Annotated in this window: 43 protein-coding genes (1 of these 43 running past the window's edge); 15 read left to right on the plus strand and 28 right to left on the minus strand. The window is 60.1% G+C overall.

Features of this window, described 5'->3' with window-relative positions; all coding sequences use genetic code 11:
• Both ACM6IK_RS09110 and ACM6IK_RS09115 read left to right on the plus strand, forming a co-directional pair.
• Positions 1 to 315, plus strand: the final stretch of a protein-coding gene (locus ACM6IK_RS09110) for a transglycosylase domain-containing protein (RefSeq protein WP_414874037.1). 2,796 nt of this gene lie to the left of the window's left edge; only the last 315 of its 3,111 coding nucleotides appear in the window; its start codon lies beyond the left edge, outside the window; its stop codon occupies positions 313 to 315.
• Between the two features lie 164 nt (positions 316 to 479).
• A complete protein-coding gene (locus ACM6IK_RS09115) occupies positions 480 to 5,399 on the plus strand; it encodes an NEL-type E3 ubiquitin ligase domain-containing protein (protein ID WP_414874038.1) in 4,920 nt (1,639 codons plus the stop codon).
• A 69-nt stretch (positions 5,400 to 5,468) separates the two neighbouring features.
• Here ACM6IK_RS09115 and ACM6IK_RS09120 read toward each other — a convergent pair whose 3' ends face one another.
• The 6 genes from ACM6IK_RS09120 to ACM6IK_RS09145 all read right to left on the minus strand — a co-directional run bounded on the left by ACM6IK_RS09120 (position 5,469) and on the right by ACM6IK_RS09145 (position 12,428).
• Positions 5,469 to 6,698 carry a hypothetical protein gene (locus ACM6IK_RS09120; RefSeq protein WP_414874039.1) on the minus strand — a complete coding sequence of 410 codons (1,230 nt, stop codon included), beginning with the start codon at positions 6,696 to 6,698 and terminating at the stop codon, positions 5,469 to 5,471.
• 35 nt (positions 6,699 to 6,733) lie between these two features.
• Positions 6,734 to 7,228 carry a CS1 type fimbrial major subunit gene (locus tag ACM6IK_RS09125; protein ID WP_414874040.1) on the minus strand — a complete coding sequence of 165 codons (495 nt, stop codon included), beginning with the start codon at positions 7,226 to 7,228 and terminating at the stop codon, positions 6,734 to 6,736.
• 33 nt (positions 7,229 to 7,261) lie between these two features.
• The gene (locus ACM6IK_RS09130) at positions 7,262 to 8,005 is read right to left on the minus strand and encodes a molecular chaperone (protein WP_414874041.1); all 744 of its coding nucleotides are present in this window, start codon (positions 8,003 to 8,005) and stop codon (positions 7,262 to 7,264) included.
• Between the two features lie 42 nt (positions 8,006 to 8,047).
• Positions 8,048 to 9,298: a hypothetical protein gene (locus tag ACM6IK_RS09135; RefSeq protein ID WP_414874042.1), complete on the minus strand. Its 1,251-nt coding sequence runs from the start codon at positions 9,296 to 9,298 to the stop codon at positions 8,048 to 8,050.
• Between the two features lie 3 nt (positions 9,299 to 9,301).
• The gene (locus ACM6IK_RS09140; protein WP_414874043.1) at positions 9,302 to 11,827 is read right to left on the minus strand and encodes a CS1-pili formation C-terminal domain-containing protein; all 2,526 of its coding nucleotides are present in this window, start codon (positions 11,825 to 11,827) and stop codon (positions 9,302 to 9,304) included.
• Between the two features lie 109 nt (positions 11,828 to 11,936).
• The gene (locus ACM6IK_RS09145; protein WP_414874044.1) at positions 11,937 to 12,428 is read right to left on the minus strand and encodes a CS1 type fimbrial major subunit; all 492 of its coding nucleotides are present in this window, start codon (positions 12,426 to 12,428) and stop codon (positions 11,937 to 11,939) included.
• 516 nt (positions 12,429 to 12,944) lie between these two features.
• Between ACM6IK_RS09145 and ACM6IK_RS09150 the strand changes: the two genes are divergently transcribed.
• Positions 12,945 to 13,520 (plus strand): PadR family transcriptional regulator, encoded by a 576-nt coding sequence (locus ACM6IK_RS09150; RefSeq protein WP_414874045.1) that lies wholly within the window; start codon positions 12,945 to 12,947, stop codon positions 13,518 to 13,520.
• Positions 13,517 to 14,299, plus strand: a complete 783-nt coding sequence (locus tag ACM6IK_RS09155) for a siderophore-interacting protein (RefSeq protein ID WP_414874046.1) — start codon at positions 13,517 to 13,519, stop codon at positions 14,297 to 14,299. The genes ACM6IK_RS09150 and ACM6IK_RS09155 overlap by 4 nt, the downstream gene beginning before the upstream one ends.
• 375 nt (positions 14,300 to 14,674) lie before the next feature.
• Here the strand turns inward: ACM6IK_RS09155 and ACM6IK_RS09160 are convergent, their stop codons facing one another.
• A complete protein-coding gene (locus tag ACM6IK_RS09160; protein WP_414874047.1) occupies positions 14,675 to 15,256 on the minus strand; it encodes a Pr6Pr family membrane protein in 582 nt (193 codons plus the stop codon).
• Positions 15,257 to 15,336: 80 nt separating this feature from the next.
• Positions 15,337 to 15,567 (minus strand): VF530 family DNA-binding protein, encoded by a 231-nt coding sequence (locus ACM6IK_RS09165; protein ID WP_414874048.1) that lies wholly within the window; start codon positions 15,565 to 15,567, stop codon positions 15,337 to 15,339.
• Between the two features lie 304 nt (positions 15,568 to 15,871).
• Here ACM6IK_RS09165 and ACM6IK_RS09170 point away from each other — a divergent pair, with 304 nt between their 5' ends.
• The 7 genes from ACM6IK_RS09170 (at position 15,872) to cmoB (ending at position 25,815) form a co-directional block, all read left to right on the plus strand.
• Positions 15,872 to 17,254: a carbohydrate porin gene (locus tag ACM6IK_RS09170; RefSeq protein ID WP_414874049.1), complete on the plus strand. Its 1,383-nt coding sequence runs from the start codon at positions 15,872 to 15,874 to the stop codon at positions 17,252 to 17,254.
• Positions 17,255 to 17,469: 215 nt separating this feature from the next.
• A complete protein-coding gene (locus ACM6IK_RS09175) occupies positions 17,470 to 19,881 on the plus strand; it encodes a glucose/quinate/shikimate family membrane-bound PQQ-dependent dehydrogenase (protein ID WP_414874050.1) in 2,412 nt (803 codons plus the stop codon).
• A gap of 316 nt (positions 19,882 to 20,197) precedes the next feature.
• Complete coding sequence (gene lon / locus ACM6IK_RS09180) at positions 20,198 to 22,615, plus strand: endopeptidase La (protein ID WP_414874051.1); 2,418 nt, start codon at positions 20,198 to 20,200, stop codon at positions 22,613 to 22,615.
• Between the two features lie 283 nt (positions 22,616 to 22,898).
• A complete protein-coding gene (locus ACM6IK_RS09185) occupies positions 22,899 to 23,291 on the plus strand; it encodes a protease inhibitor I42 family protein (protein ID WP_414874052.1) in 393 nt (130 codons plus the stop codon).
• Positions 23,292 to 23,293: 2 nt separating this feature from the next.
• Positions 23,294 to 23,929 (plus strand): lysoplasmalogenase, encoded by a 636-nt coding sequence (locus ACM6IK_RS09190; RefSeq protein ID WP_414874309.1) that lies wholly within the window; start codon positions 23,294 to 23,296, stop codon positions 23,927 to 23,929.
• Positions 23,930 to 24,082: 153 nt separating this feature from the next.
• The gene (gene cmoA / locus ACM6IK_RS09195; protein ID WP_414874053.1) at positions 24,083 to 24,862 is read left to right on the plus strand and encodes a carboxy-S-adenosyl-L-methionine synthase CmoA; all 780 of its coding nucleotides are present in this window, start codon (positions 24,083 to 24,085) and stop codon (positions 24,860 to 24,862) included.
• Positions 24,859 to 25,815 carry a tRNA 5-methoxyuridine(34)/uridine 5-oxyacetic acid(34) synthase CmoB gene (gene cmoB, locus ACM6IK_RS09200; protein ID WP_414874054.1) on the plus strand — a complete coding sequence of 319 codons (957 nt, stop codon included), beginning with the start codon at positions 24,859 to 24,861 and terminating at the stop codon, positions 25,813 to 25,815. Before cmoA ends, cmoB begins: the two co-directional genes overlap by 4 nt.
• A gap of 114 nt (positions 25,816 to 25,929) precedes the next feature.
• On the opposite strand, the gene tadA is transcribed toward cmoB, so the two are convergent.
• From tadA to ACM6IK_RS09250, 10 genes are all read right to left on the minus strand, one after another.
• Positions 25,930 to 26,427: a tRNA adenosine(34) deaminase TadA gene (gene tadA / locus ACM6IK_RS09205; RefSeq protein WP_414874055.1), complete on the minus strand. Its 498-nt coding sequence runs from the start codon at positions 26,425 to 26,427 to the stop codon at positions 25,930 to 25,932.
• On the minus strand, positions 26,427 to 27,803 hold the full coding sequence (locus ACM6IK_RS09210; RefSeq protein ID WP_414874056.1) for a multicopper oxidase family protein: 1,377 nt from the start codon (positions 27,801 to 27,803) through the stop codon (positions 26,427 to 26,429). The genes tadA and ACM6IK_RS09210 overlap by 1 nt, the downstream gene beginning before the upstream one ends.
• A 201-nt stretch (positions 27,804 to 28,004) precedes the next feature.
• The gene (gene guaA, locus ACM6IK_RS09215; protein ID WP_414874057.1) at positions 28,005 to 29,582 is read right to left on the minus strand and encodes a glutamine-hydrolyzing GMP synthase; all 1,578 of its coding nucleotides are present in this window, start codon (positions 29,580 to 29,582) and stop codon (positions 28,005 to 28,007) included.
• A 99-nt stretch (positions 29,583 to 29,681) separates the two neighbouring features.
• Positions 29,682 to 31,151: an IMP dehydrogenase gene (gene guaB / locus ACM6IK_RS09220; RefSeq protein WP_414874058.1), complete on the minus strand. Its 1,470-nt coding sequence runs from the start codon at positions 31,149 to 31,151 to the stop codon at positions 29,682 to 29,684.
• A 209-nt stretch (positions 31,152 to 31,360) separates the two neighbouring features.
• On the minus strand, positions 31,361 to 31,909 hold the full coding sequence (locus ACM6IK_RS09225) for a sugar ABC transporter ATPase (protein WP_414874059.1): 549 nt from the start codon (positions 31,907 to 31,909) through the stop codon (positions 31,361 to 31,363).
• 185 nt (positions 31,910 to 32,094) lie between these two features.
• Complete coding sequence (gene purT / locus ACM6IK_RS09230) at positions 32,095 to 33,276, minus strand: formate-dependent phosphoribosylglycinamide formyltransferase (protein WP_218429477.1); 1,182 nt, start codon at positions 33,274 to 33,276, stop codon at positions 32,095 to 32,097.
• Positions 33,277 to 33,353: 77 nt separating this feature from the next.
• Positions 33,354 to 33,821, minus strand: coding sequence for a VUT family protein (locus ACM6IK_RS09235; protein WP_056721198.1), 468 nt, complete (start codon positions 33,819 to 33,821; stop codon positions 33,354 to 33,356).
• 242 nt (positions 33,822 to 34,063) lie between these two features.
• The gene (locus ACM6IK_RS09240; protein ID WP_414874060.1) at positions 34,064 to 34,279 is read right to left on the minus strand and encodes a DUF1289 domain-containing protein; all 216 of its coding nucleotides are present in this window, start codon (positions 34,277 to 34,279) and stop codon (positions 34,064 to 34,066) included.
• Positions 34,276 to 34,800 carry a gamma carbonic anhydrase family protein gene (locus tag ACM6IK_RS09245; RefSeq protein ID WP_414874061.1) on the minus strand — a complete coding sequence of 175 codons (525 nt, stop codon included), beginning with the start codon at positions 34,798 to 34,800 and terminating at the stop codon, positions 34,276 to 34,278. Before ACM6IK_RS09245 ends, ACM6IK_RS09240 begins: the two co-directional genes overlap by 4 nt.
• Before the next feature lie 53 nt (positions 34,801 to 34,853).
• Positions 34,854 to 35,453, minus strand: a complete 600-nt coding sequence (locus ACM6IK_RS09250; protein ID WP_414874062.1) for a CoA pyrophosphatase — start codon at positions 35,451 to 35,453, stop codon at positions 34,854 to 34,856.
• Positions 35,454 to 35,600: 147 nt separating this feature from the next.
• On the opposite strand from ACM6IK_RS09250, the gene ACM6IK_RS09255 reads away from it, so the two are divergent.
• From ACM6IK_RS09255 to ACM6IK_RS09265, 3 genes are all read left to right on the plus strand, one after another.
• Positions 35,601 to 36,152 carry an NUDIX hydrolase gene (locus tag ACM6IK_RS09255; protein WP_008016748.1) on the plus strand — a complete coding sequence of 184 codons (552 nt, stop codon included), beginning with the start codon at positions 35,601 to 35,603 and terminating at the stop codon, positions 36,150 to 36,152.
• 109 nt (positions 36,153 to 36,261) lie between these two features.
• Complete coding sequence (locus ACM6IK_RS09260) at positions 36,262 to 36,765, plus strand: L,D-transpeptidase family protein (RefSeq protein ID WP_414874063.1); 504 nt, start codon at positions 36,262 to 36,264, stop codon at positions 36,763 to 36,765.
• Between the two features lie 291 nt (positions 36,766 to 37,056).
• Entirely contained in the window at positions 37,057 to 42,810 is a 5,754-nt protein-coding gene (locus tag ACM6IK_RS09265; protein WP_414874064.1) for a toxin, read from the plus strand.
• 85 nt (positions 42,811 to 42,895) lie between these two features.
• Here the strand turns inward: ACM6IK_RS09265 and ACM6IK_RS09270 are convergent, their stop codons facing one another.
• Positions 42,896 to 43,207, minus strand: coding sequence for a YqfO family protein (locus tag ACM6IK_RS09270; RefSeq protein WP_108216541.1), 312 nt, complete (start codon positions 43,205 to 43,207; stop codon positions 42,896 to 42,898).
• A 5-nt stretch (positions 43,208 to 43,212) separates the two neighbouring features.
• Complete coding sequence (purL, locus tag ACM6IK_RS09275; protein WP_414874065.1) at positions 43,213 to 47,109, minus strand: phosphoribosylformylglycinamidine synthase; 3,897 nt, start codon at positions 47,107 to 47,109, stop codon at positions 43,213 to 43,215.
• A gap of 285 nt (positions 47,110 to 47,394) precedes the next feature.
• Here purL and mltF point away from each other — a divergent pair, with 285 nt between their 5' ends.
• Entirely contained in the window at positions 47,395 to 48,855 is a 1,461-nt protein-coding gene (mltF, locus tag ACM6IK_RS09280; RefSeq protein ID WP_414874066.1) for a membrane-bound lytic murein transglycosylase MltF, read from the plus strand.
• A gap of 138 nt (positions 48,856 to 48,993) precedes the next feature.
• Here the strand turns inward: mltF and pdxJ are convergent, their stop codons facing one another.
• The 8 genes from pdxJ to lptF form a co-directional block, all read right to left on the minus strand.
• Positions 48,994 to 49,740, minus strand: coding sequence for a pyridoxine 5'-phosphate synthase (gene pdxJ, locus ACM6IK_RS09285; RefSeq protein WP_414874067.1), 747 nt, complete (start codon positions 49,738 to 49,740; stop codon positions 48,994 to 48,996).
• A 51-nt stretch (positions 49,741 to 49,791) separates the two neighbouring features.
• The gene (recO, locus tag ACM6IK_RS09290) at positions 49,792 to 50,475 is read right to left on the minus strand and encodes a DNA repair protein RecO (protein ID WP_414874068.1); all 684 of its coding nucleotides are present in this window, start codon (positions 50,473 to 50,475) and stop codon (positions 49,792 to 49,794) included.
• A gap of 172 nt (positions 50,476 to 50,647) precedes the next feature.
• Positions 50,648 to 51,550, minus strand: coding sequence for a GTPase Era (gene era, locus ACM6IK_RS09295; protein WP_007973959.1), 903 nt, complete (start codon positions 51,548 to 51,550; stop codon positions 50,648 to 50,650).
• Positions 51,543 to 52,232 carry a ribonuclease III gene (rnc, locus tag ACM6IK_RS09300; RefSeq protein ID WP_008053221.1) on the minus strand — a complete coding sequence of 230 codons (690 nt, stop codon included), beginning with the start codon at positions 52,230 to 52,232 and terminating at the stop codon, positions 51,543 to 51,545. The genes era and rnc overlap by 8 nt, the downstream gene beginning before the upstream one ends.
• A gap of 184 nt (positions 52,233 to 52,416) precedes the next feature.
• Complete coding sequence (lepB, locus tag ACM6IK_RS09305) at positions 52,417 to 53,271, minus strand: signal peptidase I (protein WP_414874069.1); 855 nt, start codon at positions 53,269 to 53,271, stop codon at positions 52,417 to 52,419.
• A 5-nt stretch (positions 53,272 to 53,276) separates the two neighbouring features.
• Positions 53,277 to 55,076, minus strand: coding sequence for a translation elongation factor 4 (lepA, locus tag ACM6IK_RS09310; RefSeq protein WP_414874070.1), 1,800 nt, complete (start codon positions 55,074 to 55,076; stop codon positions 53,277 to 53,279).
• Positions 55,077 to 55,247: 171 nt separating this feature from the next.
• Positions 55,248 to 56,309 (minus strand): LPS export ABC transporter permease LptG, encoded by a 1,062-nt coding sequence (gene lptG / locus ACM6IK_RS09315; RefSeq protein WP_414874071.1) that lies wholly within the window; start codon positions 56,307 to 56,309, stop codon positions 55,248 to 55,250.
• Entirely contained in the window at positions 56,302 to 57,420 is a 1,119-nt protein-coding gene (gene lptF / locus ACM6IK_RS09320; RefSeq protein WP_414874072.1) for an LPS export ABC transporter permease LptF, read from the minus strand. The genes lptG and lptF overlap by 8 nt, the downstream gene beginning before the upstream one ends.
• Positions 57,421 to 57,671 lie beyond the last annotated feature (251 nt).

Here is a 57,671-nt window from a genome sequence, read left to right on the forward strand (position 1 = left end):
GTAACGCCGGATGGCAAACCGTTGGCGATGGGTGGCAAAACGGGCACGGGGGACAACCGCATTGAAGCCATTGGTTCAGGCGGGCGGATTCTGAGCTCCAAATCCATCAACCGGACGGCGACGTTTGTCTTCTACATTGGCGATTCACACTTCGGCACCTTGACCGCATTCGTGCCCGGGCAAACAGCCGAAGCCTACAAGTTCACCTCGGCGTTGCCGGTGCAGGTGCTCAAAGGCATGGCACCGATTCTCATGCCGTACCTGCAACCCGGCAGCAAAACAGGTTGCTTGCCGACTGATGTCGCGCGGCGTTAACAGAACCATTACGTCGTGCGGCGGTAATTAACTATTTTCGGCATGGATAATTCCAATGCATTGAGAGCAAAGACACTGTTCAAGCAACAATAATTCAGACTTTTACTTTGAGCCTTGGGCGTTAGGCTGATGACTCCCATCAACACTCAAGGTTTATTAACAACATGCCTGACTTACAAGGAAGTACGTCGACAACCGACCATAAAGGTCGCCACTACGAATTGATCAAAAGCCGGATCCATCCGGTTTTCCAGCGCGCTTCATTGCGAAATGTCCGGGAACTGGGCCGCGTTGAAAAAGCACCCGCGCCCTGGATCAAGACAGCCTCCGCGCTCGATCAATCCCGATTACAAAAAGCCAACCGCGAACTCTGGTCTTCGCGCAACGAGATGGATCGGTTTCTCGACGCGTTGAAAAACGTTTATGAATTTGCCGAGCCCCTACTCACCGATGCACTGAAGAAACTGGATATCGATGTCGACGTTAAAAAAACGTATCTGCATCTTTACCTGCCCAAAGAACGGCCCTGGTATGTCATCGATACGTCCGGGGGTGTCGTCACCCGTACTGTTTCGCTGATCGACGCCGCACTGCACAACTTCGCGCTTGGCGAAACCTGCGAACCGGACTCGGATTACATCAGCCAGCCCGATCAGCGTGGTCAGTTCGATGTCTTGCCCATCAAACACAAACTCTCCATCGCCAGGTTTCAGGCGTTGTGCCGTGAACTGGATATCGGCGCCCGCTATACCCGATACCTGGAAGAACAGTTGCTGCCTAGTGATCGCCTTGCAAAGTACTGGCTCCAAAGCCGTGTCGTTGAAAGCGAGAAAGCCGCTTTCAGAGCCGCCGTGGAACAGGCGACGATGGCCGGCGATATCGACGCCGATGCCCGCGACATGGTCATTGAAATGCTGGAGGGTCAGCGCAACACCACCTGGAAAGGCAGGCCTGTGCAATTTGCCGACCTGTCCATTCTCGACACCCCTTTGACCGGCATCGTGCTGATCACTGCGCCGCTGGAACAATCACACGAGGTGATACCAGTGATCGCTTATGTGCCGCAGGATCCACAGCACCCGCTCAAGCAATACCCCTCGACCGTCGCGTTCATGAATGAACTGACGCGCCAGCTGCGTGACGACGCGCTTATCGCTTCCACCGGGATGACGTACCGCCAGTTCTTCAGCCGGTTCATCGACCATTCGCAACGCGGGCATTTCTTCGGCGGCTTGCAACAACGACTGTTCCAGGTCACATGGCATCGTAAGGAAGCCTTCGATCCACGCCCGAGCTGGCGGGATGTGCCGATCGATAACCCGCGATTGGATGTCGACATTGCGCCGATCACGGGCGATCTCTGGGTACATCTTTATCAAAACAAGCTGAACAAGATTCTCAATGACGCTCGGGACATCGCCGTGTCGACCGCCGATACCGATCGCAAGGCGCGGTGGGCCTGGTGGGACAACTTCAAGAAAATAGTCTCCGATATTTTCAATGTCGCGCTGTTGATCGCCACGCCGTTCGTACCGGGGCTCGGCGAACTCATGCTGACCTACACGGCGTATCAACTGACCAATGATGTCATTGAAGGCGCTGTGGACCTGGCTGAGGGACTATGGGCACAAGCAGCGGATCACGTTGTGGGGGTCGTGACCGACGTGGTTCAACTGGCTGCGTTTGCCGCCGGGGCGAGCATCGCCGATGCGTTCCGGCTCAAGGCTTCTGCATGGGTCGAGAGCCTGCAACCGGTGAGCATGCCCACCGGAGAAACCCGTTTGTGGCACCCGGATATCGAGCCCTACGCCCATCCAGACCTGTCACTGCCAACAGACTCCAGGCCCGACCGCCTGGGTCTGCATCGCCATCAAGGCCGGGACATCCTTCCTTTGGAGGGTCGCCACTATGTGACTCGGAAGGATCCGCAAACCGCGCAGTATCGACTTGAACACCCCACCCGTCCCGAAGCCTATGCACCGAAACTGGCCCATAACGGTCGCGGCGCCTGGCGCCATGAAGGCGAAAAGCCCTTGACCTGGGAAGGCCCGAAGCTGATGCAACGGCTGGGGCACCTGACCGACGGCTTGAGCTCACGGCAACTGGAAAACATCCGCTTGATCAGCGGCACCGAAGAAGACGCACTGCGGCGCATGCACGTCGAAAACGCCGAGCCGCCACTATTGCTGGAAGACACCGTGAACCGCTTCAGAGCGATGCAAGATGTTGCCGCCACGACTGCGCAGATTCGTTCGGGAAGCCCGATAGACCCGTCATCGCACTGGTTCGAGCAACTGATCACCGAACTGCCGGGCTGGCCAGCCCACCATGCCTTGAGGGTGTATGAACGCTCCGACCTGCTCGGCGCCTCCCGCCTGTACGGCAACGCCAATGCCCGGCCGGAACGGACGCTGGAGATCGGGCTGGCGGACGTGATGGCCGGCAGTTTGCCGGAGCGGGTCGTCAGGTTTCTCGATGAGCGACAACTGCAAGCGCTGGTCGGACCGGGACTCTCCAGGCAAGCGAAGGTACAGCGCCTGCGTGATCGCCTGGCCGAGCAGGTCGAAGGGCGCAAGACCCATATCGCGGATTACGTCTATCGCTTTCGCGAACGCAGTACCGATCGACGCGTTCAAGTCTTGCAGCGCCAATACCCTGAACTGCCGACGATCGTCGCCGAACGCCTGGTGGCCCATGCCCGGCAAGACGATCTGCGCATCGTCGACGCACAGCAACGCCTCCCACTGGATTTCAAGAGCCACGCCCGTGAGTGTGCCTTTGAAACCCGCGCGACACGGGCCTGCGAAGGCTTCTACCAGAACGAACGAATGACAATCGACACCGAGCGCTTGGCGCTCAACGCGCTGCGATTCAACAGCGAGGCCTTGGGCGATCTACGCGTGGAAATACATGACGGCACCGCCGATGGTCCTTTGCGTTGCAGCGTCGGTCCCGACGATGCCACTCAAGTACGCCTGCTGTTACGGGCAGGAGACGGTCGTTATGAAGTTGTCGACGGTCAACATCGCCAGATTTCCGAGGCTGTCGATTTTTATGAAGCGCTCCTGCGCGCCTTGCCCGAGCAGGCGCGCCAGTCCTTGGGCTACAGACTCGGCCAGGCAAACGCGTTCAAGCAGTGGATAATGGTCAAGTCCCGATCCCCGGCCGAACGCCGCACGCTCTTGCTGGAACCTTCCATCCGGCCGGTGGCGGAGCTGGAAACGGGCCTGCTGTTGCGCGGCCCTGCTTTCTCCAGACAGCCAGTCTCCCTTGAGCAACGGGTGCAAAATCTGTATCCGCACTTGAGTGGACATGAAGTCGACAACTTCATTCGTTCCATGCCTCCCGGCGCTGACCCTGTTCAGTTGCTGAACAACCTGAAGCAAGAACTCACAGGGCTGGAAAACATCCTTGACGCCTGGAAGACAAAGAACACGCCTTTCGAGCCTGAAAATACGCTCCTTGCTCCCAGGGAAATCACGTTTATCGCTGGTCGCCTGATGGAATGCTTTCAGCGAAAACCTTTGGTATTCGGTGAGCGCAGCACCCACTTCGACAAGGGTTATGCACTGGACTTATCCACTGAACTCCTGAGTTTCAACCTGGAGACCTGGTGGAAAAAGCTGCCGGACATTCGCCCTTATCTTGAACAGATCAGCACCTTGAATCTGGATGGGACGCAATTCTCGCCGGGCTCCACGGGGTTATTGAAAGATTTTTCCCGGCTACGCCATCTCAGCGCACGTCGCTGTCAGCTGACCCGCTTGCCAGACAATGTGGCCAGCATGCACCGGCTCGAAAGCCTGCGTCTGAGCCACAATCACATTGCGCTGAACGCCAAGGCGGTCGAGCAATTGAAGCCTCTGATACGCTTGCAAACCTTGCGGCTCGACAACAACCCGCTGGGCCAGGCACCCGACATCAAGCGCATGCCACACCTGAAAGTGGTCAACCTTTCAAACACCGGGATCGATAACTGGCCAGACGGGTTGCTGAACAAACAGCGTCCAAAGGGTTTTTTTCTGGATCTGCGGGATAACCCGATCAAGACCGTACCCACTGTTGCCATCGGGTCAAGGGAAGCACTTCTGGTGGCGCGTGTGCGGCTGGACATCAACTCCTTGCCCGATATTCAGCGCCAGACCCTGTTCCAGTACCGTGATTCAGCGGGCTTGCCGCGCCAGAACACGTATGCCCCTCTGGCCGCCAATGTGCGCGCCAAATGGCCGGTCGATGATGACTCCTCGCTTTGGGGCGCGAATTCGCCTGGCCTGGGGACTTACAGAGCGGAAGCCTGGGACAACCTGATGAACGAGCCGAACAGCGAAGGCTTCTTCAGAATCATCGATAGCCTGACGCAATCGGCCGACTTCAGAGCCGGTGGCGCTACCCGCAAAGCTCTGTCCCGTCGCGTCTGGGAACTGATCGACGCGGTGGACCTGGATACATCGCTGCGCGAAAAACTGTTTCAGACCGCCGAGCAACCCACCACGTGTGCCGATGCCAGCTCCGAAGTTTTCAACAACATGGGCGTGCAGGCGCTTGCGTCCCAGGCGTATGCCTATTCGATCGATACCGTAGAACTGGAAAACCGGCTGGTGAGCTTGAGCAAGGGCGCGGCGCGCCTGCAACGGGTCAATGACATCGCTCGGGCCGATGCGCTGTCACGCCCGAGCAGGGTCGAAGAAGTGGAAATTTATCTGGCGTATCAAACCCGTCTGGCCCCACGCCTTGGCTTGCCGTGGCAACCGGAGGACATGCTTTACCGCGATATCGCCGCCGTGAGTGACGACGCCATCGAGCAGGCCTATGCCACCGTGCTGGCGTTGGAGGAAGGGAATGGCTTGCTGGATGCCATGCTCGAACAGCCGTTCTGGGACAGGTACCTGCGGGAGTCTCATGACCGGAGATTCGAATTGAATGATCGGCATTTCGATATGCGCTTGCGACTTCTCGAACAACGTAGGCAAGACGGTGAGATCGAAGAGCAGGCCTACTCGGACAGCATCAACACGCTTGCCGATGAAAAACTGCAATTGGGACGAAGCCTGACCCGGATGCTGCTGGACAAACACGCGTTGTAAACGAGTAACCGGCTCCTGAAGTTCCGGCAGTTTCCCTGCCTTCAGGAGCCTTGCGGTAATTGCCAAGCGTTACGCATCCGAGTCCCAGATGACGGTGATATCACCACTCAACGTCTCGTTCATCCCGGGCCGCAGCAATTGTTCGATATATTCGCGAGGCATCCAGAAACGCAGCGTGCCCTCTTTGTTATCCACGTAATGCCCAGGCTCAAACGGGCCTGACCAGGAATTGTTGAAGAGTTCTTTATTGCTAACGGGATTGCCGTAATGGGTGATCCCAGCAGGAAATGTGATCATGGGTTGTATCTGTGTAGCGTATCCACTCTTGCTGCGCAGATAGCATCGCCGTGGTCCTGGCGCATCGCACAGCATCATGACTTTGAAACGTGAAGACGCGGAGATATAAAACTTCTGATCACGGACAATACTGCCTGGTATTTGTCCGCTCTCGATCCAGCGACTCCAGCCTTCCCTTGGTTCCAGTACCACCTTGTTTCCGCCGGCAGGCAAACGGACCTTGAGGGTGTGCTGAACATCCAGCACGAAATCGAGGCTCAGCACACTGTCCTCCGGCGCCATCATCGGCCCCATGTCGAAATCTGCGCCGGGCCCGACGGAATAGACCATCGATCCGGTGTAAAGCCCGGATGACATACCCAGGGGATTGGGCGTGCGCAACTCGTAGGCAAAATCGAAGTTCTCGAACGCCATGCTCGGGATAGTGTAGGCGGCCATCTTGGTACAAGCCGCCTCTACTGGCGTCTTCCAGAAAAAACGATAAGACGAAGGGGTGTAGCTTCCCATACCGCTGTACAGACAAGGCGGGGCTGCGTAAACCCAACTGGCGTCGGTCCAGAGCTTTTGGTGGCCTTCGAGACTATCTGTCACCCCCACCAGATTGGCGGCTGTATCGCTTAGTGAATACCTTGAGCCCATGCCAGTGATGCGTATTTCGACGGTTTCCGTTTCCTGGGTATCGCGATTGGTGACGGTCAGTTGCCGCCAATTGGCGGGCGCTTTCACCCCTACGCCGCCGCTGCCGCTGCCTGGCCCGAGAGGGCGAGTGGAATTGAAACGAATCGGCACCTGGATGCTGAACATCTTGGTGGCGGCGCATTCGCCAGGATAGATCGCGCAATAACCGCTGCTGGGCGTCTTGTTGATAAATACATTATTGTTCGGTTGCGCCGGATCGGGCGTAAACAAAGCGCGGATCTCCTGATTCGCCGCCTCTGCCGAGGGCACACCCAGCGTCATCAGCAACGCCAGTTGGCCGGCCAATTTTTTCACACTATCCATTCGTATCATTCCCGATAGATTCGTTGCACGGTGCTTCATTCTCCCGGCGCTCTGGCGTTGAACAGCAGCAGGACATTGCCGGCGTAATCACCCGCGCGGTATCCGCCGACCGGTTTTACCGGGTCGATCTCCAGCGCCACCCGCTTGCCCGTCGCGGCCTCTTCCCGGGACATGACCTGGCGCATGACAGAGTTCAGTTCAACGCCGTTGAACCTGACCCGCAGTGCAATGTCGTCGTCCGGCCTGCCATTGGACAGGTAGGGCACGCTTTCCAGACGCGCTTCAATCGCGCTGGTGTCGTGGCGCACGTCGAAGTTCTTGCGCAGGCTGCCCAAGGTTGAAGTGGGGTAGCTCCAGAGCAGCGGCTGCGGCCGATGAATCCAGTCCGGTTCGGACGGAATGATGTAAAAGGCCCGACTCGGAACCGTCAGCGACACCTCGAATGTATGCTCTTCGCGAGCCGCCCAACTCATGGCGCTCATCAGTCCAGTGATTGCCATCAGTACGACGACGGCGCATTGCTTGCTCATATTCATTACCTACCCCGCCCATGGAAGCAGCCGTTAGCGGCTCACTACCTTCAAGTCCTGTTTACGTTCGCCTTCGAGCAACTTGAAACGGTATTCACGGCCCTTTTCCTTGTCGAAGCCAAATGATTTGCCCGCCAGCACATGGTGCTTGGTGGTGGCGCCACAATCGCTCTCCTTGCTCACTGAACAATTTTTGAATTCATCGATGACGAGCACCGAGTTGCCGTTGTTGCGCAGTTCGTAACGGCTGTCGGTTTCAGTGATGGCCGTCTCGAATCGGACGTCTTTGGGTCGCACGAAGAAGATCGTGCCGAAGCCGGTCATGACGTTGACGCCGGCGCTCAGGGTCTTTTTGTAGTCCTCGCGCTCTTCACCGCTGACCACGAAGTCATCCTCCTTCTCCGGCACCACCGGCACGAAACGCACCCGGAAATAACGCTCGCGGTCACGCTCGCCCATATACAGCAGGCGAGTGCCCTGCATCCCCTGCGCCGGCACGATCAACCGTGCGGGGCTGGCCATCAGGCCATTGCGCGATGCCTTGTCAGCGGAGGTCTCGATCGGGATTTCCCGGGATGTGCCGTCAGCGTCATAGACGATCTCCAGTACGTTGACCTTGACGAATGCGGTGCTGTCGCCGCTGTTGAAGACCCGCTTCAGGTAAGTACTTTTGTCGCCATCCAGATAGTCATAAACAGTGCCGACATTAATTTGCGGCCCGGCGTTCGCCGCCACGCAAAACACACTGAGCATCGACAGCAAAAACAGACGTGTCATGTTTTCAATCCCAAAAAATTAAAAAATGGAGGGGCCGGACACTCAAATTTCCGAATCCCAGATGACCGTGATATTGCCCTTGAGCGTGCCGCTGAAGCCGGGCCGTATCAGAAAGTCGACCGCGTCCCGCGGCATCTCGAAACGCAGCGAACCGGGCTTGCGATCCAGATAATGACCAGGCTGAAACGGGCCTATCCAAACGTTGTTCATCAGCGGGACTTCATTGACCGGGCCATTGCCGGGGCCGGTGATGCCCGCGGGCAGACTCAGCCGTGTCTCCACCTGTGTGCTGTTGCCGTTTTCACCGCGCAAATAGCATCGAGTACCACCCAGCGAATCGCACTGCATCATCACGTTGAAGCGCGAGGACGCCGAAATGTAGAAGCGTTGATCGCGATAAATCCGCGTTGGCTTGCGACCGCTTTCGATCCAGCGGTTCCAGCCGCCTTCGGGCTCCAGCACCACCTTGTTTCCACCCGGTGGCAGGTCGACTTTCAAGGTGTGCTCTACATCCAGGTTGAAATTGAGCGTCAAGACCGAGTCATCCGGCTGCATGATGTCCCCCATGTCGAAATCCATTCCGGGCCCGACGGTGTAGGTCAGGTCGCCGTAGTATTGGCCCGAAGACATTTTCAGCGGGTTGGGCGTACGAAGTTCGTAGCCAATCTGCACTTGCTCGTAGGTAAAGCCGGGGATGCGGTAATTGGCCCGAGCGGCGCACACGCTCGTTCCGGACGTCAGCCAGAAGAACGTTCTGGCGTTTGGCCACGCATACATGCCCCCGGTACTTCTGCACGGCGTCGGAGGTCCCCAGGTCCAGTCGCCCAACAGGCGTGTATGCCAGCCGGGCCATGTCGTGGGCTCACCTTCGCCCACCAGGTTTTCCGCCGTATCGGAAAGAATGTAGCGGCCTCCGATCGAGACGATCCGCACTTCCACCTCGGCCTCTTCCTGCGTGTCGGCATGCCGCACGCTCAGCCTTCGCCAGTCCCCCGGGACCCGAAACATCGGGGCCCTGCGCGGGTCGTTGTGCCCGGCTTCGATCGCACCGACAGACCGAAAGCCGATCGGCGTCAGCAGAGAAAACAGCCCTTTCTCCTTGCAGAATGCAGGTTGACTCGCGCAATGCCCGGTAACCGGGGTCATGTTGATAAATTCATTGTGCATCGGGGTTGCCGGGTCCGGACGGAACACCGCGCGGATATCCATGGTTGCGCCCGATGCCGATTCACCTGCCAGGCTCAATAGCAGCAACGCCGCCAGGCCCCCCAATGAACGTATAGACCTTTTCATCGCTCAACCCGCCTTCTGCTCGGTGAAGGTGATATCGGCCAGGGTGTCCGGCGTACATCGCAGGTCACCGATCATCAGCACGTTGTTTTCGCTGCGATGGCGGTCGGCCTCGAGGCGGAACTGGCACAGCAACTGGTTGCCCTGACGCACTTCCAGCGTTGGCGAACCGGCGTTCATTTCCATCGAGAAGAAACCATCGACCTCTGTCACGCCACGACTGGCGTGGTTGATCACGTGGTGCCCCTTGAGCGGCTGCCCTTGCGAATCGACCAGCCGGCCCAGCACGGTCAGGGTTTTCATCACTCGCACCTTGCGGTACTCGACCCCTCCCTTGTTCAGGTGATAACGGGTGCGGGCCGGTTCGATGGTGGCCGCCGGCACATGGTTGCCTTCGAAATCGAAACTCACCGAGCTGTTCTGGTACGCGGTAATCGGGATGAAGTTGCGCCCCGGCTTCAGCGCCGCGCTGCCACCGCTGTAATCGTCGGCGCGCAGGGCAATGTCGTCGATGTCCGACTCCACATCGACAATCATCCCGGCACCGCGCATCTCATGCTGGCTGGTCAACACCATCTGCTGTCCGCCGAGGACCAGGGTACTGTCCAGGTTGAGGCCGCCGGTAAAGTTGCCGTTGAAGGACGAACGCTGAACGAAACCATCACCATTGATCGCGTCGGTACGAAAGTTGGCGAGGCTGGAAACGCCGACGCCGTAGGTATCGGTGAGCGCCGTCACCGAGACGTTTTGCAGCACGTGATCTTTCAGGTCTTTGCGCCAGCCAAGGGAGGCGTTGTTGTCGCGACCGCCGTCCCGGGCCGTGCGCGAACCGATACTGCCGCTGATCTGCTGTCCAGGTGCGCCGAGTGCCAGGTTGATGCTCAGGTCGACACCGCGATTGCGGTCGTTGCCGCTGCTCAAACTGCCTGGCCGATCGAACAACGACAGCCGCCAGTTGCCATCGCTGCCAAACAGGTGGGTGCGTTGGTTCCAGCCCAGATCGAGGCCGACGCCTTCGACGTTGCCCTCGCTGTGGGACACCCGGGCATTGATCGTGCTTTTGCTGTTGAGTCGATGATTGAGTGCCAGCGAGGAGTTGCTGGTCTCACCGACGAACACATTGCGTTGGCGCACCCGGGTGCCATCCGGCAGGGTTTCGAAAAGATTGGTGGTGTCCAGCCAGCTGCGGTTGTGGCTGATCACCACGCTGCCGGCGCCATAGTTATAGAGGCTTTGCAGGTCCAGACCGGTGCCGTGGTCCTGTGTCTGGTAGACGTTGGCGTACAGACTCAGCTGATTGGCCAGGGTCCAGTCGACGGAACTGCCGTACTGCAGTTTTTCGCGAACCTGGCGCGCCGACAGCCCCAGAATGACCCGTGGGTGCGCCAGGTAATTGACCGAGGCCCCGGCCGTGGTGCTGCCGCTGGACTGCTGATCCCAATTGCTCAACAGTTTGCTTTCTTCCCCGGCGAACAGGTTGTAGCGCCAGCGCTCGTCGAGGTTGCGCCAGTTGCTGGGCTTGTACACCAACTCTTGAGTGCTCGAGGTGATCTGGCCGTCCTCGATCAGGCGCACTTCGACTTCATAGATCCCCCCCGGCAGCGGCCGAGTGTCGAGGGTCTGCAAACCGGCGGGCACCGACTGGGTATTGATCAACAGACCGTCGCGGTAGATTTCCACCGAGCCCTGGCGGTTGGCCGTGACGTAGATCGGATAGACGCTGGGCATCGGACTGTTGATGGCGAGGCTGTCGGAGCTGCCATACATGACGCCGACAGCCGTGTCGGGACTGGTGCCGAACGTGCGCGGCTGGCGAGTCAGTCCTTCGGAGTTGGGGGTGAAATAGCCCAGGCGAAAGAAGCTGCCTTGCAATTCGCGCTGGGTGTAAAGCTCATGGACTGCGTGATAAAGCTTGTCATCCGGACCGCCAAGACGGGCCAGTTGCATGTTGAATGTCTGGCTCCAGTTGCCCAGGCTGGCGCTGGCTTCAAGACCGAAACGTCCGCCCAGATCCTGTTGCTGGCCACCGTTGAGATTGAGCTGGTTGCGCACCATCAGGCCGCTGCTGCCGCCATCGGGTTGCTCGTAATAACGCTTGGCCTCGACGTCGCGCTCAGCATTTTCGGTGAGGATCGAGACGAGGGAGTTTTCCAGGTTGTAATGCACGGCCAGCACCTGATCCGGACACGAACCGGTGCACGTGCCCAGCAGCACGCCAGGCTTGAGATAACTGGCCCACTTTTCCCGCTCGGCGGGGCCGAAGCGGTTTTCGCTGGTGTCGGTAAATTCAAGCAACGTGATGCGGTCATCGCGAGACAACACCACCATGGCCTCCCCCAGCGGTTGCTGATCGAGCTCCACCCGAACAGCCAGAGGCACATCGAAGAAATGCTCCTCGAAATCTGCCGGCAGGCCTTTGGCCTGGGCCAACAGACTTCGCGGTGTCGTACCGGCGGAAGAAACGGGAGCCGCCGCTGCACTGGCACAAAACAACAGCGCAAGCACAGCCGCGATGGGTGTCATCGGGAACATGAACTCTTACTCTGGTTACGAACGGGTTGGAATCCGGCGGACAGCCCGGTTGGGTTGTCCGCCGGTTAACGCCACTTGAGCAGTTAGCGTTTGTTGCCTTGAAGCTCGATCAACGCGTGGCGATCGGAGCAACGGCGTCGAAGGTCATTGCGACCACACCGGTGTAGTCGCCCGGCTGGAAGGTGGTGCCCTTGGCCGTGATCTTCAGCGGCGCGCGGTAGTTCGCGTCGGACTCGGCTTCACCCACGACCAGTTGTGGAGTGAGCGTCAGCTCCTTGTTATTGAACTCGACTTTCAAATCAATCGACTCAGCACCGGAGATCAATTTAGGTGCACTTTCCAGACTGGCGTGAACCGAGCCGTTATTGTTGCGCACGTCGAAGAAACCATTGACTTCTCCCATCTTGCCAGTGCTTGGCTGGTAGCTCATGTCCTGATCCTTGTTGACCAGATCAGGGTCGGTTGGCACTACATAGAAGCCATTGGTTGGCACGTGAGCGATGAGATTGATCGAGTGAGCAGCCTCGCCCGCGGCGAAAGCCATGGAGGATTGGAGAGCCAGAACAGCCAGTGGGGCAGCGATTGCAAATTTCTTGAACATCATTCAGTACCTGTTTTCTTTTAAGGGTTCGGTTCATTGAAAGTTCACAGACAGCGCATACCGGTAAAGGCCGCTTGCCGTGCTCTTTCAACGCCGAGGCATGATCGACTTATCGCTTTGGGAAGTAAGCAGGCAACTTCCTATGAGCTCGTAGTTAAACTACCTCATGACCAGAAAGACAAAACCGCAAAAAATCGAAATATCAAACAATGACTGTAAGTTATGCCTTACATACAGTTTTATTGAAAAAACCAGACAGCGGTTCTAGCCAATTAACATGGGGACTTTTACGCTTTTTAGAATATAAACTCAAAAACTTTAGAGTAATAACTTTAAGATTCTTGAATAACCGGGTGTTCGTAGAAATAGAGGCAGGCGGTAGGGGTTTTTCGATGGATTCCATACATTTCGCTACGCCACCGCTCGTCGGCATGAGGTCGCCTCGCACGGAAAACGCCTTGATCCAGACTTAAGATATATCTTAAGTTGTATCTAAACACGACGAGAGAAGACGAAATGAGAGACCATCATTCCCCCCATCGCGAACACGGTGACGGCCGCGACGGCTTCGAGAAACGCCCCGGCCGCGAACGCGGTGGTCGCGGCCCACGGGTATTTGCCCCCGGCGATCTGAAACTGCTGCTGCTGGCGCTGATCGCCGAACAGCCCTGCCACGGCTATGACCTGATCCGCCAGATTGAAGGCATGTTCGACGGCGCCTACAGCCCAAGCCCTGGCGTGATTTATCCGACCCTGACCTTTCTGGAAGAAAGCGAAATGATTCAGGGCGACGCCGAAGGTGGAAAAAAACGTTACAGCGTGACCGATGCCGGACGCCTGTCTTTAAGTGAACAAGCGATTGCCCTGGACGGCGTGCGCATGCGCATCGAGGTGAGCAAGCGCTCGTTGCGAGGCCATGATCGTCCACCCGAAATCCACGAAGCGGTACACAACCTGCGGCATGCACTGCAAATGCATCACGGGCGCTGGAGTCCGGAAGAAACCCTGCGGGTACGCGACTTGCTCAACAACACCGCCAAAGCCATCGTCGACGGCCCTGCCGTTGAACCCGTTCAGGAGAACGCCGAATGACTGAAGTGATCACCACCATTGCCCGTGTCATGCACGACATCAAACGCCGTCGCCTGGAAGTGTTGCGCGTGGTCGACCTGACCCCGCGCATGCGCCGGATTACCCTGGGTGGCCCTGAATTGGCAGGTTTCGTCAGCCTGGGCACGGACGACCACGTCAAACTGCTGTTCCCGCAAAACGCCGAGCAAGCTGCGGCCCTGGAAACCCTGGTGCCGAGCGCCGGCAAGGACGGCGGTCCGCTGCCTGAAATGCGCGACTACACACCGCGTCGCTACGACCTGAACACCCTGGAGCTGGACATCGACTTCGTGCTGCACGGCGATGGCCCTGCCTCGACTTGGGCCGAGCAGGCCAAACCCGGCCAATTCCTGCACATCGCAGGGCCGCGTGGCTCGATGATCGTGCCGGACATCTTCGACAGTTACCTGCTGATCGGCGACGAAACCGCCCTGCCCGCCATCGCCCGGCGCCTGGAAGCACTGGCGGCCAGCCGCCGTGCGTTGGTGATCGTGGAAGTGGAAAACGGCAAGGAGCAGCAAGTGCTGCACAGCGCGGCCCAGGTCAATGTGATCTGGGTGCTGCGTGAAGGAGGCAAGGACAATCTGCTGGCCACCGTGCGCCAGATCCAGGTGCCAACCGGCAGCCTGTACGCGTGGGTGGCAACCGAGAGCAAAGTGTCGCGGCAGATTCGTCGGGTGTTGCTCGATGAGCATGGGCTGGACGAGCAGTTCGTCAAGGCGGTTGGCTACTGGAAGCTGGATAACAGCGCCGAGGAGTGACTGGCGTCACAATGTGGCGAGGGGGCTTGCCCCCGTTGCGCTGCGAAGCAGTGCTAAAACCTGCAACGAGGTTTTATCTGAAACACCGTACGAGCAGATTTTACGACTGCTTCGCAGCCGAACGGGGGCAAGCCCCCTCGCCACATAAAGCATTCCACAGCACTATATTCGCGCTCACCTTCGAGGGGGCTTGCCCTAATGCCAGTCAGTTAAGCGAAACGCCTGTGGGAGCGGGCTTGCTCGCGAAAGCGGTGTGTCAGGCAACAGCAATGTTTACTGTTCCGCAGTCTTCGCGAGCAAGCCCGCTCCCAAAGGGCGGATGTACGCAGTTCCAATGTGGGAGCGAGCTTGCTCGCGATGGCGGCGCCTCAGACACTACATGCGCTGACTCTTGGTGCGAGACCCAAGCCACCGATCCAGCCCGATCACCAGCAACGCAATCACCACAAACCCCGCCAACAACCCGCCGGCATTGATGAACACCTGTGGATAACCCAGCTTGTCGACATCGATGAACGGGTACGGATAAACCGCCAGCAAATGCCCGCGCAGCAGCGCATAGCCAAAATAAACCAGCGGATAAATCACCCACACCGTGATGTGCCACACGCGCAATGTGCCCTTGGGCACATAACGCCACCAATACCCCAGGAACAGCAACGGCATGATGTCATGCAACAGCTCATCGGCCAGCCATTGCCAGCCCTCGGGATGCCACAAATGGCGCAGCAGCAGGTTGTAGGCCAGGCTCACCACGGCGATGCTCACGGCAATCGCACTGCTGACCCAAGGCTGCAGGAACCAGCGGCGCGCGGCTGACTCGCGGGATGTCCATTCACAGGTCAGCACGCTCGCCACCAGGGTGTTGCTCAGCACGGTGAAAAAGCTGAAAAAACTCATCAGCCCGCCGATCAGGCTAGCGCCCAGCGTCCAGCGCGAATGGAGAATCAAGTACATCTGGATGCTCAATCCCGCCCAGCCGAGCGTGGCAGCCACAGCCACAAAACGGCGGCGAAATACGGACGGATTGACCCTGCTCACAGCGGTCGTTTGGTGCGCATCAACTTCACATACAGGCGTTCGACCTTTTCTCGCGCCCATGGGGTTTTACGCAGGAACGTCAGGCTCGACTTGATGCTCGGGTCGCTCTTGAAGCAACGGATATCGACGCGCTCGGCCAACCCCGACCACTCGTAATGTTCAACCAGCGCATTGAGGATCTGTTCCAGCGTTACGCCATGCAACGGATCGGTGTTGTATTCGGTCATGCCGGGCCTTCGAGCAGAGTGGGAATTGGAAGCCGCGCACCTTACGTTAAATGTAGGTGAAACGGAAAAGATCGCCGCCTGCGGCAGCTCCTGCAGTGGAATCCGTATCCTGTGAGCTGCCGCAGGCTGCGATCTTTTGTCACTGTTACCAAATCCGAAACGATGCATGTCAGTAAAAGCCCTTTCTCTATTTGTAACGGAACATTATCCTTGCGCCCCGCTGCCTGCTGAAACGCTTCTGCTTTCGCTTCACGCCTGCTGCTTTCCGTTTATCCCCCAGAAAAAGATCAAGAATTCCGTCTCTATGCCTGACTTTAAATCTTTGCGAGACAGCGCTGTCTTTGCAACTGCTGCCCATCGAAACATCTTGCCCCTGATCGGTGGTTTCACCGCGCTGGGCCTTGCCTCCTGCGTTCAGGCGGCGCCTGCCTTCGACAGCGATTCACCGTGGATGCTCGGTGACTGGAACGGCACTCGCACAGAACTCGCGGAAAAAGGCTACGACTTCAAAGTCGATTACACCGGTGAAATGGGCAGCAATCTGCACGGCGGCTACGACCACGACCGCACAGCCCGCTACAGCGACCAGTTCGCCCTGGGTACCCACCTGGACTTGCAGAAGATCCTCGGCTGGGATGACGCCGAGTTCCAGTTGACCATCACTGAACGCAACGGCAACAACATCAGCAACGACCGCATCAACGACCCGCGTGTCGGCGGCTTCACCTCCGCCCAGGAAGTCTGGGGCCGCGGCCAGACCTGGCGCCTGACGCAGATGTGGTATCAGCAGAAATTTTTCGACGAGAAACTCGACATCAAGGTCGGTCGCTTCGGCGAAGGCGAAGATTTCAACAGCTTCCCTTGCGACTTCCAGAACCTGGCGTTCTGCGGATCCCAGGTCGGCAACTGGGCGGGTGACATCTGGTACAACTGGCCGGTCAGCCAGTGGGCGATGCGGGTCAAGTATCACCTGACACCGCAGTTGTACGCGCAGATCGGCGCGTATGAGCAGAACTCGTCGAACCTGGATCGCAACAACGGCTTCAAGCTCAGCGGCAGCGGCACCCAGGGCGCGGTCCTGCCGGTGGAACTGGTGTGGACGCCGAAGCTCAACGGCCTGCCGGGCGAATACCGCGCCGGTTACTACTACAGCAGCGCCAACGCCACCGACGTCTATAAGGACAGCAATGGCCAGCCTGCCGCCCTGACTGGCGAAGCCTACCGCAGCGCCTCGAGCAAGCACGGCGTTTGGCTGGTCCTTCAGCAGCAGGTCACCAGCCTCGCCAGCGATCACTCCCGCGGCCTGAGCCTGTTTGCCAACGGCACGATGCACGACAAGAAGACCAACGCGATCGACAACTACGTCCAGGCCGGCCTCGTCTACAAAGGCCCGTTCGACGCGCGCGCCCGGGACGACATCGGTTTCGCCATGGCCCGCGTCCACGTCAACCCGGCCTTTCGCAAGAATGCCGAGGCAACCAACCAGGCCAACGCAGTCTTCGATTTCGACAATCCGACCTTCCTGCCGCCTCAAGACACCGAATACAGCGCCGAACTCTACTACGGCGTGCACGTGACCCACTGGCTGACCGTGCGCCCGAACCTGCAATACATCCGCCATCCCGGTGGCGTGAACGAGGTCGATGACGCGCTGATCGGCGGGATCAAGGTCCAGTCGTCGTTCTAAAAAACACCGAAAAAACCCTGTAGGAGCGAGCCTGCTCGCGATGAGGCCATCACAGCCAACATTGATGTTGCCTGACCCACCGCTATCGCGAGCAGGCTCGCTCCTACAGGGGTATGCGTAAACCACACCAGTTTTATCTGAACCCTGCCCGCGCCGGATCGTCATCTACAGTGAACTTGCGCAGGACTACTTGAAACGTCACGGAGAATCACACTATGAGCACTGATAGTGCCTCGAGTCGAAGCCGTCTATGGCCGACCCTGCTCGGCATTCTGCTTCTACTGATGGGCCTGGCCATGCTGGCCGGGGGGATCAAGCTGAGCATGCTCGGCGGCTCGCTGTATTACCTGCTGGCCGGTATCGGCATCGCGCTGAGCGGCGTGTTGCTGATCGCCGCCCGCCGCGCCGCGCTGGGCCTGTACGCGCTGGTGCTGTTCGCCAGCACCGTTTGGGCGTTGTGGGAAGTCGGCCTGGACTGGTGGCAACTGGTGCCACGCCTGGCGCTGTGGTTCGCCCTCGGTGTGGTGATGTTGCTGCCGTGGTTCCGTCGTCCATTGCTGATCAATGGCCCTGCCCCTATGGGCACTGGCGCCTTGAGCGTGGCCGTGGCCCTGGCCGGTGTCACCGCCGTGGCCAGCCAGTTCACCCATCCGGGCGAAACCTTCGGCGAACTGGGTCGTGACTCGGCTGACATGACCAGCACTGCGCCGCAGATGCCCGAAGGCGACTGGCAGGCCTATGGCCGCAGCGAATTCGGTGACCGCTACTCACCGCTCAAGCAGATCACCCCGGCCAACGTCGGCAAGCTGCAAGAAGTCTGGCGTATCCAGACCGGCGATCTGCCAACCGCCGGTGACCCGGTGGAACTGACCAACGAAAACACCCCGCTCAAGGCCAACGGCATGCTCTATGCCTGCACCGCCCACAGCAAGGTGCTGGCGCTGGACCCGGACACCGGCAAGGAACTGTGGCGTTTCGACCCGCAGATCAAGAGCCCGGTAGGCTTCAAGGGCTTCGCCCACATGACTTGCCGGGGCGTGTCGTACTACGACGAAGCGGCCTACGCCAAGTCTGAAAACGCTGCCTCCGCGGTCATCTCCGAGGCCGGCAAAGCCGTTGCCCAGGCTTGTCCACGTCGTCTGTACCTGCCAACCGCCGATGCACGCCTGATCGCACTCAACGCCGACACCGGCAAGGTCTGCGAAGGTTTCGGTAAAAACGGTGTGGTTGACCTGACTCAAGGCATCGGACCGTTCACCCCCGGTGGCTACTACGCCACCTCGCCGGCAGCGATCACCCGTGACCTGGTGATCATGGGCGGCCACGTCACCGACAACGAGTCGACCAACGAGCCATCCGGCGTGATCCGTGCCTTTGACGTACACGACGGTCATCTGGTGTGGAACTGGGACAGCAACAATCCCGACGCGACCGAACCGCTGCCAGAGGGCGAACACTACAGCCGCAACTCGGCCAACATGTGGTCGCTGGCCAGCGTCGACGAAAAACTCGGCATGGTCTACCTGCCACTGGGCAACCAGACCCCTGACCAGTGGGGCGCAGACCGCACCCCGGGCGCCGAGAAGTTCAGTGCCGGCCTGGTCGCGCTGGACCTGGCCACCGGCAAGGTACGCTGGAACTACCAATTCACTCACCACGACCTGTGGGACATGGACGTCGGCAGCCAGCCAACCCTGCTGGACATGAAAACCGCCGACGGCATCAAGCCGGCTGTGATCCAGCCGACCAAGCAAGGCAGCCTGTACGTCCTCGACCGTCGTGACGGCACGCCGATCATCCCGATCAAGGAAATCCCGGCTCCGCAAGGCGCCGTGAAAGGCGACCACACCGCACCGACCCAGGCCCGTTCGGACCTGAACCTGCTGGCCCCGGAACTGACCGAAAAAGCCATGTGGGGCGCCAGCCCGTTTGACCAGATGCTGTGCCGCATCCAGTTCAAGGAACTGCGTTACGACGGTCAGTACACCCCACCGTCGGAACAGGGCAGCCTGATTTATCCGGGTAACGTCGGCGTCTTCAACTGGGGCGGAGTTTCGGTCGACCCGGTTCGCCAGATGCTGTTCACCAGCCCGAACTACATGGCCTTCGTCTCGAAAATGGTGCCTCGCGCCGAAGTCGCGGCCGGCAGCAAGCGCGAGAGCGAAACAGCGGGCGTGCAACCGAACACGGGCGCACCTTACGCGGTGATCATGCACCCGCTCATGTCGCCGTTCGGCGTACCGTGCCAGGCTCCGGCCTGGGGCTACGTGGCCGGCATCGACCTGACCACAAACAAAGTCGTGTGGAAACGCAAGAACGGCACCAGCCGCGACAGCTCGCCATTGCCTATCGGCCTGCCACTCGGCGTGCCAAGCATGGGCGGCTCGATAGTCACCGCCGGCGGCGTCGGCTTCCTCAGCGGCACGCTGGATCAATACCTGCGTGCCTATGACGTCAACACCGGCAACGAACTTTGGAAATCGCGCCTGCCGGCTGGCGGTCAGGCTACGCCGATGACCTACACCGGCAAGGACGGCAAGCAGTACGTGCTACTGGTCGTCGGTGGCCACGGCTCACTGGGCACCAAAATGGGTGACTATGTGATTGCGTACAAACTGTCCGAGTAAGCTTTAGCGGCAGTCAAAACAAAGGCGACGCCCTCACAGGTGTCGCCTTTTTTATGGTCACAGATTTCAAAACACCACATGCCCCCTGTGGGAGCGAGCTTGCTCGCGATGACGGCATGACAGACAGCTTTGTAGTGACTGTCAGACCGCTATCGCGAGCAAGCTCGCTCCCACAGGGGATAGTGTCGCCGCAAAATCCAGCTAACCTGTCTCTGCGCTGAACACGCCATTGAAACACCGCGTTGCAGAAAATGACCGTTGAAACCACCGCCAACCTGCCCCATCTAAGACCCATACCCATTGCGCAGGTGCCCCCATGAGCGACCAGCAGGAATTCCCCGAAGACCCGAGCGAATACGCCCATCCGGAAAACGCCCCACAGCACAAACCCGGAAAAGGCCTGGCCTTGCCCGGCCAGAACCTGCCGGACAAGGTCTACATCATCCCGATCCACAACCGACCGTTCTTCCCGGCCCAGGTCCTGCCGGTCATCGTCAACGAAGAGCCTTGGGCCGAGACGCTCGATCTGGTGGCCAAGTCCGAACACCATTCCCTGGCCCTGTTCTACATGGACAGGCCCCAGGATGACCCGCGCCACTTCGACACCTCGGCCCTGCCGCTGTACGGCACGTTGGTCAAGGTGCACCACGCCAGCCGCGAAAACGGCAAACTGCAGTTCGTCGCCCAGGGCCTGACCCGCGTACGCCTCAAGACCTGGCTCAAGCATCACCGCCCGCCGTACCTGGTGGAAGTCGAATACCCGCACCAGCCCACCGAGCCGACCGACGAGGTCAAGGCCTACGGCATGGCGCTGATCAATGCGATCAAGGAACTGCTGCCGCTCAACCCGTTGTACAGCGAAGAGCTGAAGAACTACCTCAACCGCTTCAGCCCCAACGACCCGTCGCCGCTGACCGACTTCGCCGCCGCCCTCACTTCGGCCACTGGCAGTGAGCTGCAGGAAGTCCTCGACTGCGTGCCCATGCTCAAGCGCATGGAAAAAGTCCTGCCGATGCTGCGCAAGGAAGTCGAAGTCGCGCGCTTGCAAAAAGAGATTTCTGCCGAGGTTAATCGCAAGATCGGTGAACATCAGCGTGAGTTCTTCCTCAAGGAGCAACTCAAGGTCATCCAGCAGGAGCTGGGACTGACCAAGGATGACCGCAGTGCCGATCTCGAACAGTTCGAACAGCGGCTGACCGGTAAAGTGCTGTCGGCACAAGCGCAGAAACGCATCGAAGAGGAAATGAACAAACTGTCGGTGCTCGAAACCGGCTCGCCCGAGTATGCGGTCACCCGCAATTACCTCGACTGGGCGACCTCGGTGCCGTGGGGCATCTACGGCGAGGACAAACTCGACCTCAAGTACGCGCGCAAGGTGCTGGACAAACACCACGCCGGCCTCGATGACATCAAGGACCGCATCCTAGAATTTCTCGCGGTCGGCGCCTATAAAGGCGAGATCAGCGGCTCCATCGTATTGCTGGTCGGTCCGCCGGGCGTGGGCAAGACCAGCGTCGGCAAATCCATCGCCGAATCCCTGGGCCGGCCGTTCTATCGCTTCAGCCTTGGCGGTATGCGTGACGAAGCCGAGATCAAGGGTCATCGCCGCACCTACATCGGCGCACAACCGGGCAAGCTGGTGCAGGCGTTGAAGGACGTCGAGGTGATGAACCCGGTGATCATGCTCGACGAGATCGACAAGATGGGCCAGAGCTACCAGGGCGACCCCGCCTCGGCGCTGCTGGAAACCCTCGATCCTGAGCAGAACGTCGAATTCCTCGACCACTATCTCGACCTGCGCATGGACCTGTCGAAAGTGCTGTTCGTGTGCACCGCCAACACCCTCGATTCGATCCCCGTCCCGTTGCTGGACCGAATGGAAGTGATTCGCCTGTCGGGTTACATCACCGAAGAAAAAGTCGCCATCGCCAAGCGTCACCTGTGGCCCAAGCAGCTTGAGAAAGCCGGCGTGTCCAAGGGCAGCCTGAGCATCAGCGACAGCGCGCTCAAGGCCCTGATCGACGGTTATGCCCGTGAAGCGGGTGTGCGTCAGCTGGAAAAAAACCTCGGCAAACTGGTGCGCAAAGCGGTGATGAAACTGCTCGACGAGCCGCAAGCCGTGATCAAGCTCGGCCCCAAAGACCTCGAAACCTCACTTGGCAAACCGGTGTTCCGCAACGAGCAGGTGCTGTCGGGTGTCGGCGTGATCACTGGCCTTGCCTGGACCAGCATGGGCGGTGCGACCCTGCCAATCGAAGCCACACGCATCCACACCCTCAACCGTGGGTTCAAGCTGACCGGGCAACTGGGTGACGTGATGAAAGAATCGGCGGAAATCGCCTACAGCTACGTCAGCTCGCACCTGAAGTCGTATGGCGGCGATCCGAAATTCTTCGACGAAGCCTTCGTCCACCTGCACGTGCCGGAAGGCGCCACGCCGAAGGACGGCCCGAGCGCCGGCGTGACCATGGCCAGTGCCCTGCTGTCGCTGGCGCGCAACCAACCGCCGAAAAAAGGCGTGGCCATGACCGGTGAGTTGACGTTGACCGGGCATGTCCTGCCGATTGGCGGGGTGCGGGAAAAGGTGATTGCGGCGCGGCGGCAGAAGATATTCGAGCTGATTCTGCCGGAGGCGAACCGGGGCAATTTCGAGGAACTACCGGAGTATCTGAAGGACGGGATTACCGTGCATTTTGCCAAGCGCTTTGCGGATGTGGCTAAGGTGTTGTTCTGATGCTTTTGTAGCGTCTGTACTGCCGCTATCGCGAGCAAGCTCGCTCCCACAGAGGTCAGTGGTGCTCACACATTTTGTGTTCACTGCAAAAAACCTGTGTGGGCCTTGCTCCCCACAATGATCGGTGGTGTTCACAAATTTTGTGTTCACTGCAAAACCCTGTGGGAGCGAGCTTGCTCGCGATGGCGGCAGCTCTGGCACCACTGTCCAAGGCTGGCTGTCACAGTTTGTCTCATCTCGGGTATGCTCGCCGTTCGTCGTGAACGCCGGAGCCCCTGAGCCTATGTCCCCCATTCGCCTGCTTGCCCCCCTCGCCCTCGCTCTGCTGGCCGCGTGTGCCACGCAACCTGCGCACAACGTGACCGTGGAAAAACAAAGCGAATGCCCGGTGCAGCTCAACAACGGGCAAAACCTGATCCTGACCCTGCCGAGCAACCCGACCACGGGTTATCGCTGGGCGATCCAGGATTCGGCTGGTGGCGTACTACACGCCCTGGGGCCAGAGGTTTATCGAAACCCGGAAGATGCCGGCATCGTCGGCGCGGCCGGGGTCTCGACCTGGCGTTTTCAAGCCTTCGCGACCGGCACCGGGCGCTTGCGCCTGACTTCGCAACAGCCGTGGGCACCGGAAGTGCTGCCGGTGGATTCGTTCGACTGCGCAATCTCGGTCAACTGACCGTGGGCTGGCTGATTCTGGCGCTGATGGGCGCGGTGACCTTTCTTTACGGCCTGAGCGTACATGCCTCGCTGCTGTGCCTGCTGGTCAAGCCGCTGCCGGTGCTGGCCCTGCTCGGCTGGCTGCATGACGCACCACCCGGCGAATATCGGCGCTGGATCAGCCTGGGCTTGATTTTCTCCCTGGTCGGCGATGTACTGCTGGCGTGGCCGGGGGATCTGTTCGTGTTCGGCCTCGGGGCGTTTCTGGTTGCGCATCTGGCTTATCTCAAGGCTTATCTGAGCGATTGCCGACGCCTGGCCGTGCTGCCGCTGGTGCTGGCCCTCGGCGTCGGTGCTGTCCTGCTGGGGATTTTGATTTCCAACGGCCTCGGGCCATTGCTGGTGCCGGTGATTGTCTATGGCACGGCGATCAGCGCCATGCTCTGGCGCGCCCTGGCCCGACTCGGGACCGATGTGCCCAAACGCTCGGCGCTGCTGGCGGCGGCGGGCGCAGTGGCATTCGTGTTCTCCGACAGCGTGATCGGCATCAGTCGGTTTGTGGTGCCGTTCGATGCCGCGCCTTATGTGATCATCCTCAGTTACTGGCTCGGGCAATGGGGGATCACTGCCTCGGCGTTCGCTCAGAAACCGCGCTGACCCCATCGCGAGCAAGCTCGCTCCCACAGGGATAGCGCTGTACCTGTGGGAGCGAGCTTGCTCGCGATAGCAATATCACTGGACACATAGACTTTGCAGGCTGCTTGGCGCTTTATCAGACAACCCGCGCATCCGCGCGCCAACTTGGCTAAAATGCCGGCCTTTTCCACCTGCACCGCTGGAACCGCCGTGAGCAAAGAATCCGATCGCCTTTTCGCCCAGCCTTTGGCCCAGGTGCCTGACTTCGCCTTTAACGAGGACGTGGTGCGGGTGTTCCCGGACATGATCAAGCGCTCGGTGCCGGGTTATCCGACCATCGTCGAAAACCTCGGCGTGCTTGCCGCGCAGTTCGCACAGCGGGGCAGCGTGCTCTACGACCTGGGCTCGTCGCTGGGTGCCGTGACCCAGGCCCTGCGCCGACATGTGCGCACCGACGGTTGCCGGGTGATCGCTGTGGATAACTCGGCGGCGATGGTCGAACGCTGCCGCGAGTACCTCAACGGTCAGGATTCGATGTTCCAGGAGTTGCTGCCGGTCGAGGTGATCGAAGGCGACATTCTCGCGCTGGAGTTCCAACCGGCCTCGGTGGTGGCGCTGAACTTCACCCTGCAATTCATCGCCCCGGACCAGCGATTGGCGTTGCTTTCGCGCATCCGCCAATCGCTGCTGCCCGGCGGTGCGCTGATTCTCTCGGAGAAACTGCGCTTCAACGATGCCGAGGAGCACGCGCTGCTGACCGATCTGCACGTGGCCTTCAAACGCGCCAACGGCTACAGCGAACTGGAAATCGCCCAGAAACGCAGCGCCATCGAAAACGTCATGAAGCCCGACAGCCTCGAAGAACACCGCGAACGCCTGCTGGCCGCCGGGTTCTCGAAAGTCGTGCCGTGGTTCCAGTGTCTTAACTTTGCCTCGTTGATTGCCTTGCCATGATTGATCTGTCCCCCCTCGCCCGCCGTCTGGCCGGCACCCCGCTGGCCGACTGGGCCAACACCCTGCAGGCACAACTCGACAAGAAAATGGAAAAAGGTCATGGCGATCTGGAGCGCTGGCAAAGCGCGCTGGACGCCCTGCCGAAGATCCAGCCGAGCGAAGTCGATTTGCTCAATGGCCTGAAGCTGGACACCGATTGCGACGATGAAACCCGCGCGCAAATGCGCACCGCATTGATGGGCCTGTCGCCATGGCGCAAAGGGCCGTTCGACCTGTTCGGCGTGCACGTCGACACCGAATGGCGCTCGGACTGGAAATGGTCGCGGGTCGCCCCGCATCTGGACCTTGCGGGCAAGCGCATCCTCGATGTTGGTTGCGGCAACGGCTACTACATGTGGCGCATGCTCGGCGCCGGTGCCGACAGTGTGATCGGTGTCGATCCGAACTGGCTGTTCTTCTGTCAGTTCCAGGCGGTGCAGCGTTACCTGTCCGAGCCGAATGCCTGGCACCTGCCCTTCCCGTTCGAAGACCTGCCGCCAAACCTCGAAGGTTTCGACACAGTGTTTTCCATGGGCGTGTTCTACCACCGCCGCTCGCCGATCGAACATTTGCTGGCGCTGAAGGATTGCCTGGTCAAGGGCGGTGAACTGGTGCTGGAAACCCTGGTCGTCGAAGGCGACAAACACCAGGTGCTGGTGCCGGAAGACCGTTACGCGCAGATGCGTAACGTGTGGTTCCTGCCGTCGGTGCCGGCGCTGGAGTTGTGGTTGCGTCGCGCAGGGTTCACCGATGTGAAGTGCGTGGACGTGAGCACCACCACGGTCGAGGAGCAGCGCGGGACGGAGTGGATGAAGTATCAGTCGCTCAGTGACTTCCTCGATCCCGAGGATCACAGCAAGACCGTTGAAGGTTTGCCGGCGCCGATGCGGGCGGTCATCGTCGCCCGCAAATAATTGTCCCGACGGAGATCCCTGTAGGAGCGAGCCTGCTCGCGATGGTGTGTCAGTCGGCATCAATGTAGCTGATACACCATCGCGAGCAGGCTCGCTCCTACAGGGGTTCGGTGTTTAGTCTGCGGATTTTGCGCGGCGGGCCTTGAAGAACTCGCTCAGCACCGCCCCGCACTCCTGCGCCAGCACCCCGCCTTCATACAACACCCGGTGATTCAAAAAGCCCTGGGTAAAGAACTGCCCCTGGCTCTGCACGATCCCGGCTTTCGGCTCCAGCGCGCCGTACACCACCCGCGCAATCCGCGAATGCACGATCAGGCCTGCGCACATGCTGCACGGCTCCAGGGTCACATACAGCGTGCTGCCCGGCAGGCGGTAGTTGCTCACGGCCTGGGCGGCGGCGCGGATGGCAACCATCTCGGCGTGAGCGCTCGGGTCACTGGCACTGATCGGGCAATTGAAACCGCGCCCGATGATTTCCCCGTCCTGTACCAGTACAGCGCCCACCGGCACTTCGCCAAGGGCCGCGCCTTGGGCCGCCAGTGCCAGGGCTTCGTGCATGAATTCGCGATCACGGCTGCGGTCGATGATGGCGGCGGGACGAATCTGACGCATCACGCCACCTCGATGGCGGCCATCAGGCCGGTTTCCATGTGATCGATCACATGGCAGTGGAACATCCACACGCCAGGATTATCCGCCACCAGCGCCACCTGCGCGCGCTCGTTCTTGCCCAGCAGGTAGGTGTCGGTGAAATACGGAATGACCTTGTGCCGGTTCGAGGCAATGACCTTGAAGCTCATGCCGTGCAGGTGAATCGGGTGTTGGTACTGAGTCATGTTCTTCAATTCGAAAATATAGCTCTTGCCCTTTTCCAGCTTGGCAATCGGTCGATCAGCGCAAGTCTTGTCGCTGATGTCCCAGGCCTTGCCGTTGATCTGCCACAGGCTCGGCGGCTTGCCGTTGTCGACATTGACCGACACCGAGCCTACCCATTCGAAATTGAAGTTGAGTTTCTCGGCGTTGGCCAGGTCCGGTTCGGCGATCGGATTGGCCGGCAGCGCCGGTGGCCACTCGGTCGGCGCATCGGTATTGGCCACCGAACGGAACGTGCCCAGGCGCACCGGACCGTTGCGTAACGACAGCTCTTCACCGGCCGGCGGGGCCTTGATCGCCAGGCAAATGCGCATGCCAGGACCCAGCCAGTATTCCTTGCCCAGTGGGCGCGGTTCAATCGGATTGCCGTCCAGCGCGTAGATCTGCGCTTCGACGCCAGGGATATTGAGACGATACGTCAGCGTATTGTCGAGGTTGAGCAGGCGTACGCGGGTGATCTGTCCGGCGGGCAAGTCGATCACCGCTTGTGACACACCGTTGATGGTCGACAAGCCCCCCGCCGTACCGCCACGGGCTGCTTCGCGAGGAATGCTGAACGCGACGAACGCGCCCTCTTCATCGACGTGCCAGCTCTTGAGGCTCAAGGTCTTTTCGTATTTGAAACCGCTGGGCTCGCGCTCCTCGATGATCAACGGGCCGACCAGTCCGCGACCGAGTTCTTCGCTGCTGTTCACGTGTGGGTGATACCAGTAGCTGCCGGCGTCGGGCACGCGGAATTTGTAGTCGAAGTACTCGCCCGGCAGCACCGGCAATTGCGAGACGTACGGCACACCGTCCATTTCCAGCGGCAGACGAATGCCGTGCCAGTGAATGGTGGTCGCCACCGGCAGGTGGTTGATGAAGCGCACCCGCAGCCATTCGCCCTGACGCACGCGCAACTCAGTGCCCGGCGCCGATGGGCCGAACGCCCAGGCCTGAGTCTTGTGCCCGGCCACCAGTTCGACGTCCAGCGGGGCGGCGATCAGCTCATAGTCGTGGCCGGCGTCAGCGTCGGCCATCTTGCCCAGCCAGTAACGCGACGCGCCACCGGCTCCGACACCAACGACAACAAGACCGGCCAGGCCACCGAGGAATTGGCGACGGGTAAAGGACATGAACTCAACTACCTCACATGAATTGCGGCAGGCCCCAGGCCCGCAAAAGGCGAATACGATACACCCGCAATTGTGAAAGAAACAGCAAAGTGGGCGTGACGACGGGCCGCAGGAAGGTCCCGCGGCAATGCAAAAAGCCGTGTGAACTCTCGTTCACACGGCTTTTTATCCGCCACTCAAGCCCTCAGGGCTGGCGCGGGATCATTCCCACTCAATGGTCGCCGGCGGCTTGCTCGACACGTCGTAGGTGACGCGGGAGATGCCTTCGATTTCATTGATGATGCGGCCGCTGACGGTTTCCAGCAGTTCGTAAGGCAGGTGTGCCCAACGCGCAGTCATGAAGTCGATGGTTTCCACGGCACGCAGGGCCACGACCCAGGCGTAACGACGGCCATCGCCAACCACGCCTACCGATTTCACCGGCTGGAACACCACGAACGCCTGGCTGACCTTGTGGTACCAGTCGGCCTTGCGCAGCTCTTCGATGAAGATGTGGTCGGCGCGACGCAGCAGGTCGGCGTATTCCTTCTTCACTTCACCGAGGATGCGCACGCCCAGGCCCGGGCCCGGGAACGGGTGACGGTAGACCATGTCGTACGGCAGGCCCAGTTCCAGGCCCAGACGACGGACTTCGTCCTTGAACAGCTCGCGCAGCGGTTCAACCAGCTTGAGGTTCATTTCTTCCGGCAGGCCGCCCACGTTGTGGTGCGACTTGATCACATGGGCCTTGCCGCTTTTCGCGCCAGCCGACTCGATCACGTCCGGGTAGATGGTGCCTTGGGCCAGGTACTTGATGTTGTCCAGCTTGCAGGATTCGGCATCGAACACGTCGATGAAGGTACGGCCGATGATCTTGCGTTTCTTCTCCGGGTCGGCTTCGCCGGCCAGGTTGCCCAGGAACTGCTCTTCGGCGTTGGCGCGGATCACCTTGACGCCCATGTTCTCGGCGAACATGGCCATCACTTGCTCGCCTTCGTGCAGACGCAGCAGGCCGTTGTCGACGAATACGCAGGTCAGCTGGTCGCCGATGGCCTTGTGCAGCAGTGCGGCAACCACGGACGAGTCCACGCCGCCGGACAGGCCGAGCAGGACGTTGTCGGTGCCGACCTGGGCGCGAACCTGGGCGATGGCGTCTTCAGCGATCTTCGACGGGGTCCACAGTGCTTCGCACTCGCAGATCTCGAGGATGAAGCGCGACAGGATGCGGCCGCCCTGCTTGGTGTGGGTCACTTCCGGGTGGAACTGCACGCCGTAGTAACGACGTTCGTCGCTGAACATGCCGGCGATCGGGCAGCTCGGGGTGCTGGCCAGGATGTGGAAGTCTTCCGGCATGCGGGTGACCTTGTCACCGTGGCTCATCCATACGTCGAGGCCGAACAGGCCATCGGCGTCGATGTGGTCTTCGATGCCGTCGAGCAGACGGCTCTTGCCGACCACGTCAACGCGGGCGTAACCGAACTCACGCAGCTCGGAACCTTCAACCTTGCCGCCCAGTTGCTCGGCCATGGTCTGCATGCCGTAGCAGATACCGAAGACCGGTACGCCCAGGTCGAAGACGGCTTGCGGACAGCGAGGGCTGTTGGCTTCGTGAACCGACTCCGGACCGCCGGCGAGGATGACGCCTTTAGGAGCGAATTCGCGGATCGCATCTTCGTCCATGTCGAACGGGTGCAGTTCGCAGTACACGCCGATTTCACGCACGCGGCGGGCGATCAGCTGGGTGTACTGGGAACCGAAGTCGAGGATCAGGATGCGGTGAGCGTGAATGTCGAGGGCCATGATTCAGTCTCGTCTAAAAAATTCGGAAACAGTCGTGATTCAGAAACAACTCGGGGCTGAATAAAACAGCCCCGGTTGCTTAGCTTGTTGCTTGAAGGCTCAACCTACGCGGTAGTTTGGCGCTTCCTTGGTGATCTGCACGTCGTGAACGTGGGACTCGGCCATGCCGGCACCGGTGATCCGCACGAACTCAGGCTTGGTGCGCATCTCTTCGATGTCGGCGCTACCGGTGTAGCCCATCGAGGAGCGCAGGCCGCCCATCAACTGGTGGATGATCGCGCTCAGGGTGCCCTTGTACGGAACACGTCCTTCGATACCTTCCGGAACCAGCTTCTCGGCGCCTGCCGAGGAGTCCTGGAAGTAACGGTCGGAGGAACCCTGGGCCTGCGACATGGCGCCCAGCGAACCCATGCCGCGATAAGCCTTGTACGAACGCCCCTGGAACAGTTCGATCTCGCCCGGCGCTTCTTCGGTACCGGCGAACATCGAGCCCATCATCACGCAGGAAGCACCGGCCACGATGGCCTTGGACAGGTCACCGGAGAAACGGATGCCGCCGTCGGCGATCAACGGCACGCCAGTGCCTTCAAGGGCAGCGGCGACGTTGGCGATGGCACTGATTTGCGGCACGCCGACACCGGCGACGATACGGGTGGTGCAGATCGAGCCAGGGCCGATACCGACCTTGACTGCGTCAGCGCCGGCTTCGGCCAGGGCCTTGGCCGCTGCGCCGGTAGCGATGTTGCCGCCGATCACCTGCACTTCAGGGAAGTTCTGCTTGACCCAGCGAACGCGGTCGATCACGCCTTTGGAGTGACCGTGGGCAGTGTCGACCACCACCACGTCAACGCCGGCAGCGACCAGCGCAGCAACGCGATCGCCAGTATCTTTACCGGTACCCACAGCGGCGCCGACACGCAGACGACCTTGATCGTCCTTGCTGGCCAGCGGGTAAGCCTTGGCTTTTTCGATGTCGTTGACAGTCATCATGCCTTTGAGGGCGAATTTGTCGTCGACGATCAGTACGCGTTCGATACGGTGCTTGTGCAGCAGCTCACGCACATCATTCTTGTTGGCGCCTTCCTTGACCGTGACCAGACGCTCTTTAGGCGTCATCACTTCACGAACGGTGGCTTCCAGGCGGTTCTCGAAACGCACGTCACGGGAGGTGACAATGCCGACCAGGTCGCCATTGTGCAGTACCGGAACGCCGGAGATGTTGTGCATGCGGGTCAGTTCGAACAGGTCACGCACCGTGGCGTCAGCCTCGATGGTGATCGGATCCTTGACAACGCCGGCTTCGAACTTCTTGACCTTGCGCACTTCGGCAGCTTGCTGCTCGATGGTCATGTTCTTGTGGATGATACCGATGCCACCTTCCTGAGCCATGGCAATTGCCAAACGGGCTTCAGTAACGGTGTCCATGGCAGCAGAAACCAGTGGAATATTCAGCTCGATGCCACGGGTAAGGCGGGTCTTGAGACTGACTTCGTTAGGAAGCACCTCGGAATAACCGGGCACTAGGAGAATGTCGTCGAATGTCAGAGCTTCTTGGCTGATACGCAGCATCGCGGGGGCTCCCGAGCGGGAAAATGGAAGCGCGCCATTATAGTCAGACACCCCCTCGGGTTCAATGTAAAACTCTGTCTATTATTGACGCAGTGATCGACGGGGCTTTTGTAGGCGCTGGCTTGCCAGCGAAGGCGGTGCATCAGACAGACCGGATCGCCTGATTCGCTGGCAAGCCAGCGCCTACAAAGGTCGGTGTCGATCGTGAGTTACAGCTCGACCTTCACCCAACTGACCGGTTGATCCAGCCAATCGGCGAATTCGTCGAGAAAGCTCTGCTTGAACCCGGCTTCGGCCCAGTTGTTGAAGATGAAACCGAGGTTGGAGAAGCCGCATTCCTGCAGGAACAGAAACCCGTTGATGTCGTCTTCATGCCCGCATTCGGGGCAGGTGAAGTTGTCGGTGCGCCCCGGCATCCAGTCTTCCAGGCTTTCGAACAGGGCTTCGCCGACTTCCTTGCGGCACTCGGCACAGCCCGCTTCGCCAAGAAAACCTTTGGCCGGCGTATAGATGCAGCGCTTGGTGACGATCTCCAGACCATTGACCGCTTCGCCGAACGGCAGGGCCTGCGGGTGCAGGACCACGGCGCGCGCACCTTCAGCGATGGCATGGCCCATGCGATTGCCGGTGCGGCCGCAAGTGGTCAGTTCTTCCTGGACGATGTTCTTGCGCACCAGCCAGCGCACGACCGCCCGGGCCCGGGGCTCGTGTATCGGCAGGGTGGAGATTTTCGGGACGATGATGCTTTGGGAATTCATGGGTACAGGCCTGAAGCATTGATAAATGACCTGTAGGAGCGAGCCTGCTCGCGATGGTCGTTAACGATAACGCAGGGAGTCTGGGTTCCCCGCGGTGTTCTTGAGTCCATCGCGAGCAGGCTCGCTCCTACAGGTAAAGCAATGGCGCGATGCCTATAGAAGGTATAGGCCCGCCATAGCTGTTTTTACAGCTCTACGACAACCGCCTGCGCAGCACGGGTCGCCTTGGCACGGGCGGCTTCGATCGACTCGTCGCGCGCCAGGGCTACGCCCATGCGGCGCTGGCCGTTGACTTCAGGCTTGCCGAACAGGCGCAGCGCGGTATCCGGCTCGCTCAAGGCCGCGCCCAGGTTGGCGAAAGCGGTCTGGGTCGACTGCCCTTCCACCAGGATCACCGCCGAGGCCGATGGCCCGAACTGACGGATCAACGGGATCGGCAGACCGAGAATGGCTCGCGCGTGCAGGGCGAACTGCGACAGGTCCTGGGAAATCAGGGTCACCAGGCCGGTGTCGTGCGGGCGCGGCGAGACTTCGCTGAACCACACCTGATCGCCCTTGATGAACAGCTCGACGCCGAACAGACCACGGCCACCCAAGGCTTCGGTCACCGCTTTGGCGACACGCTCGGACTCGGCCAGGGCAATCGGGCTCATGGCTTGCGGCTGCCAGGATTCCTGATAGTCACCCTTCTCCTGACGGTGGCCGACCGGCGCGCAGAAAGTGGTGCCGCCAACGTGACGCACGGTCAGCAGGGTGATTTCGTAGTCGAAATCGATGAAGCCTTCGATGATCACCCGACCTTTACCGGCACGACCACCTTCCTGGGCGTAGTCCCAGGCTTTCTGCACATCATCGACGCTGCGCAACAGGCTCTGGCCCTTGCCCGAGGAACTCATGACCGGCTTGACCACGCATGGGAAACCGAGGTCCTCGACGGCCTTGCTGTAGTCCTCGAAGGTGTCGGCGAAATGGTACGGCGAGGTTGGCAGGTCCAGTTCTTCAGCGGCCAGACGACGGATGCCTTCGCGGTTCATGGTCAATTGCGCGGCGCGGGCAGTCGGGATCACGTTGAAACCTTCGGCCTCCAGTTCCACCAGGGTCGCGGTGGCGATGGCTTCGATTTCCGGCACGATGAAGTGCGGCTTCTCGGCTTCGATCACAGCACGCAAGGCCGCACCATCGAGCATGTTGATCACGTGGCTGCGGTGCGCCACCTGCATGGCCGGCGCATTGGCGTAGCGGTCCACGGCAATCACTTCAACGCCCAGACGTTGCAGCTCGATCACCACTTCCTTGCCCAACTCGCCACAGCCACACATCAATACGCGGGTCGCGGTGGGCGACAATGGAGTTCCGATACGGGTCATCTGAAGGTCCTCAAGAAGCGGATCATCGAGGGAAGCACGCTTCCCATGGGGAGAAAGCGCGGCATTTTACATGAACTTCAGCTGACGACAGCCTGTTTGCGCAGGCGCCAGGCCATGATCAGCCACACGGCGGTGACCCCGGCGAACTTCGAACCCAGGGCGGTGAGGATCACCCCCGGCGTCAGGGCGTCGATCATGCCGAAAAAGATAAAGGTATCGAGGGGAATGCTCAGGGCCGAACTTATCCACAGGCGATCATGCAGCGGGCGTTTGGTGATGCTGAACACCAGCCAGTCGATGCACTCGGAAACCGCGAACGCCGTGGCGCTGGCCAGGGCGATGGACGGATCGGAGGTGACATAGGACAACACCAGCGCCACCAGCATCGCCGCAAGGGCGCCATGCCCGAACCGGGCTTGCACCATGTCGCGCAACACAAACACCAGCCCGCCCCACGCCGACCAGATGATGTCCAGGTGGGGGGCGGTGGAAAAGGCATAGTTGATCAGCACGACGCTGCTGATGTAGGCGATCAGGAAGAGCATGGGCGGTGAAAGTACCTGTCAATTTTGTGCACAGAGTACTTCATCTTCGGTACACAAATAACCTGTGGCGAGGCGATTTTGTGGCGAGGGGGCTTGTCGGAACGCCGCATCGCCCCGTTCGACTGCGCAGCAGTCGTAAATTCAGCCGGCCAGGTTAGTCAGACAGAATTTGATTGAAGGATTTGGCACTGCTTCGCAGCGCAACGGGGGCAAGCCCCCTCGCCACAAAAAGCCCTGACAATTCAGTTATCGGACCTGGAAGGCAACATCCAGAGCAACCCACTGGCCTTGGCCCGCTCATGACACAACCCCAGCACCTTGCGTCGCTCGTCGTTGGTCATGCGGCTCCAGCGGGTAATCTCCTCCACCGTGCGTTGGCAACCGGTGCAGATATCATCGTCGTCCAGCGCACAAATGTTCACGCAGGGCGATGCCACCGGGCGCTCGGTGGCGCTCATTGTTCCTGCTCGGCCAGGTCGCGGGCATAGCGCTGCGAGTTGTGCACGTAGTGAGCAGCGCTGGCCTCCAGCATCTTGATTTGCGACTCGGTCAATTCGCGCACCACTTTGCCGGGCGAACCCATGACCAGCGATCCGTCCGGAATTTCCTTGCCTTCGCCGATCAACGAGTTGGCGCCGATGATGCAGTTCTTGCCGATCTTCGCGCCATTGAGAATCACCGCGTTGATCCCGATCAGGCTGTAGTCGCCGACAGTGCAGCCGTGAAGCATGGCGTTGTGCCCGATGGTCACGCCGGTGCCGATGGTCAGCGGGTAGCCCATGTCGGTGTGCATCACGGTGCCGTCCTGGACGTTGCTGTTCTTGCCGATCAGGATCAACTCGTTGTCGCCGCGCAATACGGCGTTGAACCAGACGTTGGCGCCCTCTTCCAGCTTGACCTTGCCCACCAGCACGGCATTGGGTGCGACCCAGCTCTGTGGATGGGTTTCGACGCGGGCGTCGCCCAGGCGGTATTTCATCGTGTTGTCCTCAAGGCTCAGGCAGGCAGGTTCAAACCATTCGAACGATGGCTTCAGGTATTGATAAAGCTTTTGGGAGGCTGGTGCAGGCTGATTTTGGCGTCATACAGCAGGTTGATCAACTCGACGATCATGATCGCCGTCAGCCCCCAGATCTTGTATTCGCCATAGCGATAGCTCGGCACGTACCAGCTGCGGCCCTGATAATCGATGCGATGGGTATGTTCGCGGGGGTCTTTGCGGAAGAACTCCAGAGGCACGCTGAACACCGCGGCGATCTCTGCATCGTTGGCCCGGTATTCGACATAATCCGGGATCACTCCGACATAGGGCGTGACCTGGATGCCATGCAGGCTGATCAGCGGGCTGAGCGGGCCGATCACCTCGACCAGCCCCGGCGGCAGGCCGATCTCTTCTTCGGCTTCGCGCAGAGCGGTGAAAATCAGGTCCGGGTCATCAGGGTCACGACGCCCGCCGGGAAAGGCGACTTCACCGCCATGGGTCGACAGGCCGCTGGCACGCAGGGTCAACACCAACTCGGGCTCGTCACTGCGGGTGATGGGCACCAGCACCGCGGCCTCGGGAAAACGACGGTCGGTCTCCAATGTGCTTGGTGTGTGGTTGCTAACCCGATGCAGTAGCTCGTCCAGCATGAGTGTTCTCGATCTGTGCCCTACCCGGCATCATGCACCAATCGCTGCGGTCGCCCAACCCCCGCAACAGCCCCATGTCGCGAAACGACAACTTGCCGACAGACACTGCCGCACGCCAAGATAGGCGCAGCATTCAGGAACCCCAGCATGAAATTTTGCAGCCAGTGCGGTAACCCGGTGACCCAACGCATTCCCGAAGGCGATTCGCGCCTGCGTTTTGTCTGCGACAGCTGTCAGGCCATTCACTACCAGAACCCCAACATCGTCGCCGGTTGCGTGGCGACCTGGGGCACCAAGGTGTTGTTGTGCCGGCGGGCCATCGAGCCACGTCGCGGCTACTGGACCCTGCCCGCCGGTTTCATGGAAAACGGCGAGACCATCGAACAGGCCGCCATTCGCGAAACCGCCGAGGAAGCCTGCGCCCGGGTGCGCAACCTGAGCATCTATACCCTGATCGACGTGCCGCATATCAGCCAGGTACATGTGTTCTTCCGCGCCGAGCTGGCCGACCTGGACTTTTCTGCCGGCCCCGAGAGCCTGGAAGTGCAACTATTCGACGAAGCGGACATTCCATGGGATGAGCTGGCTTTCCGCACGGTGGGCCGTACCTTAGAATGCTTCTTCGCTGACCGGCGGACCGAGGTCTACCCCGTACGGTCTGAATCGATCCCGCCACTTGCTCAGCCTGCCATTATCTGATGTCATATCGGCATCACTCAAAGGCGTCGAAAGACCGCCCGGACGCGGCACGAGCCTGCAAAAACTTCTATACATAAATAGTCGCGACACCTCCTGGGGAATCGTTTCAATGCGCTGGTTGCTTGCCCTGTTCTGTTTGTCGTTCGTCGCGTTGTCCGAGGCTTCTGCCGTGGAAACCCTGAACGGCAAGGTCATCGAGAAAGTCCTGATTCTCAAGTCTTCCCATCAATTGCAATTGATCAATGACGGCAAGCCGCTCAAGACCTATCGCATTTCCCTGGGCAAGCGTCCCAAGGGGCCGAAGCTGATGGAAGGCGACAAACGCACCCCGGAAGGCTTCTACTGGGTCGACTGGCGCAAGACCAGCGACCGCTTCAACCTGGCGATGCACGTTTCCTACCCGAACATCAGCGACTCGGCCCGCGCCCGTCGTGAAGGCGTCGAGCCCGGCGGCATGATCATGATCCACGGCACCCCGGACAGCGAAGACACCCCGGAAGACCTGTTCCACACCCTGGACTGGACTGACGGCTGCATCGCCATGCGCAACATGGACATGCGCGAAGTCTGGAACCTGGTGCCGGACGGCACGATGATCGAAATCCGCCCGTAATCCCCACGACCATTGGTCGCCCGAAAAAACAAATAAAAAAGATCGTAGCCTGCCGGATTGATGCCAATCCCGCAGGAGCTGCCGCAGGCTGCGATCCTTGCCTTCAAAATCCCTGCCTCTATTACCACTTCAGACCACCCCCGAGCCTGTGACTGACAGGCCGTTATCGCGAGCAGGCTCCCAGCCTGTATCGCGATACTCCCGCCAAATCGTGGCATACATATGTACCACCTCCTCCTCCCCCTTCCTCGCCATGCTGCCGGCTCTTTCTACCGACTGGAGACCGTGTCCATGAGCACACCCACCGCCCCACCGTCTTTTGAAGAAATCAAAGGCTACCTCAACCAAATCGGCCATCACCTGCTCAACACCCCAACCCCACTGCTGCCCGACCATAAACCCACAGCCGAACAACGCTACCTGGAACGCCTGGACGGCATCCTCAAGCGCTACCGGGAACAGTTCCTGAGCAAGGCCAAAACCCACTATCAAGGATTAGCCAACTGCGACCTGAAAACCAGCGAAGGCCAGACTCTGCTCACCACTCTCAAGAGCACCTTGAACACGCATCTGATGGACATGGACCTGCGCGAGCAGATCGATGGCAAGTCACTCAAATCCTACATGACCTTCGAAGCCGGGTTCACCGCCCTGGAGCATGAGGCCAGGCTCGGCGTCCAGGATCGCCTGCTGCACCCACAAGAAGGCACGATGCTCGAAAGCGTGGCGCTGCGCCCAAGCTTGCGTCCAGGCCTGTATGCCTTGCAGTTCAGTTACCGGGCGCAACAGATCGAGCTGGCCGGTGCCTTTGTCGCCACAGAAAAAAACAGCGTTGTGGTCAATGACCTGATGAGCGCGCAGGACGTCGGCCAAGTCTTGCTGTTCACACCTGCGCGAGGGATCGAATCGTTCAATACCCTGGCCGAACTCAACACTCACTTGCGGCAAAACATGGAGCACGTCAGCGGGCGCAGTGAATTCATCGACAGGTTGCCCACGCGCTACCACGCCTTGAGCCCCGCCGGAATCTGGCCCCTGGAACTATCACCCATCGACGACCAGCCGTTGTTCGAACACACCGTCGGTGCACTGATCGCCAAGCGCACCCAGGATATCGACCGGGCCCTGAGCCTGGTGGACAACCCGCAGCACGACCCCGCCCAATTGATCGCGGCCCTCGACCGCGCGATCCGCAGCGCCCTGCCCGACCTGAGTGCCCGCCTGGAACTGCGCGCCCAACGCCTGCTCGAACGGTTGCTGCGCTACAGCGCACCCGATTGGTATCGCAGCGCCAGCGAGGCACGCCGGGCCACGCTGGCTGAACATCTGGCCAGCTACAACCAGGCACGCCAACACCTGCTCGATCTGTTGGGCCCCGCCGCGAACCCCCAAGCCCTGGCCCGTTTTCAATGGCTGGAGCGGTTGAGCGATGACCTGGAGATTCACGACCTGAACCCGGAGCACCTGCAGGTCAAAACCCAACGGTTTGTGCCCGGCGTCGGCCACTATGAACACAATCGTGACCTGATCGACCTGGCCTTGCGGGGCCTGCATACCGGTGACGAACTGCCTGGCTCCGACTTTCTGACGAAGACCACCTTTACGTATAACGGCGCGCCCTTGCCCGATGCGTACCAAGACCTGACCCCTGCGTGGATCGTGCAACAGTCGATGACCCTGCAACCTCGGTTCGACTTTGCACAAGTGCAACGAGAACTGCACGCCCGCCCCGAGTTCGGCAGCGCCATCGAACAGATGCTCGACCAGCGGATCAACGCCCTGGCCTACACCGCCTTCCTGCAAGGCCACATTCGCGAAGACGACTACCAGGCGATCCAGCGCCTGCGCCAGGGTACCGATGCGCGACTGAGCGCGGCCACCCTGGACGCCAGCGTCCTATCGCTGCACGGCGCGCAACTTCAGGACCTCTGGGTGTTGCGCCAGAGCGATACCGACGGGACGATCAACCGCGTACTGCTTTGCACCCCCGAGGCACCACAAGAGCACCAGTTCCAGGTGTTCGACAGCGAGCTTGCGTGCCGGCAACACATCCTCGGCTGGACCCTGGACAACGGCCTCAAGGCCCCACCCGGCACCATGACCGACTACTTGATCCGCCAGGTGCCACTGCGCCTTCGCAACTCGATGAAGCACCTCTTGAGCGATCTGAGCCTGAAGTTTCACGCCCGGCAATACAACAAGATCACGTTCAACGCTGGCAACTATCGCCAGAGCCTGAAATCGATGGCTGATCATGTACTCGCCACACGTATCGACAATTACGAATTCAATACGCCGAGTTGGTATCGCTCAGCCACCATTGATGTCAGACGAAGACTCTCGACCCTGGCCGAGGATGCAGAAGGCAGCTTGCAGACCTACAACGACCATCCACAGTCCGAAGCCCGCGTCCAACGCTTCGATGCCTACCTGCACGAAAAGGCCAGGGAGCGCTTGAACCAACTGCTGGGGCGCCGTCAGAACGATGTCGACCCGGACACCGTATGGGCCTATTCACCCTCCGCGCTCGGCACCCGGACACCGGCGCCCATGACGTATACCCAGCTCTACCGTGATGGCTACGCCGATGGCATCGGTTTTCTCGACGAAAAATTCTCCCGCTCGGCAAGGTACAAGGGCCCGCAAGGCGTTGACCTGAGCACCCTGAACGCCAATCCGGAAGCCGTCGCGCGCTCGGTCACCGGCGTCTGGATTGGCCAGCGCTACGTCGACAAGGTCAAGGCCGAGTTGCTGGACCCGGGCAGCCCGGCGTTTACTTTCAGGCGCAATGCGGTGCTGGCCATTACCCAACGACAGATGCTCAGTGCCGCACTGGAGTGTCGCCTGCAAGGACACATCGCCAGCGTTGACCTGCAATGGCTTGAGCGCTGCATCGCCAGTATGGGCGACACGTCGCCGGAGACTCGCGGCAACTACGCCATCCATCGCCTGCTGGTCGACGGCGAATGGGTCATCGACACCTGCCTGTTCAGCCACGCTGACAAGCCAGTGCTGCTCTATACGCCCCATGCCCCCGACGGCATCACCTTTCGCGAGGCCAGGCAGTTCAATTACCTGCTGAAAAAACTCCCCGGCTTCATCCGCTACCTCACCCTGCGTGTCGATGTTCGATCCCGGGGCCGGATCCAGGCATTTCTGGAGACCGCCAAACAAGGGCTGCCTGAGAACCTGGATAAAACCACCTCCAGCCCCCCGCGTTACGACTCGACCCGGGCGCTGCCTCCGGTACTTGACCTGCGCCGTTTGCTGTACAACATGAAGCTGCAACGCAAGATCGACGAAGTGTCCGCCACCACCACTAACCGCACTCAGATGATCACCAGCATGCTCTGGACGTGCGTGGAGTTCGTGGCCGCCATCGCCACTGCGCCTTTCCCGGTTCTGAGTCTGAGTGTTGGCCTGCTGCTGGCCTTCAAGGACGGCATGCTCGCCCTGCATGCGTACAACCAGGGCGATACCTCGGCTGCCCTTGAGCACTTCGCCGGGTATCTGTTCAACAGCGCCGGCGCCCTCTTCACCGACCTGCGTCCGGTCCTGCAATCGCTCAAACCCATCGGCAAATCCGTGCGCCTGGCAGTTGCCAGCACCGAGCAAGGCCAAGCGATGAAGCTGATCAGCCAGCTGGAAACCGCCCCCCCGACACCTGCAGGCATGCAGCCGGTGTTGTTCAATGGCGAGGTGCTCTGGGCGCCGAAGACCCCGGATGCGATCGGTCGCTACCTGCTATATCGCCATGACCCGGTCAGCGGCAAATGGGTCTCGACCACGCGCCTGGCCGCACCGAACGCCGAGGGCTTCTGGACCCGCACCGGCGTTTCCGGCGGCGCGCCGAAATATGAAACAGTGCCTGAAACCCCCGGACCGTCAAGAGACTATGGGATGCCACAGAAGTACTGGAGCCGGCTTGAGTCGGTCATGGACCCGCAGATGCGGGCGCTCATGATCAGCCAGGCAGTCGATATTGACCAAGGTCTAGTCGGCACAGTGCTGGGCAAAGCCGCCAATGAACTGAGTTCGTTACGCACGGTTTACCTGCAGCAGGTCGAACGCCTGACCAGGGACGCGGATAACTTCTTCCTCTTCCTCGACACGCTGCCCGCTCGCGCCAACGTGCCTGCCGTAGAGGCCAGCACCCCGCTAGCCCAATTGATAGCCAACGACGCCTTTGCCGGGAACAGGAATCTGGTCATCGGTGCCGTGCCAGGCTCCATCGCCAGCAAGCAGGCACTGATTACCAATATGGATGCCCTGGTCGAACAAGGTTTCAAGCGCCTGTATGTGGAGTTCCTGCCGGGGGATGTTTTCAAGCTCAAGCTTGAAAAGTTCAACCAAGGGAAATCATGGCGGCACATCAAAAAACATTTGAAGGCCATAGACCAGTCCCTCGGCATCGCAAATGACGCCGAGTACTCTTACCTGGCCCTCGCACACAAGGCCAGGGAAAAAGGCGTGCAAATCAAGGCGCTGGACACCTCGACCTCCTATCGACTGGACGATGTCCTGCTCATGGGCGATAGCTCGCCGACCACGCCCCAGCCCAACAGTCTGAGAAACTATTACTCGCACAAAGTCATTGAAGCCGACATGGCCGATGCATCGCACGAACGCTGGATCGCCCTGGTCGATCACTCGCGCATGACCACATACAACGGGACACCTGGCCTGGCGGACTTGAACGAGGCGGTCGCGCTGCGCATCGAAGACGTCGGCTTGAATCAACCGGTGGGCATCTGGCCAGACACCCCCGGCAAGATACCAGGTGATGCACTCGCCAAAGGCGACTACCACATGACCCTGCAAACACCGTACAAGACGCCCGAACCAATCGCACCGACTGCCTCTACCCCCGTCACCAGCACTGGCCATTTCAACGACTTCGATATTGCACCGTCGCTTAGAGATGAAATCGCCCGCCTGAGCGACGAACCACGTGGCCTGGATTCCCGCTACGCGCCGTCCCAGCCATCGCGAGCGCAAGCGCACGCTGAATTCATCAAGCTACGCAAAAACTTGAATACCAATGCCAAGGACTTTTTTGCCGACTATGTTCCACCGGCCAGGCCAACGTTGCCAACGATCAGCACCAGCACCACGCCCGAGTCGTTCCTGAAACAGATCAGCGAAAGCCGCCTGCCGGGGTTGGTGATTGGCGAGGCTCACTCGGCAGAGTCGAGCAAGGCATTTTTGATAAAGCACATGAAGCAGTTGAAGCAGCAGGGCTACAAAACGCTCTACGTCGAACACCTGCTCACCGACCTGCACCAGGCTGAACTGGAGGTATTCCATCGAACCCAGCGGTTTCCCGACAACCTCAAGGCCTACCTGAAAGCCCAGGATCGGGGACATATGCCGCTCTACACTGGCTCTGACAACTACTCGGAAGTCATCCAGGCCGCCCACAAATATGGCATGCGCATCAGGGCGCTGGACTGTACCGCCAGCTATCACCTCAAGGGCTTGCCTGATCCAGAAAAAGCCCGCAACCAGATGTTCAACTACTTCGCTTCCCGGGTCATCCTGGCCGACCAGGCGGCACACGGGCCCCATAAGTGGATTGCCTTCATGGGCACCGCCCACACCAATAACTTCCAGGGCGTATCGGGACTGGCCGAGATCCTGGGCACGGTCAGCCTGCATGTCAGAGATTGCGCGCCGTCAATGTCCAGAGGCATTCACCCGGGGTTCTGGGAAACCGATCTCACGGGGCCTCGCTGGAGGGCAATACGCAGTGACTTCAAACTGGAAGTCAGCAACGCCCAACAACGGGCTCCTGCGCCCTTTGTACCTGTCGACAGGTCAAGACTGCGCCAGACGGGGCACTTCCTGATCGAACGCCCCTCGGCTGCCGAAACCAACCTGCTGCACCGCTCCCGCAGCGGTGAAATTGTTTCCACGCCGATTCAGGTGGACCCTAACGGGTTGTTCTTTATCGACCGCTGGGACATGACGGCACGACGTTTCGAGTACCAGAACATGCTGATCGAAGCACTCAAGGCAGAGGTTCACCTGACGCCAGCACCGTAATCGGCCCCAGTCACCCACTATCACGCCCAACAAAAAGCCCGCTGAAATCGCTTTCAGCGGGCTTTTCGTTTCCAGGGCGGGAAGATCAGAAATCCTCCAACCGCCACACCTCATAAGCCGGTGTCTCATAGGGATGGCTCTGTTTCAGAGCCGCCACCACCGAGCGAATCAACTCATCCGCCACCACCAGCTCGACCTTCCACTCCTCGACCTGTTCGACCTGCCCAGCTTGCCCAATGAACGGCTGGCTGCCGTCCAGTGGACGAAACTGACCCAGGCCCAACACCTGCCATGCGCAGTGGTCGTAAGCGCCGATCCGTCCGCCACCGGCGGCGAATACGGCGCTCTTCACGTCTTCGACGTGACTGGCTGGAACAAAAAAGCTGAGCTTGTACACGGCGCTTAGTTCACCCACACGCGAGCATTACGGAACATACGCATCAGCGGTGCATCTTCGTTCCAGTCATCCGAGCGCCACGAGTTCTGCACGGCGCGGAATACACGCTCCGGGTGCGGCATCATGATGGTCACGCGACCGTCGCGGCTGGTCAGGCCGGTGATCCCGCGCGGCGAGCCGTTCGGGTTGGCCGGGTAGCTTTCGGTGACCTTGCCGTGGTTGTCGACGAAACGCATCGCCACGCAACCCGACAGATCGGCTTCCAGCAGTGCTTCTTCGCTGGCGAATTCGGCATGACCTTCGCCGTGGGCGATAGCGATCGGCATGCGCGAACCGGCCATGCCTTGCAGGAAAATCGAGTTCGACTCCTGGATCTGCACCATCGCAACGCGGGCTTCGAACTGCTCGGAACGGTTACGCACAAAGTGCGGCCAGAACTCGCTGCCCGGGATCAGCTCGTGCAGGTTGGACATCATCTGGCAACCGTTGCACACGCCGAGGGTGAAGCTGTCGTTGCGTTCGAAGAAACCCTGGAACGCGTCACGGGCACGGCTGTTGAACAGCGCCGACTTGGCCCAGCCTTCACCGGCACCCAGCACGTCGCCGTAAGAGAAGCCGCCGCAAGCGACCATGCCCTTGAACTCGTTCAGGTCGACACGGCCGGCCAGAATGTCGCTCATGTGCACGTCGATCGCGTTGAAACCGGCGCGGTCGAACGCAGCCGCCATTTCCACCTGCCCGTTGACGCCCTGCTCACGCAGTACGGCAACCTGTGGGCGAATGCCTTTCTTGATGTAAGGCGCGGCGATGTCCTGGTTGATGTCGTAGCTCAGCTTGACGCTCAGGCCCGGGTTGTCTTCTTCGAGCAGCACGTCGAACTCTTGCTCGGCGCAGTCGGCGTTGTCGCGCAGACGCTGGATCTGGTAGCTGGTCTCGGCCCACTGACGTTGCAGCAGACGACGCTGGCCTTCGAATACGGTGTCGCCGTTGAAGGTGATGCTGATCTCGCCGTTGTTGATTGGCTGACCGATCACCGACACACAGTCGCCCAGGCCAGCAGCGCTGAACTGCGCGAGGATGTCCGGAGTCGCGTCCTGGCGAACCTGGATCACCGCACCCAGTTCTTCGTTGAACAGGATCGCGGCGATTTCGTCGGCGCTGTGGGCAACGCTGTCGAGGTTCAGGCTCAGGCCGCAGTGACCGGCGAAGGCCATTTCCACTACGGAGGTCAGCAGACCACCGTCGGAGCGGTCGTGATAAGCCAGCAAGTGACCGTCGGCGTTGAGGCCCTGGATCACGGCGAAGAAGGCTTTGAGGTCTTCGGCGTCATCGACGTCCGGAGCGTGCTTGCCGAGCTTGCCGTGAACCTGTGCCAGGATCGACGCGCCCATGCGGTTCTGGCCGTGGCCCAAGTCGATCAGGATCAGGTCGGTGGTGCCCTTGTCCATGCGCAGTTGCGGGGTCAGGGTCTGACGGATGTCAGTCACTGGCGCGAAACCGGTCACGATCAGGGACATCGGCGAAGTGACGGACTTGTCCACGCCTTCATCGTTCCAGCGCGTGGCCATGGACATCGAGTCCTTGCCCACCGGAATGGTAATGCCCAACTCAGGGCACAGTTCCATGCCGACCGCTTTCACGGTGTCGTACAGGCGTGCATCTTCACCCGGATGACCGGCGGCGGACATCCAGTTCGCCGACAGTTTGATGTCGGAGATCTTGCCGATGCGTGAAGCCGCGATGTTGGTCAGAGTTTCGCCGATGGCCATGCGGCCCGACGCCGGAGCGTCCAGCAGTGCCAGCGGAGTACGCTCGCCCATGGCCATGGCTTCACCGGTGTAGACGTCGAAGCTGGTGGCGGTGACGGCAACGTCGGCCACCGGAACCTGCCACGGGCCGACCATCTGGTCACGGGCCACGAGGCCGGTGATGGTGCGGTCGCCGATGGTGATCAGGAAGCTCTTGCTCGCCACGGCCGGGTGATGCAGGACGCGCTCGACGCAGTCGGCAATGTTCAGGGTCGACGGATCGAAGTCATCGCCCAGTTCGGCTTCACGCACTACCGAACGGTGCATGCGCGGGGCCTTGCCCAGCAGCACTTCGAGCGGCATGTCCACCGGGCTGTTACCGAAATGGCTATCGGTGACGGTCAGCTGTGGTTCGGCAGTGGCTTCGCCGACCACTGCGAACGGGCAACGCTCGCGTTCGCAGATCGCCTTGAAGCGCTCGAAGTCAGCCGGGCCGACCGCCAGAACGTAACGTTCCTGGGATTCGTTGGACCAGATTTCGTGCGGGGCCATGCCCGGCTCGTCGTTTGGAATGTTGCGCAGTTCGAAACGGCCACCGCGGTCGCCGTCATTGACCAGTTCCGGGAAGGCGTTGGACAGACCGCCCGCACCCACGTCGTGGATGAAGCTGATCGGGTTCTTGTCGCCCAGTTGCCAGCAACGGTCGATGACTTCCTGGCAGCGGCGTTCCATTTCCGGGTTTTCACGCTGTACCGAAGCGAAGTCCAGGTCTGCCGAACTGGTGCCGGTGGCCATGGAGGAAGCCGCGCCGCCGCCCAGGCCGATCAGCATCGCCGGGCCGCCGAGCACGATCAGCTTGGAGCCGACGAGGATCTCGCCTTTCTTGACGTGCTCTTCACGGATGTTGCCCATGCCACCCGCCAGCATGATCGGCTTGTGGTAGCCACGGACTTCATCGCCGTGCGGGGTGGTGATCGACTGTTCGAAGGTACGGAAGTAGCCGGTCAGGGCCGGACGACCGAATTCGTTGTTGAACGCAGCGCCGCCCAGCGGGCCTTCGATCATGATGTCCAGCGCGGTAACGATGCGCTCAGGCTTGCCGTACGGCACCTCCCACGGCTGTTCGAAGCCCGGGATCTGCAGGTTGGACACGGTGAAGCCGGTCAGGCCAGCCTTCGGCTTGGCGCCACGACCGGTCGCGCCTTCGTCGCGGATCTCGCCGCCGGAACCGGTGGATGCGCCCGGGAACGGGGCAATCGCGGTTGGGTGGTTGTGAGTCTCGACTTTCATCAGGATGTGCACCGGCTCCTGCACCGCGCCGTACTGGCGGGTTTCAGGGTCCGGGAAGAAACGACCGGCCACGGAGCCGACGATCACCGAGGCGTTGTCCTTATAAGCAGACAGAACGCCTTCGCTGTGCATCACGTAGGTGTTCTTGATCATGCCGAACAGGCTTTTTTCCTGGCTCTGGCCATCGATGTCCCAACTGGCGTTGAAAATCTTGTGACGGCAGTGCTCGGAGTTTGCCTGGGCAAACATCATCAGTTCGATGTCATGCGGGTTGCGCGAAAGGCCGACGAAGGCGTTGACCAGATAGTCGATCTCGTCTTCGGCCAGGGCCAGGCCCAGCTCGGTGTTGGCTTTTTCCAGCGCGGCGCGGCCGCCACCCAGCACGTCGATGGCGGTCAGGGGTTTCGGTTCGGCGTGGCTGAACAGGCCGGCGGCCTGTTCGAGGTTACCCAGGACGATCTGGGTCATGCGGTCGTGCAGACCGTCGGCGATCAACCGGGCTTCAGCGTCGCTGAACTGGCCGGTCACGTAGAACGCAATGCCGCGCTCCAGGCGCTGGATTTTCGCCAGGCCACAGTTGCGGGCGATGTCACTGGCCTTGCTCGACCACGGAGAGATGGTGCCGAAACGCGGCAGCACCAGAAACAGACGACCGGTCGGTTCTTGTACCGGAACGCTTGGACCGTACTTCAGAAGGCGCGCAAGCACCTGCTGTTCGTCGCCGGTCAGGACGCCGGTAACTTCGGCGAAGTGAGCGAATTCAGCATACAGGCCACTGACAGCCGGAACCTTCTGGCTCAGTTGCTCAAGGAGTTTGCTGTGGCGAAAGGCAGAAAGGGCAGGAGCGCCGCGCAGGATCAACATCTTCGGGACAGCCTCGGGAAGGGGTGTGCTTTGAGGCCGTGCATTCTAGCCTAAACAGGCCGCGACAGCACCCGAAACGCTACGCACGGTTGCACCCGGGCGCCGATCTGTGTTTCTGCCTCGAAAGTCAGGTTAATTGGGCGTGTGACGACAGCTTATTTTTACTGTAACAAAATGCAGACAAAGCCCATTCCTGCGGGGTTTCGGCCGGTTTGGTGATCTCTAGCAGACTAGCCCCTCGCTGTCGAGATATGGCGCCCGTGGTCCTTTGCGTATACTGCGCAGATGTTTTTCCCAACGGCTTTGCGTCCGCGGTACGCCAAATGGCTGATCGCAACCGGACTCTTCCTGATGCTCGGTGGCTGTGTTGATAAACCCAACACGCTCGAGCGCGTAAAGGAGGATGGTGTGCTGCGGGTGGTTACCCGAAACAGCCCCGCCACCTACTTTCAGGATCGCAACGGTGAAACCGGCTTCGAATACGAGCTGGTGAAGCGCTTCGCCGACGATCTGGGGGTCGAGCTCAAGATCGAGACCGCCGACAACCTCGATGACCTGTTCGACCAGGTCGGCAAGCCCAATGGCCCGGTACTGGCGGCTGCCGGGCTGGTCAGCAGCGAAGAACGCAAGAAGCAGGTGCGCTTCTCGCACTCCTATCTGGAAGTCACCCCGCAGATCATCTACCGCAACGGCCAGTCTCGGCCAACCGATGCGAAGGATCTGGTAGGCAAGAAGATCATGGTGCTCAAGGGCAGCACCCATGCCGAACAACTGGCACAGCTGAAACAGAAATTTCCCGGCATCGAATACGAAGAGTCTGACGCAGTCGAGGTCGTCGATCTCCTGCGCATGGTCGACGAAGGCCAGATCGACCTGACGCTGGTCGACTCCAACGAAGTGGCGATGAACCAGGTGTACTTCACCAACATCCGGGTCGCCTTCGACCTCGGTGACGCCAGCAACCAGAGCTGGGCCGTCGCGTCGGGCGACGACAACAGCCTGCTCAACGAAATCAACGAGTACCTCGACGAGGTCAAGAAAAACGGCACCCTGCAACGCCTCAAGGATCGTTACTACGGGCATGTCGACGTTCTCGGCTACATGGGTGCCACCACGTTTGCCCAACATTTGCAGCAACGCTTGCCCAAGTACGAACAGCACTTCAAGTCGTACGCCAAGAAAGAGAAAGTCGACTGGCGCCTGCTGGCGGCCATCGGATACCAGGAGTCGTTGTGGCAACCGGCCGTCACGTCCAAGACCGGCGTGCGCGGCCTGATGATGCTGACCCAGAACACCGCGCAGGCCATGGGCGTGTCCAACCGCCTGGACCCCAAACAGAGCATCATGGGCGGCGCCAAGTACCTGGCCTACATGAAAGACCAGCTCGACGATTCGATTCAGGAACCGGACCGTACCTGGTTTGCCCTGGCGGCCTACAACATCGGCAGCGGCCACCTCGATGACGCACGCAAACTGGCGGCCAAGGAAGGGTTGAACCCGGACAAATGGCTGGATGTGAAGAAGATCCTGCCGCGCCTGTCGGAAAAGAAGTGGTACAGCAAAACCCGTTACGGCTACGCCCGTGGCGGCGAACCGGTGCATTTCGTGGCGAACATCCGTCGCTACTACGACATCCTCACCTGGGTCACGCAGCCGCAGCTTGAAGGCGATCAGGTCGCCGAGGGCAAACTGCTGGTTCCGGGGATCGACAAGACCAAGCCGGCGCAAGAGCCTGCCCCGCTTTAAAAACCGCCACCAAACCACTGTAGGAGCGAGCCGGCTCCGGGCGGCGTTCCGACGATGAGGCCCTTTCAGTCACGTCACCTGTGTCTGTCAGACCGCTATCGCGAGCAGGCTCACTCCTACAAGGTTTTGTGTTGGTTTTTAAGCCTTCGCGGCAGCCGCCAGAATCAGCGCCTTCATTTCCGAAACAGCCGACTTGAAGCCAACGAACAGCGCATGGGCCACCAGCGCATGGCCGATGTTCAGCTCGTTGATACCCTTGATCGCTGCCACGGCTTCAACGTTGTGATAGTGCAGGCCATGGCCAGCATTGACGATCAGGCCCTGGGCCAGACCGAAGGCCACGCCATCTGCCACACGCTTGAGTTCTTCGGCGACTTCGGTCGGCGTCTCGGCATCGGCATAACGCCCGGTGTGCAGTTCGATGGCTGGCGCACCGACACGGCGTGAGGCTTCGATCTGCCGCTCATCGGCATCGATGAACAGCGACACCTCGCAGCCGAGCTTCGACAGGCGCTCGACCGCCGCCTTGATCCGCGCTTCCTGACCTGCCACGTCCAGACCACCTTCGGTGGTCAGTTCCTGACGGGTTTCCGGCACCAGGCAAATGTGCGCCGGGCGAATGCGTTCGGCGAACTGCATCATTTCTTCGGTGACGCCCATTTCGAAGTTCATGCGGGTTTGCAGCACATCCTTGAGCAGCAGAACGTCGCGCTCCTGAATGTGCCGACGGTCTTCGCGCAGGTGCACGGTGATGCCGTCAGCGCCCGCCTCTTCCGCGTCCAGTGCCGCCTTGACCGGGTCCGGGTAACGGGTGCCCCGGGCCTGACGCAGGGTGGCAACGTGGTCGATGTTCACGCCAAGAAGAATACGGGTGCTGGTGGTCACGGAAGCGCTCCAGAAGAAGAGAAAGTTCGGTGCACAGCATACACAAGGAATTTACGGCTTTCGAAACAACTCTCGGGAAACCAGCGGCCGACCGCCCAAGTGAACGGCCAACGCCTGACGCATCAAGCGTTTGGCTGCCGACAAGGCACCCGGCGCGCTCCAGTCAGCATTGGCCATGGCCAGCAGTTCAGCACCCTTGAACAGTCCGGGTTGCAGCAGGTAGACACGTTCAAGCCCCGCATCCACTTGCAAACGATAGAGGCCGTCCGGTGCAATGGGGTCGTCGTGGATGTCAGTGCCCAGGGAGAAACCGTAACCGAGATCATCGAGCAATCGCCATTCAAACGAACGAAGCAACGGTTCCAGCGGACGGCCTTCGGCCAACGCCAGCAAGGTCGCGGCGTAGTGATCGAACACCGCGGGATGCGGGTCTTCGGCAGGCAACAGGCGAATCAACAGCTCATTGAGATACAGGCCACTGAACAGCGCCTCGCCATTGAGCCAGGTGGAGACCCCGGCACTTTCCATGCGCCCGACGTTCTTCAGCTCGCCCCTGCCCCGGAATTCCACTTCCAGCGGCACGAATGGCCGCGCCAGCGTCCCGGCCTTGCCCCGCGCACTGCGCAACACCGCCCGCAGCCGGCCTTGTGGCGTCAGGAAATCCACCAACGCGCTGGTTTCGCGGTAGGCGCGCGAATGCAGGACGTAGGCGGGCTGGGCGATGGGTTGGGACATGGAAATCGCAGATCTCAATGAAGGAATGCCGTTTTACATACAACCCAAAACCATTGTGGGAGCGAGCTTGCTCGCGATGAGGGCCTGACATTCAACATTGATGTTGACTGACAGACCGCTATCGCGAGCAAGCTCGCTCCCACAGGGGATCATTGTTGATCCGGAAAACGTATTACAAGTCGCCGTAACCCAACGAACGCAACGCACGCTCGTCATCGGACCAGCCACCCTTAACCTTGACCCACAGGTTGAGCATGATCTTGGAGTCGAACAGCAGTTCCATGTCCTTGCGCGCTTCGGTGCCGATGCGCTTGATGCGCTCGCCCTTGTCGCCAATGATGATTTTCTTCTGGCCATCGCGCTCGACGAGGATCAAGGCATGGATGTGCAAGGTCTTGCCCTGCTGCTTGAACTCTTCGATTTCAACGGTGATCTGGTACGGCAGCTCGGCGCCCATCTGGCGCATGATTTTCTCGCGCACCAGTTCAGCGGCGAGGAAACGGCTGCTGCGGTCGGTGATCTGGTCTTCCGGGAAGAAGTGATCGTTTTCCGGCAGGTGCTCGGCAATCACTCGCTCCAGCGCATCGAGGTTATGCCCGTGCTGCGCGGAAATCGGGATGATCTGCGCATTCGGCAACTGTTCCTGCAACCAGCTCAGGTGCGGCATCAGCTCGGCTTTGTCTTCGATGCGATCGGTCTTGTTCAGCGCCACGATCAGCGGGCCGGTCACGTACTGGACGCGCTCGAGCACCATCTGGTCCTCTTCGGTCCACTTGGTGCGGTCGACCACGAAGATCACCACGTCGACGTCTTTCAACGCCGCCGAAGCGGTCTTGTTCATGTAGCGGTTCAGAGCCTTTTCGCCGCCCTTGTGCATACCAGGGGTGTCGACGTAGATCGCCTGCACATCGCCCTCGGTCTTGATGCCGAGCATGTTGTGACGGGTGGTTTGCGGTTTGCGCGAGGTGATCGCCAGCTTCTGACCCAGGATGTGGTTCAGCAGCGTGGACTTGCCCACGTTCGGACGGCCGACGATGGCAACATAGCCACAGCGAGTTGCGTTTGTATCAGTCATTGCCATTCTCCACACCCAGGGCAATCAGTGCTGCGGCGGCCGCTACCTGTTCGGCAATACGACGGCTCACACCCTGACCTCGGCTTTTTTCATTCAGTAAGATGATTTCGCATTCGACGAAGAACGTCCGGCAATGCGGCTCACCCTGGATATCCACCACTTCGTAACGCGGCAGCTCACAACCACGGGATTGCAGGAACTCCTGCAGGCGGGTCTTTGGATCTTTGTTGGTGTCGACCAGCGTCAGGCCTTCGAACTCTCCGGCCAGCCATGCGAGCACACGCTCACGGGCCATTTCCATGCCGGCATCGAGGTAGATCGCACCGATCAGCGCTTCGAGGGCGTCGGCCAGAATCGACTCGCGACGGAAACCGCCGCTTTTCAGCTCGCCCGAGCCCAGGCGCAGGTATTCGCCCAGATCGAAACCACGGGCCAGTACGGCCAGGGTCTCACCTTTCACCAGCCGCGCGCGCAAACGCGACAACTGGCCTTCGCGGGCCAGCGGGAAGCGCTCGAACAACGCCTCGCCGGCGACGAAGTTGAGAATGGCGTCACCGAGAAATTCCAGGCGTTCGTTGTTACGCCCGGCAAAACTGCGGTGAGTCAGGGCCAGGACCATCAGTTCCTGGTCCTTGAAGGTGTAGCCGAGCTGACGCTCTAGACGGCTTAAGGAGACGCTCACGGTTTACCCACGCTGAGTTCGTGGCTGGATTCCACCGCCATTGCCGTAAGGCGGCGCAGGCTTGGGACAATTAACGCTGTGTTCAAAAATAACGTCCTGAATATCATTGTTTTCATGCGTCTGGCGCCCATTGTGCCGGTTCCAGAAATGCATTCGGCGCTGTGTTCAACAGCGCCGTGTCTGATTACTTGATCAGGCCAACCCGCGAGAAATTCGGCAGGTGGCTGAGTTTGGGTTCCGGCCAGCTCATCCAGACCGCGAAGGCCTTGCCGACGATATTCTTGTCGGGAACCATGCCCAGCAGATCCTTGGGAATGTTCGGATCATCCCAGTAGCGACTGTCGTTCGAGTTGTCGCGGTTGTCGCCCATCATGAAGTAGTGCCCGGCGGGCACGGTCCACGAATGGTCCGGCATTGCGCGGTAGCGGCTCATTTCCTTGCGGATCATGTGCTCGGCCGCACCGAGTTTTTCCCTGTAGAGCTCAGCGCTGCCCAGTGTGCCCGGTTCGGAGCCGACCAGTTGCTCGGCAATCGATTGACCGTTGACGAACAGGCGCTTGTCAGCGGTGTAGCGAACCGTGTCGCCCGGCAAACCGACTACACGCTTGATGTAGTTGACGTTCGGGTCGCTCGGGTAGCGGAACACCATCACATCGCCGCGCTGCGGATCACCGACTTCGATGACTTTCTTGTCGATCACCGGCAAGCGGATCCCGTAGGAAAACTTGCTCACCAGAATGAAGTCGCCGACATCCAGGGTTGGCTTCATCGAGCCGGAAGGAATCTGGAACGGTTCCACCAGGAACGAACGCAGCACCAGCACGATGAACAACACCGGGAAGAACGACTTGCCATATTCAACCAGCAGCGGTTCTTTGTTCAGCTTCTCGACCACGACCATGTCAGGCTGGCTGACGCTGCCCTGATAGGAGGCGATGGCGGCACGCCGGCGCGGGGCCAGGATCAACAGATCGAGCAACGCCAACAGGCCGCAGACGAACACGGCGATGACCAGCAACAGCGGGAAATTTAGTGACATAGGACCTAACTATCCAACCTGAGCACTGCAAGGAAGGCTTCCTGTGGAATTTCCACGTTGCCGACTTGCTTCATGCGTTTTTTACCGGCCTTTTGCTTTTCCAGCAGCTTCTTCTTACGGCTGACGTCACCACCGTAGCATTTGGCCAATACGTTCTTTCTGAGCGCCTTGACGGTTGTCCGCGCCACAATCTGCCCGCCAATGGCGGCCTGGATTGCCACATCGAACATCTGCCGTGGAATCAGTTCTTTCATCTTCTCGGTCAACTGGCGACCTTTGTAGTGCGAGTTGTCACGGTGCACGATCAGCGCCAGGGCATCGACCTTGTCGCCGTTGATCAGTACGTCCAGTTTCACCAGACTGGCCGATTGGTAACGATCGAAATGGTAGTCCAGAGAAGCATAGCCGCGACTGGTGGATTTCAGGCGATCGAAGAAGTCCAGAACCACTTCGTTCATCGGCAGGTCGTAGGTCACTTGTACCTGGGAGCCGAGGAACAGCATGTCGACCTGTACGCCACGTTTTTCGATGCACAGGGTAATGACGTTGCCCAGGTGCTCTTGCGGCACAAGAATATTGGCCCGCACGATCGGCTCACGCATGTCTTCGATGGAAGACAGATCCGGCAGCTTCGACGGGTTATCGACGTAGATCGTCTCACCGGTCTTGAGCAACAGCTCGAAGATTACCGTCGGCGCCGTGGTGATCAGGTCCAGGTTGTACTCGCGCTCGAGGCGCTCCTGGATGATTTCCATGTGCAGCATGCCGAGGAAGCCGCAACGGAAGCCGAAGCCCAGGGCGTCCGAGCTTTCCGGCGTGTACTGCAGCGAGGAGTCGTTCAGGGTGAGCTTTTGCAGCGCCTCGCGGAAGTCTTCGAAGTCGTCGGAGCTGACCGGGAACAGACCGGCGTACACCTGCGGCTGGATGCGCTTGAACCCCGGCAGCACGTCGACGTCCGGCGTCGTGCTCAAGGTCAGGGTATCGCCCACTGGCGCACCGTGAATGTCCTTGATGCTGGCGATGATGAAGCCCACTTCACCGGCCTTCAGGTCGACGGTAGGGGTGTGTTTCGGATTGAATACACCAACGCTGTCCACCAGGTGGATCTTGCCGGTGGATTTGACCAGGATCTTGTCGCCCTTCTTCACGCGGCCGTGGCGCACGCGTACCAGGGAGACTACGCCCAGGTAGTTGTCAAACCAGGAGTCGATGATCAACGCTTGCAGCGGATCTTCGATGTTGCCGGTCGGCGCTGGGATGGTGGCCACCAGGCGCTCGAGCACTTCATCGACGCCCAGACCGGTCTTGGCAGAGCAAGTGACCGCGTCGGTGGCATCGATGCCGATGATTTTTTCGATTTCTTCCCTGACGCGGTCCGGATCGGCCTGTGGCAGGTCGATCTTGTTCAGCACCGGCATCACTTCCAGGCCCTGCTCGATCGCGGTGTAGCAGTTGGCAACCGACTGTGCCTCGACGCCTTGACCGGCATCGACCACCAGCAGCGCGCCTTCACAGGCCGCCAGCGAACGGCTCACCTCATAGGTGAAGTCAACGTGGCCGGGGGTGTCAATGAAGTTCAACTGGTAGTTGATACCGTCGCGAGCCTTGTAATACAGGGTGACGCTGTGCGCCTTGATGGTGATCCCGCGTTCACGCTCGAGGTCCATGGAGTCCAGGACCTGGGCTTCCATTTCGCGCTCGGCGAGGCCGCCACACATCTGGATGAAGCGATCGGCCAGCGTCGACTTGCCATGGTCAATGTGGGCGATGATGGAGAAATTGCGGATATGACTCAAATCACTCACGGATCAACACTCAAAAAGGCTGCAGGCATGGCCCGCCGAAAAATAGCCGGGAATTGTACCTGATCCACGGCGCAAGCGTCACGTTCGCAGGTCAGACGGTGCCTGCAAAAACGCCCCGGTCTTGCGACAAGGGCGTTTTTAATCGTCAAAGCGGTTGAAAAATGCCGGCCATCAGCCCGCTCGACGCAACAGCCAGAGCCCCGCCACGGCACAAATACCTGCCGGCACCAGTACCGAAAGCAACGGCGGGAAGCCGAACACCTGGCTCGAAGGCCCCAGCAGATCCTGAACGATACGGAAGGTGAAGCCCACCAGCACACCGGTGAACACCCGTTGACCCAGGGTCACCGAACGCAACGGACCAAAGATGAAGGAAATCGCCATCAACACCAGGGCGGCAGTCACCAACGGCTGCAACACCTTGACCCAAAATGCCAGCCAATAGCGGCTATTGTTCAACCCCTGGTCCGCCAGGTAGTGGATATAACTCCACAGACCGCTGATTGACAGCGACTCGGGCACCATGACCACCGTGCTCAGCAATTGCGGACTCAAGGCCACGCCCCAACGCTCGACCGGGGCCGACACCACTTCAGTGCTGCGCTCGTGGAACAGCGTGGTCGTGACGTCCGTCAACTGCCAGTGATCCGTATCGAACTCGGCACGCTTGGCGAAGCTCGCCGACAGCATGTGCCGCTCGCTGTCGAAACGATAGCGGGTCACGCCGTACAGGATGCCGTTGGGCTGCACCGAGTTGACGTGAATGAACTCATCGCCCTGACGGTGCCACAAGCCGTGCTTGGCGCTTTGTGCATCGCCGCTGCCCTGGGCCAGCGAGCGATTGGCCTGCGCGGCGGTTTCAGTGGGCGGAGCGACGTACTCACCGACCAGCACACCGGCAAGCATCAATACCAGCATCGGCTTCATGACCGCCCAGACGATCCGGCCGGTCGACACACCGGCGGCGCGCATGATCGTCAGCTCACTGTTGCTGGCCAGACTGCCCAGACCGATCAGGCAACCGATCAGCGCGGCCATCGGCAACATTTCGTACATCCGGCGCGGAGCGGTCAACAACACATAGCTCAGCACATCGAGCAGGGTGTAGGTATCGCTGACTTCACTCATCTCGTCGATGAAGGCAAACAGTGTCGCCAGACCTAGAATGATCCCGAGCACCGCCAGAATCGCCATCAACACGCTGCTACCAATGTAGCGATCCAGCTTAACCACGGGCCACCTCCAGCGCGCTGCGGCGACTCGCCCTTTTCAATCGCAGGGGCTCCCAATAAAGCAAGCCCAGGCCAATGACCAGGAAAATCCCGTGCACCCACCACAAGCCCAGCACCGCCGGGATCTTGCCCTTGTCGAGAGCGCCGCGAGCGGCAATCAGAATGGTCAGGTAAGCCATATAAAGAAGAATTGCCGGGAGTAATTTGAGGAATCGGCCCTGACGCGGGTTGACCCGCGACAGCGGCACCGCCATCAAGGTCACGATGAACACCAGCAACGGCAGTGACATCCGCCATTGCAATTCGGCGCGCAGACGAATGTCTTCACTGCCGACCAACGTACGGGTCGGCATCGCATCGCGGTCGGTGACTTCGTCGCTGACGTCGGGTTTTGGCAGCAACACACCGTACTCGTCGTACTTGATCGCCCGGTAGTCGGCCTGCCCCGGATTACCGTCATAGCGATAGCCGTTATCAAGGATCAGGTAGCGGTTGCCGTCCGGGCGAATTTCCTGACGCCCCTTCTCTGCCACCAGGACGGAAATCCCGCGATCCTTGTTGTTGGAACTGATGTTCTTTTGCGAGATGAACACACCGCCCAGATTGACACGGTCATCCGTCATGCGTTCGGTATAGGTGACCCGGGTACCGTCACGCAGGGCCTGGAAGCGCCCCGGCTCCAGGGTATCGAACTCGGTCAGGGCATCCTGCTTGTTCAGCAGCAGCTGAAACTGGTTGGCCCCTTGTGGCGCCAGGCTCAGGCTCAGCCACGCCACGACGAGTGCAACCAGGGTGGCCGGAAACATTGTCATGCAAACCAGCCGTTGCTGGCTCATGCCGGTGGCCGAGAGCACGGTCATTTCGCTTTCGAGGTACAGGCGTCCGTAGGACAACAGGATCCCGAGAAACAGCCCCAGCGGCAGGATCAGTTGGAGGAAGCCCGGCAGGCGATAGCCCATGATCAGGAACAGCGAACCCGGATCCAGCAGGCCCGAGGCCGCCTGGGCGAGGTATTTGATGAAGCGCCCGCTCATGATGATGACCAGCAGTACGGCGCTGACGGCGCTCAAGGTCAACAGGACTTCGCGGGATAGATAACGGAAGACGATCAAACCAGACACTCCAGGGTTGTCAGGCTAAGGCGGCCAAACAAGCAAACGTATCGGACAGCCCGCAAGGCAGAGCCGCCGAAAAAAAGATGGCGCATTATCCTGTGATTGAGTGCACCTGTCACTGCGCAATACATCCCGGGCATGTAGGAGCGAGCCCGCTCGCGATGGTCGTCAACGATAACGCTCGAAGCCTGACACCCCGCGGTGCTCTCGGGTTTCTCGCGAGCAGGCTCGCTCCCACAATCGTACAA

It is taken from the genome of Pseudomonas sp. IT-196MI5, assembly GCF_949767415.1.
Classification (GTDB): domain Bacteria; phylum Pseudomonadota; class Gammaproteobacteria; order Pseudomonadales; family Pseudomonadaceae; genus Aquipseudomonas.

Coding starts and splice junctions, on each gene's coding strand:
- ACM6IK_RS09225 (WP_414874059.1), bottom strand. CDS start 31,909: ATGAATTCCCAAAGCATCATCGTCCCGAAAATCTCCACCCTGCCGATA.
- ACM6IK_RS09135 (WP_414874042.1), bottom strand. CDS start 9,298: ATGAAAAGGTCTATACGTTCATTGGGGGGCCTGGCGGCGTTGCTGCTA.
- ACM6IK_RS09240 (WP_414874060.1), bottom strand. CDS start 34,279: ATGAGCGCCACCGAGCGCCCGGTGGCATCGCCCTGCGTGAACATTTGT.
- ACM6IK_RS09160 (WP_414874047.1), bottom strand. CDS start 15,256: ATGTACTTGATTCTCCATTCGCGCTGGACGCTGGGCGCTAGCCTGATC.
- ACM6IK_RS09115 (WP_414874038.1), top strand. CDS start 480: ATGCCTGACTTACAAGGAAGTACGTCGACAACCGACCATAAAGGTCGC.
- ACM6IK_RS09145 (WP_414874044.1), bottom strand. CDS start 12,428: ATGTTCAAGAAATTTGCAATCGCTGCCCCACTGGCTGTTCTGGCTCTC.
- lon (WP_414874051.1), top strand. CDS start 20,198: ATGAGCGACCAGCAGGAATTCCCCGAAGACCCGAGCGAATACGCCCAT.
- guaB (WP_414874058.1), bottom strand. CDS start 31,151: ATGCTGCGTATCAGCCAAGAAGCTCTGACATTCGACGACATTCTCCTA.
- ACM6IK_RS09120 (WP_414874039.1), bottom strand. CDS start 6,698: ATGGATAGTGTGAAAAAATTGGCCGGCCAACTGGCGTTGCTGATGACG.
- ACM6IK_RS09150 (WP_414874045.1), top strand. CDS start 12,945: ATGAGAGACCATCATTCCCCCCATCGCGAACACGGTGACGGCCGCGAC.
- ACM6IK_RS09170 (WP_414874049.1), top strand. CDS start 15,872: ATGCCTGACTTTAAATCTTTGCGAGACAGCGCTGTCTTTGCAACTGCT.
- ACM6IK_RS09265 (WP_414874064.1), top strand. CDS start 37,057: ATGAGCACACCCACCGCCCCACCGTCTTTTGAAGAAATCAAAGGCTAC.
- purT (WP_218429477.1), bottom strand. CDS start 33,276: ATGACCCGTATCGGAACTCCATTGTCGCCCACCGCGACCCGCGTATTG.
- purL (WP_414874065.1), bottom strand. CDS start 47,109: ATGTTGATCCTGCGCGGCGCTCCTGCCCTTTCTGCCTTTCGCCACAGC.
- lepB (WP_414874069.1), bottom strand. CDS start 53,271: ATGTCACTAAATTTCCCGCTGTTGCTGGTCATCGCCGTGTTCGTCTGC.
- cmoA (WP_414874053.1), top strand. CDS start 24,083: ATGCCGGCCTTTTCCACCTGCACCGCTGGAACCGCCGTGAGCAAAGAA.
- guaA (WP_414874057.1), bottom strand. CDS start 29,582: ATGGCCCTCGACATTCACGCTCACCGCATCCTGATCCTCGACTTCGGT.
- cmoB (WP_414874054.1), top strand. CDS start 24,859: ATGATTGATCTGTCCCCCCTCGCCCGCCGTCTGGCCGGCACCCCGCTG.
- ACM6IK_RS09210 (WP_414874056.1), bottom strand. CDS start 27,803: ATGTCCTTTACCCGTCGCCAATTCCTCGGTGGCCTGGCCGGTCTTGTT.
- mltF (WP_414874066.1), top strand. CDS start 47,395: ATGTTTTTCCCAACGGCTTTGCGTCCGCGGTACGCCAAATGGCTGATC.
- ACM6IK_RS09130 (WP_414874041.1), bottom strand. CDS start 8,005: ATGACACGTCTGTTTTTGCTGTCGATGCTCAGTGTGTTTTGCGTGGCG.
- ACM6IK_RS09155 (WP_414874046.1), top strand. CDS start 13,517: ATGACTGAAGTGATCACCACCATTGCCCGTGTCATGCACGACATCAAA.
- recO (WP_414874068.1), bottom strand. CDS start 50,475: ATGTCCCAACCCATCGCCCAGCCCGCCTACGTCCTGCATTCGCGCGCC.
- era (WP_007973959.1), bottom strand. CDS start 51,550: ATGACTGATACAAACGCAACTCGCTGTGGCTATGTTGCCATCGTCGGC.
- ACM6IK_RS09125 (WP_414874040.1), bottom strand. CDS start 7,228: ATGAGCAAGCAATGCGCCGTCGTCGTACTGATGGCAATCACTGGACTG.
- ACM6IK_RS09255 (WP_008016748.1), top strand. CDS start 35,601: ATGAAATTTTGCAGCCAGTGCGGTAACCCGGTGACCCAACGCATTCCC.
- ACM6IK_RS09235 (WP_056721198.1), bottom strand. CDS start 33,821: ATGCTCTTCCTGATCGCCTACATCAGCAGCGTCGTGCTGATCAACTAT.
- ACM6IK_RS09185 (WP_414874052.1), top strand. CDS start 22,899: ATGTCCCCCATTCGCCTGCTTGCCCCCCTCGCCCTCGCTCTGCTGGCC.
- ACM6IK_RS09260 (WP_414874063.1), top strand. CDS start 36,262: ATGCGCTGGTTGCTTGCCCTGTTCTGTTTGTCGTTCGTCGCGTTGTCC.
- ACM6IK_RS09165 (WP_414874048.1), bottom strand. CDS start 15,567: ATGACCGAATACAACACCGATCCGTTGCATGGCGTAACGCTGGAACAG.
- ACM6IK_RS09245 (WP_414874061.1), bottom strand. CDS start 34,800: ATGAAATACCGCCTGGGCGACGCCCGCGTCGAAACCCATCCACAGAGC.
- ACM6IK_RS09250 (WP_414874062.1), bottom strand. CDS start 35,453: ATGCTGGACGAGCTACTGCATCGGGTTAGCAACCACACACCAAGCACA.
- ACM6IK_RS09140 (WP_414874043.1), bottom strand. CDS start 11,827: ATGTTCCCGATGACACCCATCGCGGCTGTGCTTGCGCTGTTGTTTTGT.
- tadA (WP_414874055.1), bottom strand. CDS start 26,427: ATGCGTCAGATTCGTCCCGCCGCCATCATCGACCGCAGCCGTGATCGC.
- ACM6IK_RS09175 (WP_414874050.1), top strand. CDS start 17,470: ATGAGCACTGATAGTGCCTCGAGTCGAAGCCGTCTATGGCCGACCCTG.